This window comes from Caballeronia sp. dw_19, assembly GCF_018449515.1.
Lineage (GTDB): Bacteria > Pseudomonadota > Gammaproteobacteria > Burkholderiales > Burkholderiaceae > Caballeronia.
This window is the reverse complement of the sequence record NZ_JAAVUQ010000010.1, coordinates 1-57671: the sequence shown is the minus strand read 5'-3', so window position 1 is coordinate 57671 and position 57671 is coordinate 1. Positions and strand designations below refer to the sequence as shown.

Sequence of the window (57671 nt, the reverse complement as noted above, 5' to 3'; positions counted from 1 at the left end):
CGTGTGCGGCCGCGAGACAACCGAAACTATGCGCGGCAAGAATCACCGGACCATGAACGCTCGTCACCGTATCCGCAACGGATTGCGCCCACGCATCGAGTTGAGGCGCGTCCCAGTCGGCCTGCTCGACGCGTCGCGACTTCGGTAATTGCCGTTCCAGCCAGGTTTGCCAGTGCGCGCCCTCGCTGCCGTGCAGACCGGGCACGGTCACGAGCCGCGGCGGCCAGGGAGATGTGCTGCATGAACTCATGTGAACCTCGCTGCTGGCTCGTAGCCAGCATGGTGAGGAACAATTCTGCTGCGTGAGCGCGTCCGTGCGAACCAAGTTTTCGTCATTTGGTTATCGGCGGCAATCGGACGATGCGGCGGCGTGGTTTCTCGCGCTACGCGTGTTAATCGGCAAAACCGCGGCAAAACCCTGCGAAACCACGGCGAAACCGTAAAATAGGCTTAATTTCGGACACAATTCAACGATCAATCCGCGCCCTTACCCCGTGAATACGAACCTTCGATGAAGATCATTCTCTACGAACACCACGCCGAGGCCCCGCTCTGGCTCGACGATCTCTCCCGCGCGCTTCCCAGCGCCGATGTCCGCCTGTGGCAACCCGGCGACAACGCCCCCGCTGATTACGCGGTCGTCTGGCGTGCACCGCCCGAGTTGTTCGCGAACCGGCCGGATCTGAAGGCGGTGTTCAATCTGGGCGCGGGTGTCGATGCGATCCTTGAGGTCGAACGCAAGCAACCGGGCACGCTACCGCCCAACGCGCTGCTCGTGCGCCTGGAAGACAGCGGCATGGGCCATCAGATGGTCGAATATGCGGCCCACGCGGTGCTGCGTTACCTGCGCCGCCTGGACGAATACGATGCGCTCCAGCGCGAGCATCGCTGGCAAAAACTGCCGCCCTATGCGCTGAAGGACTTCACCGTCGGCGTGCTGGGCATGGGCGTTCTCGGCGCGCGGGTCGCGCGGGCGCTGACGGCGTTCGGCATGCCCGTGCGCGGTTTCAGCCGTACCAAGCTGGAGATTGAAGGCGTCAAGACTTTCGCCGGCGACGAGCAATTCGAGAGCTTCCTCGACGGCACAAGAGTGCTCATCAACCTGCTGCCGCATACGCCGGATACCGAAGGCATCCTGAACAGGCACACGTTCGAACGGCTTGCACCCGGCGCGTATCTCGTCAACCTGGCGCGCGGCGGGCATCTTGTAGACGACGATCTGCTGCACGCCATGCAGACCGGTCAGATCGCCGCCGCGACACTCGATGTATTCCACACCGAACCGTTGCCGGACAATCATCCATTCTGGCGCACGCCACGCGTGACGATCACGCCGCACATCTCCGCCGAAACGCTGCGCGAAGAAAGCATCGAGCAGATCGCGAACAAGATCATGGCGCTCACGCGCGGCGAGCCGATATCCGGCATAGTCGATGTGAAACGCGGTTACTAAGTTACAAGGATTTATAGGTATTCAAAGGAGACAGGCATGCTACCCGCCAAAGTGAAAATCGTCGAAGTGGGACCGCGTGACGGCCTGCAGAACGAGAAGGAATTCGTCGCGACCGACATCAAGATCGAACTGGTGAATCGGCTGGCAAACGCGGGTTTCCAGAACGTCGAATCGGTGTCCTTCGTCTCCCCGAAATGGGTGCCGCAAATGGCGGACGCCGCGGCTGTGATGGCGGGCATCGAGCGGCGTCCGGGCACGATTTACTCGGCGCTCACGCCGAACCTGCGCGGCTTCGAAGCGGCGCTCGACGCGAAGGCCGATGAGATCGTCATCTTCGGTGCGGCCAGCGAAGCGTTCTCGCAGAAGAACATCAACTGCAGCATTGCGGAAAGCATCGCGCGCTTCGAACCCGTCGCGAAGGCGGCGAAAGAAGCGGGCCTGCGTTTGCGCGCCAGTATTTCGTGCGCGCTGGGTTGCCCGTATCAGGGCGACGTGCCAATTGATGCCGTGGTCGATGTCGTGCAGCGCATGAAGGCGCTCGGCTGTGATGAAATCGACATTGCCGACACTATCGGCGTGGGCACCGCGGGCCGCACGCGCGAGGTGATGGCGGCGGTATCGAAGGTATTTCCACGCGAACGGCTCTCCGGCCATTTCCACGATACCTACGGTCAGGCGGTCGCGAATATCTATGCGTCATTGCAGGAAGGCATCGAGATTTTCCACGCCTCCGTGGCGGGACTTGGCGGTTGTCCGTATGCGAAAGGCGCGACCGGCAACGTCGCGACCGAGGACGTGATCTTCATGCTCAACGGACTGGGCATTGAAACCGGCGTCGATCTCGATCAGCTCGTGGATATCGGTGATTTCATTTCGCGGGCGATCGGCAAGCCGAGCGCGTCGCGAGTGGGACGCGCGTTGCTCGCGAAAAAACGCGATGGTCTGGCTGCCTGCGTTTGACGGCCGGCGCATTACTTTGGACTTTGGATAAAACACGATGAACGAAACACTCGACGCCCTGCCCGAATCCGCTCGCCGCGTGGCGATCCTGCTGCAGGAACGCGGACACGCCAGTCCTGTCGTGATGCTCGCCGAAACCGGCAAGACATCGGCTGAAGCGGCGGCAGGCCTTGGCTGCTCCGTCGCACAAATCGCCAAATCGATTCTGTTTCGCCGCAAGAAAGACGATGCGCCAGTGCTCGTGATTGCGAGCGGTGTGAATCGTGTGGACGAGAAGAAAGTGGCCGAACGGGTCGGCGAACTCGCCCGCGCCGACGCCAGGTTCGTCCGCGAGAAAACCGGCTACGCAATTGGCGGCGTGTGCCCGATAGGCCATGCCACGCCGCCGCTGACGCTGATCGATGAAGACCTGCTCGCGCTTGACAGCCTCTGGGCCGCCGCCGGTCATCCGCACGCGGTGTTCAACCTGACGCCGCAGGAACTGGTCGCGCTGACGGGCGCGCCGGTCGCCGATGTCGCATTGCGCGAGACGGCGTGATGACTGAGGCCGTTGCATCGCCGTGTATCGATGTATGCAGGATGAATCCATCAACAGGACTCTGCGACGGCTGTTTTCGCACGATCGATGAAATTGCGGGCTGGTCTTCCTTCGATGACACGCAAAAGGCGGCGGTCCTGAAGCTAGCGGAGGCACGGAAAAAAGGGCCGCGTGTGGTGCGCATAGGCGAGCAATTCACGGCCACGCTCGCGTTGCCGTCCGATTCCATCAAGTCGTTTGCCACGCTGGTCAACGATCACAACCCGCTGCATCACGACGATGCCTATGCCGAAGCCAGCCGCTTCGGTTCGCTGATCGCATCCGGCACCCAACCCACGGCGCATTTGATGGCGATGATCGCGACGCATTTTTCCATCTACGCCCAGCCGCTCGGCCTTGAATTCGGCATCAAGCTCGTGCGCGCGGTCAAGGCGAACGACGTGCTCGCGATGAGCTGGCACGTTACCGAAGCGCACTGGAAGCCGAGCTTGAACGGCGATCTCGTGAAGCTGGAAGGCCAGGCGCTGAATCAGCACGGCGAGATCATGGTCAAGGCAAGCGCGACCATCGTGGTGATGCCGAAAGGGCCAGGCACATGATCACGTTACCGGCGTCCATGCGGGTGTTTGAGCGCGGCTGGCTGTCGTCGAATAACGTGTTCTTTATCGATAACGCCCGCACCGCGCTGGTCGATACCGGCTACGCCACTCACGCGCCGCAGACGCTGGCACTCGTGCGGCAAGCGCTTGGCGATGAACGCAATGAACGCACGCTCGACCTGATTGTGAACACGCATCTGCATTCGGACCATTGCGGCGGCAATGCGCTGCTGCAATCCAACTTCGTCTGTGAGACGCTCATTCCACAAACAGAGGCCGACGCCGTGCGTGAATGGGATGAAGACAGGCTCACGTTCCGCGCGACCGGGCAGACCTGCGAGCGTTTCGGTTTCACCGGCACGATTGCGCCGGGCGCGACGCTCCGGCTTGGCGGCCTCGACTGGTCGGTGCTCGGCGCGCCCGGTCACGATCCGCATTCGCTGATGTTGTATTGCGCTGAAGAACGGCTGCTGATCAGCGCCGACGCGCTGTGGGAAAACGGCTTCGGCGTGATCTTTCCCGAACTGGAAGGCGAAAGCGGTTTCGCGGAACAACGCGCGGTGCTCGACCTGATCGCCACACTGGACGTGAGGGCGGTGATTCCTGGCCACGGCGCGCCGTTCACGGATGTATCGAAGGCGTTGGATATCGCTTTCTCGCGAATCGATTATCTGCGCGCGGATCCCGTGCGCAATGCGAAGAATGCGCTGAAGGTGTTGATCGTGTTCAAGCTGATGGAGTTGCGCTCGATGCCCGTCAGCGAGTTGTTGCTGCTCGTAGATCAAGCCGGGGCCATGCGCGCCGCCGCTAACCTGCTCTCCGATGATCGTCCGGGATTGGTGCGCAAGTATCTCGCCGAATTGGCAACGAGCGGCGTGCTGAAGGTGGATGGCGAAACAGTGAAGATCGGCTGAACGCGAAAGCATGACACCAGACAGCCCAAAAGAAAGCCGCTTGTCAGCTATCGATTTGTCGTCGAACGGCCAGGCCCAAGCGGCGGAATTTTGTTGACGTGATCAGCGCCGAATGCATCGTAGCGCGCCTGTTTTTGAGACGCATCGGTGCTTTCCCTACAGACTTATAACAGCCGGCTAAACGTGCCATGACGCGCACACGCCGCGCCCTTTATGCAGCCTCGGTCGCCTCGAAAAACGCGAGCATTTCCGCAAGCAGTTCATCGGGTACTTCTTCCGGAATATAGTGGCCGGAAGGCAACGCCCGGCCGCTGACATCGCGCGCGACACGACGCCATTCGGTCAACGGCTCAAAGCATTGTTCGATCACGCCCTCCTGCCCCCACAACACCCGCAGCGGACACGCGAGTTTGTTGCCGCATTCAATATCCGCGCGATCATGCTCAAGATCGATCGATGCCGACGCCCGATAGTCCTCGCACATTGCATGCACAGCGCCCGGCTGACGCAACGCGTCGCGGTATGCCTGCAAAGCGTGCGGCGCGAAGGGTGCAAGACCGGCATGGCGGCTGCCCATCACGCGCTCGACATACACGTCCGGATTCGCGCCGATCAGCAATTCCGGCAACGGCTCAGGCTGGATCAGGAAAAACCAGTGAAAATAGGCGGTGGCGAAAGCGCGATCGGTGGCGTCGTACATGGCGAGCGTCGGCGCGATGTCGAGCAGCATCAGGCGGTCGACAGTCTGCGGAAAATCCAGCGCCATCCGATGCGCCACCCGCGCGCCACGGTCATGCGCGCAGACCATGAAGCGCTCGAAACCAAAGTGCCGCATGACCGCGACCTGATCGGCGGCCATCGCGCGTTTCGAATAGGGTGTGTGCTGCGCGTCGCTGGGCGGTTTCGCCGATGCGCCGTAACCGCGCAGATCGGTCGCGATCACGGTGAAATGCTGCGCGAGAACGCCAGCCAGCCGATGCCAGATCTCATGGGTCTGCGGGTGGCCGTGAAGCAGGAGAAGCGGCGGCCCGTTACCGCCCTTCATGCCGAAGATGTCGACGCCCGCGGCATCGAAGGTGAACGGCTCGTAGTCTTCGAACGGCATGGCGTGAATATTCGCGTGACGGGAAAAGCATTGTAGGCGTCCTCGGCAATACTAAACTGCTTGCTGGCGGGCGCTTTCGTAGAAGCTGAAGACTTCTTCCAATCTCCCCGGTGATCGCGCATCAACGGATTCGCCTATAATCGAACGGTCGTTCGCATGCTTTTCGGTGCATGCGCTTAAGCAACGCCCAAGTCCGGCGGCAATCGCCGTTCGCAGCTACCGTGCAGTTATTGTGACCCCACGCCAGATGGACGCACGCGTATCGCGGGCTTTCACATTCAATCAGGAGACTCGTGTCATGGCACTCCCCGCCGCTCTGCAACACCTCGCGCTACCCGTTATCGCTTCACCGATGTTCATCGTCAGTTATCCCGAGCTCGTGCTTGCGCAATGCAAGGCGGGTATTGTCGGCTCGTTTCCCGCGCTGAACGCGCGGCCAGCCGAGCTGCTCGACGAATGGCTCACGCAAATCGGCGAAGGAATCGCGGCGCATAAGGCGGCGAATCCTGGCGCGCCGGTCGGCCCGGTCGCGGTCAACCAGATCGTGCATCACTCGAACGCGCGGCTTGAGGCGGACGTGCGGGTGTGCGTGGAACATCGCGTGCCGATCTTCATCACGAGCCTGCGCGCACCGGTCAAGGAGATGATCGACGCGGTGCACAGCTACGGCGGCATCGTATTGCACGACGTGATCAACCTGCGGCACGCCGAGAAGGCGCTGGAAGCCGGCGTCGATGGCCTGATCCTGGTTGCAGCCGGCGCCGGCGGACACGCGGGCATGATGTCGCCGTTCGCGCTGGTGGGCGAAGTGCGGCGTATTTTCGATGGCCCGATCGCGTTGTCCGGGGCCATTGCCAACGGCGGCTCGATTCTCGCCGCGCAAGCCATGGGCGCGGATTTCGCGTATATCGGCACACGCTTTATTGCCACGCGCGAGGCGCATGCGCTGGAAGACTACAAGAGCGCGATCGTGGGATCGAAAGCCGCCGACATTATCTATACGAACCTGTTCACCGGCGTGCACGGCAACTACATTCGTCAGAGCATTCTCAATGCCGGACTCGATCCGGATGCGCTGCCGGCATCGGATAAAGCCGCGATGAATTTCGGCGACTCGGCGGTCAAAGCCAAAGCGTGGAAAGAAATCTGGGGCGCGGGACAAGGCGTCGGCCTGATGGACGACGTGCCGACAGTGGCGGAACTCGTGTCGCGACTCAAACACGAATACGACGATGCAAAAACGCGGCTAGGTATTTCGCGATAAAGCAGTCCGGTGAGCGGCTGGTTCGCGGACCTCTTTGAATCGTCTTGCGCGCCGGACAACAAAAACGCCGCCCTAAGCCTATTGGCTTAGGGCGGCGTTTTTGCGTTGCCGGGAGCCCGCGCGTTACGCTCGCGGCCTTCGCTCAGAACTTCGTGCGAATGCCGACGCCGTATGTATCGCCGCTCGACATGCTCGTGTACTTGTCGTTCAGGTACGCAGCATAGACGTCGGTGCGCTTCGACAGCGGATAGTCATAGCCGACCGCCCAGCTCTTGTGCGTCTGGTCGAGGCCGCCGTTGCTGCGCGAATACGCATACGACGCCATCACCGAACCCACGCCAACCGGTATGGTCACGCCGCCCTGGCCCGTGGTCACGTGGAACGAACCTGGATCGATATCGTTGTGCGTGTACATGTACTGCGCGAAGAACTTGACGTACTTCATGTCGTACGAAGCGCCCAACTGGCCCACGCTCTGGCTCTTGTAACCGGCCACGAACGACGTCAGGTCACCCGGCGTTGCGCTGAAATTCACGTACTGATATACGCCGGTCGCCGCAAACGGGCCGTGGAAATACAGGAATTGCGCGCTGTATTTCTTCGCGCCGTTTTGTCCGGCCTGGTTACCGACGCCGTACATCACGCTACCCGACAAACCGCTGAAATCAGGTGTGGTGTACTGAACGGAATTATCCCAACCCGAATCGCCGACAACACCCTGGTCCGTCGTGTACGTCGGAAACGTGCTCTGACCGAGGAACACGTGATAAACCATCGGTGAGAACGTATACGAATCAACAAACGGGTTAAACAGAATGGTCGATACAAAAAGCTGCGTGGTCAGCCGGCCAGCGGTGACCGTACCGTACGGCGACTCGATACCGACATACGAATTGCGCGCGAAAAATGTATCGCCCTGAAAGCGGCCGTAATTACCGTTCTGCGCCCGAAAGAAGCTTTCCAACGTGAAGATCGCCTTATAACCGCCACCGAGATCTTCGCTGCCTTTCATACCCCAGTATGACGTCGACATACCCCCGCCACCTACGTTCCAGGCCGTAGGGCTGCCCGGGAATTTAGTGGCTCCCACCCATTCGTCGACCTGTCCATACAACTGGACACTCGATTGCGCTTGAGCGGAATTGGCGGCAAGCAAGCCGAACATGCCTGCAGTAACGGCAGCCTTGGCCGCGGCCTTAAGCACGCGGTTCACGGGTGGCTTCATGGACTCTCCTGTCGTATTAACGTTAAAACGGGATTCGGCGAGGGACATTGCCTCGCTTTATCGGACTGTTCTTATAAATGTCCGCTATGCATGCAGATGGCTTAGGGCGGAACCATCTTTACGGATCATTTTTCTGGACAAAAATAACTTTCCTTATGCTGTCTATAGCGGTTTGAATACATTGCGCGCGCCGAACTTTTATCGGCTGATGCAACGCGATACGAAAAGGACACTTGAAGGGGGAGCCGGCCTGCAAGACGATAGCCCGCGATGCTATATGCCACGGTGCACCCGGGCAATCTGGATTCCGGCAACAATAAAAATGCGATCAGAAACGCCAGTCGCATGCATTGTTAATGCGGCTAAATTTGAGAGGAATGGATACGCGCTTCGGGCGATGAAACTGTGGCGGGATTACGTCATTGCGACGCTTGCCATAGACGGGGGAATTGTTTTTTGTTTTGCACTCGCCAAGCTACTGGCTGCAAGTCGAACCGACTGTTCGAACTGATGGGTGAAGAACACGGCGAGAACTACGAGGGAGGTGCGGATTCTGGAGGTGCGGATTCTTTGAGGGGCGGCAGAGGCACATTTCGTCTATTGATACCCCGTGCGGATTTGATTCATGCGGGTGATTAGGCGTTCGGCTGCCCGCGCGCCGGGTACTTCAGCCATTAGTTCCGATAGGTGGAGTTCGCGGGCGAGCGCGGGTCGTCGACTTGGCGGCCCGACGGACGCGGACTGCTGCGCTCTTCGTTATAACGTGCGATGTCGGCGCGGATCGATCCGCCGGCGCGCAATTGCGCAGCCTGGTCGGCACGCGGTCCACCACGCACTTCCGCGCTGATCGGCGTCAGGCCCGAACCTGCCGCAACGCGTTGATAACGGAACGACTGGGCACCACGCTCGACGTCGTCCACTCGCATTGCATGCCGGTTCACGGGATTCACAGCCTTCCATTGCCCTTGAGCCTGACCGGCGTTGCGGCTGAACATTCCGCCGTTGTTCCCGCCGGCGAAAGCCAGCGACGCACACAGCGTCGACGCCGCAACCAGACCGGCGGCAGCGGTGAGGATCAAGCAAGCGATAGGTTCAAATCGGGTGAGCAACATGTCGATACTGCGAGTTGTCCGAGTCTGTTCGAGCGTGTTGGCGGGAAGTGGACACCGCCAGGCATCGCCGACCGGTCAATTGTCGGAGCATCAGGCCCGCGTTTCGTAACGCGCCTGCCGACCGGTCTGTCATTCAATTTATTGTGCTGCGCGACTGGAGTCGAGCCAAAAAGTGTTAGGTCTTCCTGAGGGTTGTAACACCATGTTACTTCACTGTTTTTCGGCTCATTTTGGGATGGCTTGCGGCACTTCCGTCTTATCAAATCCAGCTTGATTCCAGTTGCTGCCCAGTGGTCCGCAAATGATCCATGGCATCTCTATCCATGCCCGCGCCGGATGCCCAAAATAGGTGACTCATGCGTTTATTGAATTAATAGATCACTTAAATGAATTTGCATCTTGAATCGGTATGCGCTCAAAATAGCGATCGCGACGGTTTTCGCGCGCGTCCGTTCGCCTTTTTTGAAGGCACAAAATGTGATCGCCGAGAGTCGTCATGCACTTTCATGAACATGCGAATCCCTGATGACCCGCCCCAAGTTTCTCCCTGATAACTTCACTCTCGCACTCGTAGGCACGGTGATCCTTGCCAGCCTGCTCCCTTGCCGTGGCGCGGCGGCGGTCGGCTTCAACTGGCTGACCAACATTGCTGTCGGGCTGCTGTTTTTCCTGCACGGTGCAAAGCTCTCCCGTGAAGCGATCGTGTCGGGCATGACGCACTGGCGTCTGCATATCGTCGTACTGCTCAGCACTTTCGCGCTGTTTCCCTTGCTTGGCCTGGCGCTGAAACCCGTGCTCACGCCGCTCGTCACGCCCGCGCTGTATATGGGCATCCTGTTCCTGTGCACGCTGCCGTCCACCGTGCAGTCGTCTATTGCGTTCACATCCATTGCAAAGGGCAATGTGCCGGCAGCAGTTTGTGCCGCCTCGGCGTCGAGCCTGCTCGGCATCTTCATCACGCCCGCGCTGGTCGGTATCGTGGTAACCGACGGCAGCGGCCACGCCGGTTCGGCATGGCACACGGTCGGCAATATCGTGCTGCAACTGCTCGTGCCGTTTATTGCCGGGCAACTGCTGCGGCCGGTGATCAGCAAATGGCTCGACAAGAATCGCAGCATCCTGCGTTTCGTTGATCAAGGTTCGATCCTTCTGGTTGTGTACGTCGCCTTCAGCGAAGCGGTGAACGAGGGTATCTGGCACACCATTTCCCTGCAAACGCTTGGCGGACTTGTCGTAGTGAACGTGGTGCTGCTTGCACTCGCGCTGGGGGTCACAGCGTTTGCCAGCAAGCGGCTGGGCTTCAACCGGGCAGATCAGATCACGATCATTTTTTGCGGATCGAAGAAAAGCCTCGCCTCGGGGATCCCCATGGCGAAGGTGATTTTCGCTTCCCATGCAGTAGGCGCGGTCGTTCTGCCGTTGATGCTTTTTCATCAGATCCAGTTGATGACGTGTGCTGTACTCGCGCAACGCTGGGGTGCCCGCGACACTTCCGGCGAGCAAGCGCCGCAGCCAGAAGGAGAAGGCGCCCGCGCGCAAGTCCGTTAGGTCAATTAGGACCGCTAGTAACCGCTGCGCCGATGCCGCGACTGGCAATAGCGTGAAAATACGCTGCATCACTGATTCTCCCGACCCAACTTACCCAAGCATGAAGCCGCCCCGCGCGGCTTTTTTGCTATTTGGAGCTCATTCAGGGGTTCTGTCGATTCGGCCTGAAGACCTATGACTTGATGCGGGAACTTGCAACAAACGCGTTTCTTTTCTTCACAACCCGTTTATTCACAACCCCTATGCCATCTGGCGGACTGGTGATCGGGCATGTGCCTTGCCACACTTGTGTCCATAAGCTGTTACTGGCACCAGGCAACGGACAACGACATGCCTGACTTCATCCACGCAAGCGGTTGGGAATGACCACCATGCAAGCAATGACTGGCGGGGCCGCGAGCGAATCCATTCTCGGTCCGTTTTTGCGTGAACTCCAGTTCGAGCGCGGCTCGGACACTGATACCGCTCGCGCGCTCCACGCCCTGATCGATGCCGGCTTTGATCGCCTGCCACTCCCCGGTCATGGCGCGACGCTCGAACGCTGGCGAATACTCGCGGCGGTCGCGGCGTGCGATCTCGCACTGGTCAAGCTGTTCGAAGGCCATACGGACGCGCTCGCAATCATGGCTGAACTAGGCGAGGGGCATGTCCCGGAAAGCGGTCAGACGTGGGGCGTTTGGGCAGCAGAGCCGCCCGCGGCACGCCTCGCCGCGAAAGCTGCGTCCAACCCAACCAGCGTCACGTTGCACGGTACGAAGGCCTGGTGCTCCGGAGCGGCCTCGATTACCCATGCCCTCGTCACGGCCTGGAACGAGCGGGACGAGCCAATTCTCGTCGCAGTCGATCTCCGCCAGCCGGGCGTGCGCATCACGCGTGATGGCTGGATGGCGGTCGGCATGTCGGCGAGCGCGAGCGTGGACGTCCATTTCGATCACGCTAAAGCCAACTGCATCGGCGCGCCGCGCGCCTATCTGGAGCGCGCGGGTTTCTGGCACGGCGGCGGCGGGATCGCTGCATGCTGGTTCGGGGCGGCTGCGGCAATCGGGGAATTCGTCAAACGGGATGCCGCGCGCCGCGCCGACGCGTACAAACTCGCCCATCTGGGCGCTATTGACACGGCTCTCTCCGGCACGGCCAGCCTGCTGCGCGAGACGGCCGCACGGATCGACCGCGAGCCGCAGGCGGACGCCATGCCCGATGCCTTTCGAGTCCGCCTGGCCGCGGAACGGGCGGCGGTTGATGTCGTCGAGCGTGCCGGCCGTGCGCTGGGCGCCGGACCGCTCTGCCGTAACCGCCACTTCGCCAGCCTGATGGCCGATCTACCTGTCTTTATCCGGCAGAGTCATGCCGAACGTGACGAAGCCGCGCTTGCTGAACGACTTATCAATGGGGAATGCGGCACATGGAACCTGTAGTAACTCACTCGGCAAACGACCGCGCTATCAGAGGGAATGGCACGCCCGAAGCAACCTGGCAAAAGTCCGGGCTGCTTTCGAGCCTGCCCGAAGTCGATCCGGCGATCCTCGTGCCGCCCGGTGCACGCGCCGTGATTGTTGCGCCGCATCCAGACGACGAGGTTCTGGGCACGGGCGGCCTGCTGGCGCAACTGTCGGATCTGGGTCGCAAGGTGCTGATCATCGCCGTGACGGACGGCACTGCGAGCCATCCTGATTCGCCGGAATGGCCCAGAGCGAGGCTCGCCGCGGCCCGTCCGCAAGAAACGCGCGACGCGCTACAACGTCTGCGCATGAGGCACGTCGCGCTGGTGCGGCTGCACCTTGCGGACGGCGGTGGAGAAACGTTCGAGCCCGAACTGGCGGAAGCGTTGAAAGTCCATCTCGAACCAGGCGACATTGTGTTTGGAACCTGGCGTTTCGATGGCCATCCCGACCACGAGTCGGTCGGCCGGGTTGTGACCGCCGTGGCGGGTGCGCTTGACCTGCCGTTCGTGGAAGTCCCTGTATGGACGTGGCACTGGGCGACACCCGAGGATTCCCGCGTGCCCTGGAGCCGTGCGCGCCGCATCGTGCTGGATGCGGCAACGCTTGCCCGCAAGGTTCACGCGGTCCAGGCGTTTCGGAGTCAGATCGAAGCCGACAACTCGACGGGTCGCGCACCCATCCTGCCCGAGCATGTGCTCGAACGTCTCACCCGGCCCTATGAGGTCGTGCTGATATGACGGCGGACCGGAACACGCAGGAACCGAACGCGCAGGACTATTTCGCCGGTCTCTATCAACGCAGCAACGACCCCTGGCTACTTCGTGACCGCTGGTACGAGCGGCGCAAGCGCGCGTTGACGCTGGCCGCCCTCCCCGACGAACGTTACCGTCGTGCGTATGAACCCGGTTGCGCGAACGGCGAACTGACAGCTGAGCTGGCGTCTCGATGCGAGATGCTGCTCGCAGCGGATTTGAATCCGGCAGCGGTCGAACTTGCCCGCCAGCGAGTCGCGCATCTTCAGCACGTTCGGGTCGAGCAGCGCGCCATGCCCAACGAGTGGCCGGATGGCGAGTTCGACCTGATCGTAATCAGCGAGGTGGCGTATTACCTGAATGAGGCGCAACTGGCGGAGCTGATAGCTAAGCTGACCGTTTCGCTCGCCGAGGGGGGAACGCTGATCGCCTGCCATTGGCGGCGGCCGATCAAGGGATGGCCGCACTCAGGAGATCATGTACATCGAGAACTTCGCGCAAAACTCACGCTACCGCTTCTGTCCTGCTATCGGGACGATGACATGGTGCTCGACGTGTGGTCATCGAATGCGCGATCCGTGCATCAACGGGAGGCGCGCTAGCGCTCGCCAACACATATTAAGTTGAATTTTCCACCACATTTACTAAACAATAAAGCTAACTGAAAGTCTTATTGACAAAGAGATTGCGGGTTTTCTCTAGGTTCCTCAGGCAAGTTTTCGCGCGGTTTTACTATACAATCGCCGAAATTGTGCAAACTGACGTCGTTAGTAAACACGTCAAGTGCGTACAACGCCTCAGCGCCGATAAACAACAAATCTACGCAATGCGGAGACGAGAAACCCGATGGCCACAACCATTCGCGATGTCGCGCGCGCAGCCAGTGTGTCAATCGGCACCGTATCGCGAGCGCTTAAAAACCAGCCGGGCTTGTCGGAAACTACGCGCGAACGCGTGGTGGAAGCGGCGCGACAACTTGGCTATGACGCCGCCCAGCTTCGCACCCGAATCCGGCGCGTCACGTTCCTGCTTCATCGCCAGCACAATAATTTCGCAGTCAGCCCGTTCTTTTCCCACGTGCTGCACGGTTTCGAAGAAGCCTGCCGCGAGCGACGGCTGGTGCCGTCTGTACTGACAGCCGGCCCAACGCATGATCTCGCCCAGCAGATGCGGCTTCACGCACCGGACGCCGTCGCGGTTGCGGGATTTATCGAGCCCGAGCTGCTGGCTCATCTGCGCTCCATGAACCGGCCGGTCGTACTGATCGATTTGCGCGCGCCGGGTTTCCGCTCGGTCAACGTCGACAACGCGCGCGGCGCCGCGCTTGCCATGCAGCACCTGTTCGCACTCGGGCGCAAGCGGATTGCATTCATTGGCGGATCGCTGGCGCACTACAGCATCTCCCAGCGCGCAATGGGTTATCGGCTGGCGTATTTCGAAGCAGGACTACTCTTTAACCCGACGCTCGAAGTCACCACGCAGCCGGCTATCGACGCCGATGTGGCTGCCGCCGACGCCATGGAGCGCCTGATCGCGCAAGCTCGTGCTCAATCCGCGCCGCTGCCTGACGCCGTTTTCGCCTATAACGATGCAGCGGCCCTCGCTGCCATGCGCGTCTGTCTCGCGCACGGTTTGCGGGTGCCGGAAGACATCGCGTTTGTCGGTTTCGACGATATCCCCGCCGCAGCCCAAAGCACGCCGCCGCTCACCACCGTCACGGTCGACAAGGAAGCGCTCGGGCGGCGCGGCGTGGAATTGCTGCTGGAAACCGCTCAGAGCCACGACGACGCGAACACCACCGACACGCTCGTGCCCGTGCGCCTCATCCCTCGCGCGAGCTCGGCCATAACACGGACACACACACCGGTATGAACTCAACCGCTTTGCACGTGGCGGGTCCGGCTGACCCGGACTTTCGCAGCCGCGATTTCCTCCTCGATCACGTTCGCCACACGCTAGCGTTCTACGCGCGAACCGCCCGTGATGACTCGGGTGGTTTTTTCCATTTTTTCAAAGACGATGGCACGGTCTACGACCGCACCACGCGCCACCTTGTCAGCAGCACGCGCTTCGTCTTCAACCACGCGATGGCGTTCCGTCATTTCGGCGGCCAGCAGCATCAGGACAACGCCCGTCACGCATTCACATTCCTGCGCAACGCGCATTGGGACTCAGTGAATGAAGGCTACGACTGGGAAATCGAATGGCGCGACGGTACGAAACGCACGCTCGACGGCACGCGGCATTGCTACGGCCACGCGTTCGTTTTGCTAGCGTGCGCGCACGCGGCAATGGCGGGTATTGACGAAGCCAAACCCTTGATCGATGAAACCTTCCAGCTGATGGACAAGCATTTCTGGGACGCGGGCGCCGGTCTATACGCCGATGAAGCCACGCCCGACTGGCAGTTGTCGTCGTATCGCGGGCAGAACGCCAACATGCATGCGACCGAAGCGTTGCTGGCCGCGTACGAGGCGACCGGCCATGTGCTGTATCTGGATCGTGCGGAGAAAATTGCCGGCAACATCACCTTGCGCCAGGCGCGGTTGAGCAATGGCCTCGTCTGGGAGCACTTCAACGCCGACTGGTCGATCGACTGGCATTACAACGAATCCGACAGTTCCAACATCTTCCGCCCATGGGGTTTCCAGCCCGGCCATCAGACCGAGTGGGCGAAGCTGCTGCTGATCCTGGAGCGGCATCGCGCGTTGCCATGGCTCGCACCGCGCGCCATCGAACTATTCGACGCAGGTTTCAATCGCGCGTGGGACGACCAGCACGGCGGCCTGTATTACGGCTTCGGCCCTGACGACACCATCTGCGACCACGACAAATACTTCTGGGTGCAGGCAGAGACCTTCGCCACCGCGGCGTTGCTCGGCAAGCGCACCGGCCTGGAGCGATTCTGGGATTGCTATGACGAACTCTGGCGTTATAGCTGGGCACATTTCGTCGATCACGAATATGGCGCGTGGTTCCGCATCCTGACCTGCGACAACCGCAAATACGGCGACGAAAAGAGCCCCGCCGGCAAGACCGATTACCACACGATGGGCGCGTGCTACGAAGTGCTGAACGCGATACCACTAACCGACGCGCCCCGGCAAAACCGCGAGACAGCGAAAGAGACGAGCTAAACCGTGAGTACGATGACCTCCAATTCAACTTTCCCCCAATTCGTCTCGGCCGGCGACATCCTGACGGACCTGATCCGCACCGGGCCGTCAGACTGGCTGTCGCGCCCGGGCGGCGCGGGTTGGAATGTCGCACGCGCCGTCGCGCATCTTGGTTTGCCGACGGCATGTGCCGGTTCGCTGGGCACGGACAATTTCTCCGATGAACTCTGGGACGCCAGCGTCGCGGCCGGCCTCGACATGCGCTTCATGCAGCGCGTAGAGCGGCCGCCGTTGCTGGCGATTGTCCACAAGACGCAGCCGCCGACCTATTACTTCATGGGTGAAAACGGCGCAGATCTCGCCTTCGATCCCTCCCTTCTGCCGACCGGCTGGATGGACTCGGTGAAATGGGCGCACTTCGGCTGCATCAGCCTCGTGCGCCAGCCGCTTGGCGGCACGCTCGCCCGTCTCGCCGCGCAATTGCGCGAGCATGGCGTGAAGATCAGCTTCGACCCGAATTATCGAAACCTGATGGAGCATGGCTACGAGCCAACCTTGCGCAAGATGGCAGCGCTTGCCGACCTGATCAAAGTCTCCGACGAAGACCTGCAAAAACTCTTCCCATCCCTGCCGGATGAAGCCGACGCCCTCGCCGAGATTCGTGCGATGAACCCGCAAGCCACGGTGCTTGTCACGCGCGGATCGGCTGAAGCCACGCTGCACGTCGGCGACGAAAGCTGGCAGGCTCGCCCGCCAAAAGTCGATGTCGCGGATACAGTCGGCGCCGGCGATGCGTCCATTGCCGGCTTGCTCTATAGCTTGATGACCCGCGCCGGCGGCTGGCCCGATCATCTGCGTTTTGCGCTCGCGGCGGGCGCGGCGGCGTGCCGGATGTCGGGGGCGCACTCACCATCGCTGGAAGAAGTGGAAAATTTGCTGGCCTGAAACGTGCGCCTACGGGTCAATGAGAGACGGTCACACGCTAGATAAATACGCGTGCTAGCATCGTTTCAACCTTTGCCGGAGGTGCATCATGGAAGACACGATCTACACGAAAGGCATCTACACCGCGACCATCGGCGCGCACGCCGTAGACGGCGGCGAGTTTCGAGGCGTTGTCACGCTGGTGCGGGACGACGGCGAAGACGGCGAGGATTCCGAGCCCAAACAGTACGACGTCGCGGCCACTTCCCTGTCCGAAGAAGAGGCGCTGGAAGAAGCCCGCGCGCTCGCGCACCGGATCCTCGGCGAACTCGAGTTGTGAAATGACGGCGGCGCGGAGATTGCTCGCCGCTGCTGTCGTCACTTCGCTTGAACGGGAGAACCACCATGCCTGAACAACTCTTCCTCTACGGCGTCTACTCCATCCACGTTCGGCCTATCGAACTACAGGGGACGCGCTGGGACGCGGAATACGAAATCCGTCATCTCGACAAAGCCGTGCAGCCGTGGAAAACCGTTGGCGGCGATAACGGCTTGTCGACCCCCACCGACGCCATTGATGCCGCGCACGTCCAAGCCGTCGCGGACATTGAAGCCGGTGCGGGCATTCCCAAGCCCAAGACCTTCCCTTGACGCCCGAGCCCAATACGACCTCACGGCTTCAGACTCACCGTTCCCGTCTGCTGCTGCGGGGCGGCTGACGGCACCTTCTGCGCTTCCTGTTTATCGATCGATACCGCGCGTTCGTGCGCGTCCCGCGACGTTGCGCGTGCCACATAATCCGACAACACGCCTCCCGGCTCGATCAGCTTCGCCATATAGGCGATCTGCAGCGTGCTCGAAACGAGGATGTCGGCTGCTGTAAAATGTTCTCCAAGCAGCCAGGCGCCGTCGGCCAACGCCGATTCAATCGCCTTCTCCACGCGGCCCAGATCGCCCCAGCCGAAACTCACGCTGTTGCCCGGTGCGCCCGTCATCCGTTCTGCCATTGCCGGCTCAAGACAAGCGCCCGTGAAAAACATCCATTGGAGGAAACGGCCTCGCAACGGGTCATCAAGCGAGACGCCCAGCCCCGCTTGCGGGTATTTATCGGCGAGATAAAGCAGCACCGCGCCCGATTCCGCGACGCACACGCCGTCGTCATCCAGCGCGGGCAACTTCGACATCGGATTCACCGAGCAAAACGCCGGTGCGTTCTGCTCGCCCGCCCGAATGTTCACGTAGGCGAACTCATACGGCACGCGCAATTCCTCAAGCATCCATAACGCGCGAAACGCACGCGTCTTCGGCCAGTAGTAGAGCTTCATGGGTGAATTCCTTTTTGTGGCGCGGCATTGTCAGGGAGCGTCCAGATTACCCGCTCCCGGTAGTTTCGAGACGCGGGTTAACCACACGTTAGCCATTCGGCAGGTGATTTCCACTCATCCATCTCAATAAAGATCGATTTCGTTTCTGGTACAAGCGTGCGATCGCGAAGAACGCAAAAACCTTCCGGTTATGTCGAGGAAGAATGGCGACATCCTCTCAATTCATCGATAAAACGCCGGAGCCTCATCCATGAACGCGCGTGTGCCTTTTTCAGATAACCCTCCTCTAGCAAGCTACCAACTCACCGATAACCTCAACGCCGCGCACGGCCGGATCTTCCTCACCGGCACGCAGGCATTGGTTCGGCTTGTCTTGATGCAACGCCAACTCGATCGCGCCGCCGGGCTGAATACAGCGGGTTTTGTCAGCGGTTATCGGGGTTCCCCGCTGGGTATGGTCGATCAGCAATTGTGGAAGGCGAAAAAACTCCTCGCGTCGCATGACGTGCGTTTTCTGCCTGCGATCAACGAGGAGCTTGGTGGCACCGCCGTGCTTGGCACGCAGCGGGTGGAATCGGACCCCGAGCGGACGGTGGAAGGCGTCTTTGCGATGTGGTACGGCAAGGGCCCGGGCGTGGATCGAGCCGGCGATGCGCTGAAGCACGGCAACGCGTACGGTTCGTCGCCGCACGGCGGCGTGCTGGTCGTGGCGGGCGACGATCATGGCTGCGTGTCGTCGTCCATGCCGCATCAGTCGGATCAGGCGATGATCGCCTGGCATATGCCGGTGGTGAACCCCGCCAATATCGCCGATATGCTCGAGTTCGGTCTCTACGGCTGGGCGTTATCGCGTTTTTCGGGCGCGTGGGTGGGCTACAAGGCGATATCGGAGACTGTGGAGTCCGGGTCGACCGTTGACCTCGACGCGTTCCAGACCGTGTGGCCCGCGCCGCAGGGTTTCGTCGCGCCCGAAGGCGGGTTGCACAATCGTTGGCCCGACTTGCCGAGCTTGACAATCGAAGCACGTCTTGCCGCGAAACTCGACGCCGTGCGGTATTTTTCTCGCGTTCACTCCATCGATAAATGGATCGCCCCGAGTCAGCACGCGAACGTCGGCATCGTCACGTGCGGCAAAGCGCATCTCGACCTGATGGAAACGTTGCGCCGCCTGGATCTGAGTGTCGATGACCTCGATGCCGCCGGCGTGCGCATCTATAAAGTGGGTTTATCGTTTCCGCTGGAAACCACGCGCCTCGATACCTTCGTCGAAGGTCTCTCTGAGGTCTTGGTGATCGAAGAAAAAGGGCCGGTGATCGAGCAGCAGATCAAGGACCATTTGTATAACCGGACACAAGGCGCGCGGCCGATCGTGGTCGGCAAGAACGCGCAGAACGGTGCAATGCTGCTGAGTGCGCTCGGTGAACTGCGCCCATCGCGCGTGCTGCCTGTCTTCGCGGATTGGCTCGCGCGGCACAAACCCGCGCTGGATCGACGCGATAAAGTCGTCGATCTCGTCGCGCCGCAAATCTTGTCGAATGCCGCCGATGCTGTCAAACGCACGCCCTATTTTTGCTCGGGCTGTCCGCACAATACATCGACGAAAGTGCCTGAAGGCTCGATCGCGCAGGCCGGGATTGGCTGCCACTTCATGGCGTCGTGGATGGAGCGCGATACGACGGGCCTGATCCAAATGGGCGGAGAAGGCGTGGATTGGGCGTCGCACTCCATGTTCACGAAAACGCCGCACGTGTTCCAGAATCTCGGCGATGGCACCTACTTTCACTCAGGAATCCTCGCTATTCGCCAGGCGGCCGCGGCGAAGGCCAACATCACCTACAAGATCCTCTACAACGACGCCGTCGCGATGACCGGCGGGCAGCCGGTCGACGGCAGCATTTCGGTGCCGCAAATCGCGCGGCAAGTTGAGGCCGAAGGTATTGCGACACTGGTCATAGTCAGCGATGAACCCGAGAAATATGACGGCCATCACGATCAGTTTCCGAAGGGCACGACGTTCCATCATCGGCGCGAACTCGACGATGTCCAGCGGCGCTTGCGCGATATCAAGGGCGTTACCGTCCTCATCTACGATCAAACCTGCGCGGCGGAAAAACGACGTCGCAGGAAGAAAGGCGAGTTCCCCGATCCCGACAAGCGCTTGTTCATCAACGAAGCCGTGTGCGAAGGCTGTGGCGATTGCGGCGTGCAGAGCAATTGTTTATCGGTGGAACCGGTTGAAACCGAACTCGGACGCAAGCGCCGCATCGACCAATCGTCGTGCAACAAGGACTACTCGTGCGTGAACGGTTTCTGCCCGAGCTTCGTCACGCTCGAAGGCGCAAAGCTCAAGAAAACCGCCGGCAATGTATTCGATCCCGAAGCGCTCGCGGCACGCGTCGATGCGTTACAGGAACCCAGGCTCCAACTCGATAACGCGCCGTACGACATCTTGATTACCGGCGTCGGCGGCACGGGCGTGGTGACGGTCGGCGCGCTGATCAGCATGGCCGCGCATCTGGAAGGCAAGAGCGCGTCCGTGCTCGACTTCATGGGCTTTGCGCAGAAAGGTGGCGCGGTGCTGTCGTTCGTGCGCTTCGCTTCCACCGATGCACTGCTGAACCAGGTACGCATCGATACCCAGCAAGCCGACGTGCTGCTCGCCTGCGACATGGTCGTCGGCGCGAGCGCTGACGCGCTGCAAACGGTGCGGCATGGGCGCACGCGGATTGTCGTGAACACGCACGCGATTCCGAACGCGACGTTCGTGCAGAACCCCGATGCGAACCTTCACGCCGGATCGCTGCTGGAAAAGATGCAGCACGCGGCGGGCGCGGAACGCATGAATACGTGCGACGCGCAGGCTTTGGCGACGCGTTTTCTCGGCGACACGATCGGCGCAAATATCCTGATGCTGGGTTATGCGTGGCAGCTTGGACTGGTGCCGGTCTCCCATGCCGCGTTGATGCGCGCGATCGAGTTGAACAATGTCGCCGTGCCGATGAACAAGCTGGCGTTTGCTATCGGCCGGCTGGCTGCGGCGGATCTGGATGCGCTGGAAGCGCTGCGCAAAGCTGCTGTTACGCCGCGAGTCGAGATGGCTGCGATGCCGTTGGATGTGTTGATCGCGGATCGTGAAGCACGGTTGCTGGCTTATGGCGGTTCGAGTTATGTGACGCGATATCGGGCATTGGTTTCGGCCGCTGCGGCACATCACAACGATGCCGTGACGCGCGCGGTGGCTTCGACGTTTTATCGGCTGCTGGCGGTGAAGGACGAATACGAAGTCGCGCGGCTTCACACCGACCCGGCATTCCGGGCAGCACTGGAAGCGCAGTTCGAAGGCACGGCGGGACAGGATTTCGCGGTGAAATTTAATATGGCTCCGCCGGTTTTATCGAAGGCGAAGAACGGTGGGCAACCTCGGAAGATGACGTTTGGGCAATGGTTGTGGCCAGTGCTTGGGGTGCTGTCGAAGGTTCGTGGATTGCGTGGGACGGTGATCGATCCGTTCGGCAAGTCGCTTGAGCGAAAGATGGAGCGCGAGCTTCCCGGAGACTACGAAGTAACCATTCGACGCGCGCTTGAAGTAATGACACCCGATAACGCTAAGGATATCGAAACGCTTGCGCTGATGCACGAACGCATTCGCGGTTATGGACACGTGAAGCTGGCGAATCTGTCGATGGTGAAGCGGCGCGAACGGGATCTGGGGGGGAAGCTGGGGATCGAGGTCGAGACGGGGCGGTATGTGAAGGCGTCGCTCGACGAGGTCAAGGGTGCCGGCGCGTTGAGGGGCATTCCGGTGGTGGTGGCGAAGTGAATACCGTACTCTAAGCCGCTCCGTAAGCCGCATCCCGCAAAATTGAAAAAGCCCGCGAGCAATTCGCGGGCTTTTTCTTGATGTCGCGAAAACGGAAACGCCCCCTACTCGTCCTCCTCCGGCATCCAGTCGATATCCCCACACAGCACGCACCGTTGTCCGCCCATGCGCGTCTCGACCGACAGCGTGACGCACGGCAAAGCCTCATTAATCGATAGATACGGCTTCGTCACATGCACCCTATCCGGGTCGCCCAGCGCCGCCCGAAAATACGGCCGCCGCAACCAGTTCGCCCCCTGCGCATCGATCAACGGCAACAACCGCGCCTCATGCGCCGCGCGATCGGCCCTGAGCACGACATTACGCCCGGCCTGGCGCCCGTTGGCATCGAGGAGAAAACACCGCGCGGCGTTATCCAGCGCGAGGAAATTCCAGCACACCTCCTCCAGCGGCTCCCCCGCCGCCAACCGTTCCGCCGCGCGCTCGAACGCTCGCACATACGGCTGCAACCGCGCCGCCACGCGCCGCTCCTTCGCCTCCGTCTGCAAGCGGAAACGCTCGGTCAATTCGCTCATCAGCGTGTGCGCCTGCACAGCATCGGCGAGACCAGGATTTGGCCGGCCGAAGAAAAAACCCTGCACGAAGTCCGCACCGCTCGAGAGCGCCAGTTGCGCCTCGTGCTCGGTCTCCACGCCTTCGATCAACACCAGCTTGCCCGCCTCGTGCAGCAGCGACACCACGCCGCACAGAATCGCTTCCATGTTGCGCCGGTGCTTCAAGTGGCTCGTCCCATGCACGGAATGCGCCGAGTGCGCGGCATGTGACAACATCACGCGATCCAGCTTGACGATATCCGGATCAAGCTGCCAGATCCGTTCAATATTGGAGTGCCCCGCGCCAAAATCATCGAGCGCGATCAGGAAGCCATGCTCGCGAAAATGCTGCACGGCGTCCGCAAGCTTTTCGATATCGTCAGCCCGTTGCTCCAGCACCTCCAGCACCACGCGGCGCGGCTCGATCTGCAAGCGCTTGAGATTCGCCAGCAATGCGGCCATGTGATACGGCTCGGTCAACGCCCCCGGATGCACGTTGAGAAACAACCACTCGTTCTCCGTGCCAAGCACATTGAAATTCTCAAGATGCAGCGCCTGCGACAACCGGTCGACCTGCATCGCCTCGCCCACGCGCGCGGCCTGGCCGAATACATCGAGCGGCGACACCACGCGATCAAGCGCGTCGTGCGCTCGCAGCAAACCTTCGTAGCCGACTGCCCGCATATGCGACAGGCTGAACACCGGCTGAAACACGCTCGACAGCGTCCATGCGCCATGCGCGACCGAATACCGGTCGAACCCTGACGTCACGCTCAGTTCGAATGTCCGCGGCGAGACCGGTTTCACCTTGTCAGGATTCGCTATTACCATCTTGCCTTCCCTGTCCGGATGCCCGCATTTGATCCTCGTTCATGCAACCGGTCATAGCCGCGGTCATCGCCGATCAACGCAATCGATTGCGCTCGACATCGCACAACCGGCCCCCTCTGTCCTGGTTTCATACACTGCCCTCGTTTATCTTCAAGCGGAATCTACCCGTCCCGTCCCCTTCGATAAAGCAAGCTCCGTGCTCACGCAAGTCCACGCGTTTCCTGAGCGCGCGCCGGCATGTGCACCGCCACGAGACGCCGGGTTCACAGCACAGCGTACGAACGCACCAGGACAGTGCAAATCGTAGCGCAAGTTCCAGCGCAGCCGAGTCTTCAAAACACCCTTGAATCACGTCCAAGCTAAACTTTGCCCCTTCCTCGTTAAAAGGAGCGTCGCTGCTGACTCGTCGCGCTCCTGCCGGATCCCGAATCTATGGAAATCGTTTTCACTGTCTTGATCCTGATGCTGGCGGTGGCCGTGTCCGGTTTCGCCACCAGCCTGCTGCCGAACGCGCTGCCCTTCACGCTGCCACTGCCGCTGATCCAGATCGCGATAGGCGCGTGTCTCGCGTGGCCGGGATTCGGCCTGCACGTCACGTTCGATCCCGAGCTATTCATGATGCTCTTCATCCCGCCGCTGTTGTTCGCGGACGGCTGGCGCATCCCGAAACGCGAATTTTTCATGCAGCGCCGCGCGATCCTGCTGCTCGCGCTCGGCCTCGTATTCATGACCGTGGGCGCGCTCGGCTGGTTCCTGCATTTCATGATCCCGGCGATGCCGCTGCCGGTCGCATTCGCGCTGGCCGCGGTGTTATCGCCGACAGACGCCGTTGCGCTCAGCGGCATCGCCGGCAAGGGCCGGATTCCGGCGAACCTGATGCACATCCTGGAAGGCGAGGCGCTGATGAACGACGCGTCCGGCCTGGTCGCGCTGAAATTCGCCATCGCGGCGGCGCTGACGGGCGTGTTTTCGTTGCGCGCGGCGGCGATCAGTTTCGTGCTGATCGCGGTGGGCGGCGTAGTGATCGGCGCGGCAATCAGTTGGCTCGTGACATCGATTCCAGGGCGGATCGCGAAGCTGTCCGAAGACGACGATCCTGCCGCCGGCGTTATCCTCACCCTGCTGATTCCGTTCGCGGCGTATCTCATCGCGGAGCGGTTTGGTTGCTCGGGCATTCTCGCGGCGGTATCGGCCGGGATGATGATGAACTTCCAGAGCCTGCGCGAGGGCATTCCCACGGCGGCGCGAATCCGCATGACCAGCACGTGGACGATGATCGAGTTCGTGTTCAACGGCATGGTATTCATCCTGCTCGGGCTGCAGTTTCCGCACATTATCGGACGCGCGTTGATCGAGGCGCATCACGACGGTCTCCAGCAAGTCGGCTTGCTGCTCGGTTATGTGGCTGCGGTGGTGATCGCGTTGTACGGGCTGCGTTTCGCGTGGGTCTGGGTGCTGCGCTGGGTCGCGAGCCGGGGCGCCGCGAAACATGGCATGGCGAACGCGGTGCCGGGCGCGCGCACCGTCGCGATGACCACCATCGGCGGCGTGCGCGGCGCGATCACGCTCGCGGGCGTGCTGTCGTTGCCGGAGGTGCTGCCGAATGGATCGGAACTGCCCGGACGCGATCTCGCGGTCTTCATTGCATCGGCGACTATCCTGATGTCGTTGCTGATTGGCGTGATCGGTTTGCCCTTGCTGCTGAACGGCCTGAAAAAGCGCGGTGATCCCCACGCGGCCGAGGAACGCATCGCGCGCCGGCATGCGGCGCAGGCCGCGATCCGCGCGATCGATACCGCCCAGGAAAATCTCAGCGAGCAGATGGACGAAGCGGCGTCAGCCCGCTGCACGGATACGGCCGCGCGTGTGATGAGTTTGTATCGGCGGCGTCTTGAAGGGCTTGGCGAAGAAGAGGAACCCCGCCGGGCCGCGCGTCAAAGCGAGATGGTGGAGACGAAGCTGAAGATGGCCGCATTGAGGGCGGAGCGCTCGGAGTTGCTCAAGATGCGCACGCGGCAGGCAATCAACGATGAAACCTTGAACAAGCTGATGCGGGAAATCGATTTATCGGAGACGGCGATTGTGAACCGGAAGAAAGGCAGTAGCACGTAGGCGACGTTTCGACGTTTCGACGTTTCCCGTTCGTTACTTCATGGCGATGCGCCACGCCCGGAACCGCTCGTTCCGTGCTTCGACACAATGGGCGCGAATGAATCAAGCTGCTGGATTTTTAAGAGTTTTCGTATTCGCCGCCGACGCCCAGCGTCGCATACTTCATCTCATGCGCAATCCATGAATGTGCATGATGTCGTTGTAACTCTCCGATCTTCTCCGCTCACGGCCTCCCGGCTCTGGGCGGTTTTTTTTGGCGGTTTTCGGGATAACGAACGAGTTAGACCGAACTCATATAGGGCTGAGTTGACGCTTAGCCAGCGCGGCATGCTCCGCGGCGAAATCGCAGTCCGCATGAATTTGCTTGGGCGACAAAATTCATCAATGAACCGGCCACTGCGGCCCGGACGTAGCCGATAAAATGCCCAGTTCCCGAAGTGCCTGCATGGCACAACAATAAAAGGCGCCATGAGTCGATTTCACCGCGTAGATCTGTCGGCTACTTTGGCCGAGACCGTTCTCCAGCGGCACGTCGAGGCGCTACTGTCCGATCAGGATCATCGTCTATAAGTTTGCATTGGGCGATTTTCGAAGACGGCGATCACTGCGCTGGGAATACGCGACCTCGACGTCATCACGTCGGTGAGCATCCTGGTCAAGGTCATGGGGAAGCACGGCCTGAAACCGTCAATGGTTGAAAGCCTAAGGGAGCTGATATTGGAACCGGCGCGGTCTACAAGTCGGCCACGGAGCGCGAGAGCGTCGTTGTGGTGACCGCCGAGATGCCCGACGGCATCAATCCCTTGCTGATCCCGATCAAGATCGATGTCACTGCGTCCGGTAAGTCCAATTTTCACTGGACGGCCAGTGCGTACGCAAAGGAAAAGCCTGAAATCATCGAACGATGGGAGAGGAACGGGCTATTGCTCTGGAAACCTGCAAAGGTGCTGGCAGTTGTAGCCGTCGCGGCCTCGCCTGCAAAACTGACGCACGAAGTGGCAATCGAAGCAGTGAACATCGACGAAGTCGTAGCCTTCGACACCGAAACAACAGCTGGAAATACAAAAGGCCGCGACGCGGCCTAGAAACAAAAATGTCCAAGTCCACGGATAGCCGACCGTCTGTTGCTAGTCAGGTATTTAACGTGGTCCTCGGACAGGCTGAAGCGTGCGCTACGACGAACATTTTGTCAAAGGGCTACCCTGCTTTCGTCAAAAACCGCCAGGGATCGTCCGTTGGTCGGGCCAAGCTCAACGCCCTAAACTGCTCGATAGCGTGACTGTGAAGCACTGGTTAGAAAACTTAAGCGTCAATTTTCGTAGCATTCCGGAATGCCGCTCGCGAAACTGCATACGCCTTACTTAAGTCACCATGGACGTGTGACGCAAAGCGTATCGGCCGTCATGTAGCTGGCCCCCCCTTGGCAAAGTGCTCCTGCGCCTTCAAAGTGACGTTCGACGGCACGTTTTTCAAACGCGACGGTTCTTCAGTGCATCTTTCGCGCTTCGTGCCGTCGGAGTTGAGGTGATCGCACCGTTCCCATTGAGGGGATGACGCTATTCATTACCCGCCGGACCTCGGCGATCTTGCCGGTAGAGCTCCTTAGCGGGGATCCTGCATCCGGAAACAACGAAGCCGACCCTAGGTCGGCTTCGTTGTAAAGCATATCGTTGCACTTTGTCAGTAACGCATATCCTTGCACTTGCTGCAAAAATACGCTTCCTGTTTCAACTGCGTTGTTCTTTAAGGCTTTCGTGGTGGAGGAGAGGAGGATCGAACTCCCGACCTTCGCATTGCGAACGCGACGCTCTCCCAGCTGAGCTACCCCCCCAACGTGTTCTGATTCTAGCACAGCCTTAAGACCGTCTGACAAGGCCCAAAAGCTGCCTGAGGCGCATCTTATTTCGACGGCGAGCCCGCGAGAATCCAGCCAACAACCGTCTTGATATCGGCCCCGTTCATGGATCGATGCGACGGCATGGGCAGGACACCCCACACTCCACTGCCGCCGTCCCTCACCTTGGTTTCAAGCCGCGCTTGCGCCTGCGCGTCGCCCTTGTACTTCCCGGCGATCTGCTGGAACGATGGCCCCACCAGCTTGCGATCCACCGCGTGACATCCCATGCAGGCATTCTTGCGAGCGATATTCATGGCATCGCTGGGCGAAAAAGCAGCGGGCACGTCGGCTGCGAGCGCACCCTGGCCAGTCGCTGCCATAATCGCGATTGCCGTTGTGAACACAGTCGCGGTCATGGAAAGCCACCGCGTCATTTCGCTGCGGGCGCAGGATTACCCGGTTGCACAGGGGAATTCACGACCGGCGCGGGCCCCTGCCCATCGAGCGGCCTTGCGCTCACCGACGAATCCGGTACCGCGCCGACGGTCGGATCGCTATCGATAGGCGTTACCACCGGCGCGCTTGCGCCCGATGCGGCCGCGGCCGACAACGCCTGAGCATCTTCCGGCTTGATGTACTGGAATACCTTGACCACTTGTGCAACACCCGGGACCTGCGCCGCCACATTCGCGCCGGCGGTACCTTCGTCACGCGTGACCAGGCCCATCAGATACACCGTGCCGCGCTCGCACACCACCTTGTAGAAGTTCGCCCGCATGTCCTTCTCACCGACCATCGCACCCTTCACGCGACTCTCGAGATAGGCGTCGTTAGTCCGCGATGACAACGAACTCGCGCCCTCAACAGCAAGTTCATTCACGATGCTGTTCACATTGTTGATGCCGCGCACCACCTCTTCGGCCTTCTGCTTCCATTGATCACTCGGTACCTCCCCGGTCAACAACACACGCCGGTTGAACACGGTCACGCTGACGTGCGCCTGATCGGGCAGGCTCTCACCAATACGCGACTTGGCTTTCACCTGGATCTCGCGGTCCTCGGTCTGCGCGCCCAGCGTGCGCCTGTCTGTGGCGACGAGCGTGCCGCCACCCACTGCACCACCCATTGCGCCGATGACCACAAGCGGGCAACCTTGCAGGGTTAGCGCGACGCCTGACAACAGGCTCGCCAGCAACGTGGCTCTGGCTAGCGTCGACCTGACGCGTGTCTTTTTCATCAACTCGTTCCCCTTAAGAATCATTCGTCGCCCAGCAGCATCGCGTCGATGCCATCGCACAGACAGTGAATGGTTAGCAGATGGACTTCCTGGATTCGTGCCGGCCGTTCCGACGGCACGCAGATATGGATGTCGGTATCGGCGAGCACTTCGCTGATCACGCCGCCACCCGCACCCGTCATCGCGATCACGAACATCTCGCGCTCATGCGCTGCCTGGATCGCCGAGAGCAGGTTGACCGAGTTGCCCGACGTTGAGATGACGACCAGGACGTCGCCGGCCTGCCCGAGCGAGCGGATCTGCTTCGAATAGATCTCTTCGAACGCCGAGTTATTACCAATGCCCGTGAGCGTCAGGGCATTCGCGTCCAGAGCAATGGCCGGCAAACCCGGCCGCTCGCGCTCGAAGTGCCCGACCAGCGCAGACGCGAGCCTCTGTGAGTTAGCCGCTGATCCACCGTTGCCGCACGTGAGGATTCGCGAGCCGTTGGCGAGCGCGCCGAACAGCACGTCAATGGCTGCGGCGACGGGAAAAGCAAGCGTGTCGAGTGCTTCACGATGGACTGCCGCGTTTTCGCGGAAATGTTGCTGGATACGTTCGACGGACATCGACTCTCGGTTATCGGCCGCGCATGCGCGGTAGTTCATTGACGGGTTGCTTCGCTTCGATGATTTGCTTCGACGGCCGGCTTCGACGGCTTGCTGCTACGGTCTCCAAGGCCGATGCTTCACCAATTCAAACCTTGAGCTACGGTGCCTTACGGACCACAGTTCGCCGCAACGCACTCGTGCGCAGCGCTCGAACATAAGACCATAAGACCTCGATCAATCCGGCGCGCAGGCTCCGCGCAGTTTACCGCACTCGCTGTCCGCGTCACTTAAGATAAGGCTGTTTTCACGACGTATCGGCGCGAAAAGCGTCGCGTAACCATACGATCCGACCCGCATCGAACGCGATCACATCAAAGCGGCACACGGGCAACGCACCGCGCCACGTCATCAGGTAGTGCTGCGCCGCGAGCACCAGCCGCCGCTGTTTATGCGCGCCGATACTCACCGCCGCTGCCGCGAACTGACGGCTTCGCCGCGCGCGTACCTCCACGAATACAAGTGCACGCTGACTGCCGATCTCACGCATCACGAGATCGATTTCGCCGCCGCGACAGGCGAAATTGCGGGCGACAAAATGCAGGCGCTGCCGCTGCAAATATTCAAGCGCGCGTTGCTCGAACGCGCTTCCGATCGTTTTCGACACCCCGTTCCCCAAAAAGTTGTCCCTCATCGCATGGCACAATGACGTCCTCCGCATGCCACCCGCCCTCATGACTCCACTCTCCGAATTAGCCCTTGGTCAGCAATTTCCGACCGGCGCGCTCTATATAGTCGCGACGCCGATCGGCAATGTCGCGGACATCACGGTGCGCGCGCTGCATGTGCTCGGACTTGTCGACCGGGTGGCGGCCGAGGACACGCGCAACACGTCGCAACTCCTGTCGCGCTACGGCATTTCCAAGCCGACCATCGCGGTACACGAGCACAATGAGCGCAGCGCCGCCGAGAACGTGATCGCACATCTGCGCAATGGCGAGCGCATTGCGTGCGTGTCCGACGCAGGCACCCCGGGGATTTCCGACCCCGGTGCAAAACTGGTCGATGCCGTGCGCGAAGCCGGCTTCCCCGTTATTCCCTTGCCGGGCGCAAGCGCCCTCACCACCGCGCTCAGCGTAGCCGGCGCATGGGTTCACACGTTTTCGTTCATCGGCTTTCTTGCCACCAAACCGAAGCAGCGCGACACGCAACTGCAGTCGCTGCTCACGCACACGCCGGCACTCGTGTTCTATGAAGCGCCGCATAGAATTGTGGAAACGGTGCAGGCGCTCGAGCGTGCATTCGGTGGCGAGCGGCAATTGCTGATTGCTCGTGAGCTGACCAAGTTACATGAGAGCATCCATCGATGCACCCTGGCCGAAGGGCCAACGTGGCTCTCCGGCGATGCAAACCGGCAACGCGGCGAGTTCGTTCTCGTAGTGGAAGGCGCGCCGCAGAAGGAGGCGGCGGACGACGCCCATGATGCGTTGCTCGCGACCTTGCTGGCGGAGTTATCGGTGAGCAGCGCTGCAAGACTGGCGGCAACGTTGACGGGCGCATCGCGCAACGCGCTTTACACAAGGGCGCTGGCAATGGATAAGGCACGCGGAGAACAGAGCGAAAACGAGCAGGAATGACGATCAGGAAGGACGCGGCAAACGCGCCGTGCAATAGAAAACGGGCCGTCGAAACGGCCCGTTTTTCCTACGCAACAAGTTGACGATGATCAGTCGACCGGGTTGATTGACGCCAGCGATTGATCTCGTGCCGCCGCCCGCGCTTCCTGCTGCGTCAAGCCTTCGATCTTCACCTTTCCGACACCCGCGCCACGCATGCCCAGTACCGCAGCGGCCGCATAGGAAAGGTCAATCACGCGGCCACGCGCGTACGGGCCGCGGTCGTTGATCTTGACGACCACTGTTTTCTGATTTGCCTCATTGGTCACACGAACCCACGAAGCAAGCGGCAATGTGCGATGCGCGGCCGTGAGCGCGTGCATGTCGTAGCGTTCGCCGCTCGCCGTCTTGCGACCGTGGAAACCACGGCCGTACCAGGAGGCGCGACCTTGCTGCTGGAAGTCGCTGACATCGGGTCCGGCAGTGATGGGCTCCGCGTTTGCAAGCGAGGAAGCGTCAGACGAATTGCTGGCTGACGACGGCAACGTGTTCAGCCGGGAGTCATAGGCGAGCGGTGCTGCGAGGCGCGCCGGACCTCGGCCCGAGTTCGCAGCGTTGTTTGCGGTGCTCAACTGCGAGCCGGTTTTCAGCGCACTGGCCTGATCGCTGGCGCTTGGCGGCATGGCGCAACCGGTGAGGATTGCGAAGACCAAAAGACTCCCGAGACGTCGGGTTAGTCGTACATTCATAGACGTGTATCAACGGTTAGAGCCGCCTCAACCATCCGGCAAAACGCGGACGTGCGTAGGCAGCTCAAGGCTTTCCGCGCAAAGGTACACACCGCTCGAAAAGTCGAACGGCGAGCCAGTGCTCGGGTGCGGCGTACCTCGCCACAAATGCCCGGTTAGTTTTCACGTCTGGCGCAACCTGTCCCCGGCAGCCTGACCAGACCCCACATGCCGCCATCGAACGTGGATCACACATTCTTGCGCGCTCAACTGCGCAGGAACGGCGGCGTAGGCCCCATCCAGCGTAACGGCAGCTAAGGCCGTTGGCAGGTGCATCGCACCTGGCTGGACAAGACGTGTACATCGGCCGAAACCGATGCTTGATTGCGATTTCGAAGCATCTCTGCTCCGAATTGCGTACTTGATGACAATTGTAAAAACGCGCTACTCGTGTTTCTTATTGCCCATTGATGGCATGCTCAAACCATGCACAAGTGGCCCGATTATACCTAAACACACTGACGAGCCGCCCGGAGATCAACAAAATGTTACTCATTTTCTCCGCTGGCGTAAAAATTGCGCCTCTCGCCTGTTTTTTGAGCACACCTAGACCGTTCGGCTAACGCCCGGCGCGCTACCGCAGCGCCGGTTTTCGCCCGTTACAATGGACGTTTTTACACGTCCCGGTTGCCTAGCCATGAAGGTCACCCTTATTCCAGTGACACCATTTCAGCAAAATTGTTCGATCGTTGTGTGCGAGACAACGGGCCGCGCAGTCGTCGTCGATCCAGGTGGCGAAGTCGAGCGGATCATCAGCGCAATCGGACAACTCGCAGTGAGCGTCGACAAGGTGCTGCTCACGCACGGGCATCTGGATCACTGCGGGGGAGCAAAGGCGCTCGCGGATCACTACGGCGTAGAGATCCATGGGCCGCACGCCGAAGACGCTTTCTGGATCGAACAGTTACCGGCTCAAAGCAAACGCTTCGGCTTCGGCTTCGGCTTCGGCGACGCGCAGGCTTTCACACCCGACCGTTGGCTGCAAGACGGCGACTCGGTTCAGTTTGGCGATGAAACCATGGAGGTCTATCACTGTCCCGGACATACACCGGGCCATGTGATCTTCTTCAGCCGCGTCAATCGCATGGCGTTGGTCGGCGACGTGCTGTTCGCGGGCTCGATCGGCCGTACCGATTTTCCGCGCGGCAACCACTCGGACCTTGTGCGCTCCGTGCAGGAAAAGCTTTGGCCACTAGGCGATGACGTCACGTTCGTACCGGGCCACGGTCCTACGTCCACGTTCGGCCATGAACGCCGCACCAACCCGTTTGTCGCCGACCGGATGACCGCATGAGCACCGCCATTCCTGAAATCTATGTCAGCACGGACGTCGAAGCCGATGGCCCCATCCCAGGGCCACATTCCATGCTGAGTTTTGCGTCGGCGGCCTACACGGAACACAAGGAGCTGATCGGCACGTTCTCAGCCAATCTCGAGACACTGGAAGGCGCGGCGCCTCACCCAATTCAGGCCGCCTGGTGGAAAACGCAGCCCGAGGCGTGGGCCGCCTGCCGGATTGACCTGCAGCAACCGCTCACTGCATTGCGCGCCTACGTGGAATGGGTCGAGGCATTGCCCGGCAAGCCAGTGTTCGTTGCGTATCCGGCGGGTTTCGACTTCACTTATATGTTCTGGTACATGATGCGTTTCGCTGAACGCTGCCCGTTCTCATGGTCGGCACTCGACATCAAGACGCTCGCATTCGCGTTGACCGATCTGCCATACCGGAAGGCGATCAAACCGCGTTTGCCGAAACACTGGTTCGACGAACTTCCGCACACTCACGTTGCGCTAGATGACGCCGTTGAACAAGGCGCCCTTTTCTGCAACATGCTGGCCGAATTGCGGACTCAACGGACGCTGCTGGCGTCGCTGAAAGCGGCTGGCGAAACGCCGGACGACACTGACATCGAAGGACAAAACGCGCAGTCTGGGCGTTGAGTTAGGCAATATTGCTCACGCCGGGCGTTTGACATTGCGCTTCCTTTCTGCCGCCTCTACTATTGGAGTTGGTAGCGACCGAAAGGAGGCGCAGTTGACTCTCGACACGTTTTCACAAAAAATCCTGCGACTTCTGCAACTGGACGCCCGCCGTTCGGTTCAGGAGATATCCGACCAGGTCGGGCTTTCGAGCACTCCGTGCTGGCGGCGTATCAAGGACATGGAGCAATCGGGCGTGATCCAGCGGTACACCGCATTGCTCGATCGCGAAAAGCTTGGCTTGCATGTCTGCGCGCTCGCTCATATTCATCTCACGCGCCACACAGAAGGCGGTGTCGAGCAATTCGAACGCGAGATCATCACGTGCCCGGAAGTCACCGAGTGCTACAGCACCACGGGCGAGGCCGATTACATCCTGAAGATTGTCGCGCCGGATATCAAGTCGTATGACGCTTTTCTCCATGACCGCATCTTCAAGATTCCTGCAGTCGCGCAAGTCCGGACCAGCGTGGTCCTGCGCGAAATCAAATTCGATACACAATTGCCACTTTGAAACAGCTTTCAATTGACTGAATGCCGACGCCCTAGTCAGGGCGTGAAAGGCCCGTCGATTCAGTAATGACACTGCCCGAGATGTTTCTTACCGGTCGCATAAAGCGAATCTCGCGTGCGCCGAGTTTTCGCTTGAGCGCGTCAAAATCGCCGGGTCCCAGAGTGGCCAGTTGATCGTCGCTTAAGTCAGCGGAAAACGTCACGTCGATATCGAATCCGCTGCTAAGATAATGCAGATTCAACGCGTTGTACGTGAGACCATGGGGCCCCAATACAGCGCTTATGGCATCACTGACAGCCGAACGCGTCGGCATTCTGCCCGGCAATGGGTTGATTTCGTCATTTTCCGGATCGACGTGAATCAATGCATCCACAATATAGGTATTCGTCAACAAGCGCGCTCGCGCCAATTCTGCAATGTAGTGACCCTCTGAAACTGAAATGAGGGGATCGACGAGAATATGCGCGTCGACAATGGCGAGATCGCCCATTTTCCGCGTCCGCAATTCATGCACGTCGCAAACACCCGGCGTGCTGCTCAACAGCATGCGTAACTTCTCGGTTTCGTCGTGATCCAGCGCGCGATCAGACAAATCCTGCAAAGCGTCCCATCCGAAAGTCCAACCCATTCGCGCGACCATAAAACCGACGATTGCGGCGGCGATAGGATCCAGCAAACGCCAGCCGGCCATACTCCCAATAATGCCGATAGCGACGACCAACGACGAGGCCGCGTCCGAACGAGCGTGCCACGCATTTGCGATCAGTAGTGCCGATCTCACGCGTTCGGCCGCGCGGAGCATATAGCGGAACAATAACTCCTTGGAAATCAGAACGATCACCGCGACAATCAGTGCACTTGCGTGAACCTCGGGGATGTCCTGAAGATTGGTAATACGTTCTCCTGCTCGCCATAACATCCCGACGCCGACAGCAATTAAAAGCGCACCGAGAAATAATGAAGCGACTGTTTCATAGCGGCTGTGGCCATAATTGTGATCGTCGTCAGGCGCAGCGGTGCTATGCCGATTGGCCAGGAGCACGATGAAGTCCGACACCAGGTCGGACAGTGAATGAATCCCGTCGGCAATCAGAGCCTGGGAATGCGCAAACACGCCGACGACAATCTGCGCCGCCATCAGCACAGAATTCACCGCGATACTCGAGAAGGTTGTTTTGCGGGCTACGTCCTGCTTTTCTGCGGCGCGCGCCGTTGATTGCGACATGTCATCACTCGAAGTCATCGTTCGACGAATTTTACCAAGCCGCGCTGCAGCATATTCGCTTAAAACGAGAAAACCTTATAAAAATCATCTATTTAAGTTACATATGACCTGTTCTCGGCCGTCACCTTGAATATCGTCGCAATACCGGGCCGGCGGTTATTTCAACCGCATCGGCTATCGACCGGCCGCCGCGCAGGCGAAAAAAAACCGCACCGTTTAATGGTGCGGTTTTTTCAAACAATCTACATCTCACTTCTGGATCAGGAAGTTGTCACGCTCTTGACCGGCAATCCACTTCGGCGGCTTGCCGCGGCCCGACCACGTGCTACCGCTGTCCGGGTCGCGATACTTCGGTGCAACGCCCGCACGCGGACGCGCGGCGTTTTTCAAATTCTTGCCGCCGCGGCCACCTGCCAATTCAGCAAGCGTGATCCCGTAGTCGGTCATTTTCTGCTTGATTTCATTGAGAACTTCGGCATATTCCCGCGACTTCGCTTCTTCAATTTGTCGTTCGAGATTTTCGCGCTGCGCGAGAAGTTCCTTGTAAGACGGCATGATCTTTTCCTTGTGGTTTGCAGTGTACGAGTCGTCGCCCGTTCCGGTTATAACGTTAAGCCTCTCAATGAATCGCAGATTAACACAACTAGGATTCTGCGCACGTTTCTACGCTGTCGATTTAAATCAGTTCAGCCGAACGGCTGTCCGTAACAATTTGTGATGTCTTGTAAAAGCTGCCGAAACCACGCATTCATCTTACTTACATCGTTAAATTAACCCACAAAGTCTTTCATGAAATGAAAATAACACGAAACATATCGGCTAAAACTTCCATCCCGTGCGAGCTTGCCCGAACATTCTCACGCCGTAACGCTATCTCGTAAATTGAGCGACATAAAGACACGCGTTGGGTGATCAGAAGTTCAGACAATCACCTATGCCGTTCAATACAATCGATCAATGCGGCATTGAGTTCTGCGCGAGTTTGTTTCGGTTTATCAAAGGTGAAACGATTGCGCGCTCCGGGAGTCCGCAGATCGCAACCATATTTGTCTATCCCCATTAGTTCGAGTTCCGCCGGTCGTGCGGGAGAATCGGCAAATAATTCCAGCAACCGAAGCTCATTCTGCTCGGATAACGGTTCGAGTGGATCAAGCGCCGTAGCATCCAGCCAACCCATTGCACCAAAGCCGCCTATATACCTCATGCGTTCGAGCGACATGATCCAGAACGTGAAGTCACCCAATTCAAGATAACGGGCAGCATCCGGGTGATATCTGAGATAACGGCGCGCCAGTTCATCGACCGATTCAGGCGGCGCCGGAGAAAACGAGCCGAGCATGGTAAGACGCTGTCCTTCGAGAATGGCATCGCTGGCCGTTTGGGTAATCAAAAAACCCGCGCGCGCGTCCACTTGCAGATTGCGCGTATGTTCAGCCAGATGGCTAATGAGCACCATTGGCACGTGACGGGAAGTCGGCGCGAACGGTAATGCGGTCGGATAAGGAAAACCGCGCGGCTCACGCGAGTGCGTGGCAAGCGTGCCGTGCGGCACTTGATGCAAGAGATGCAACGGAGCATGCGACGGGATATTCAAAGCGGGACCTCACGAGAGACTGACCAGCAACCATGCAAGCGAACTAAATAAGAGCAGCGAACGGCCTTTGCGATCTTAAAGCACTAAAACCAGGTCCGTCCGCAACCCGATAGAATTGAAAGCTTCGCCGGCCAACGAAAGGACCGGCCGTTGAAACAAGCAAGCAAAGAGAGCAATTCCTTGTCCGAATCTGTCTCAAGTGCCCGTGCCGTCGGGCACGACACCCCGAGCGCCGCGCATCGGCGGCTTCCCGTGGCAAAACGCGAGCGTGCGCGCTACGCGACCATGGCCGTGTTTTTCATCGCCGGGATGCTTTACGCCTCCTGGGGCGTGCACGTGCCCACGGTGCGCGACAAATTTCACCTGAGTCCCGGATCGCTGTCCATCGCGCTCCTGGCGGTTGCCGTCGGATCGATTGTCGCGATGCTCACCAACGGTCCGTGGATCACGCGCGTCGGCACTCGCCGCGCGTGCTTGGCCGGCGGTATCGGCATGACGATTTGCGGGGCGCTGATCCTGGCCGCACCGTTCTACTGGCTGCTGCTCGTGGTGCTGGCGCTGTTCGGCTTCAGCATGGCCACGCTCGATGTCGCGATGAACGCGGAAGCCAGCGCCGTTGAAGAAGCGCTCGAGCGGCCCATCATGTCGTCGCTGCACGGCATGTTCAGTGTCGGCGGGATGGCCGGTGCGGCCGCCGGCGGCGCGCTACTCGCGCACGGCATGCCGCCGGAGGCGCATCTCGCGCTGGCGTCGGTGGTTAGCGTGATCGTTCTGCTGGTGTCCATGCCCGCCGTGCTGCCCCACGTCCCTCACGCGGACGGTGTCCATGGCGGGTCGTCGTCGAATCGCTGGCGCTCAAGGGCCTTGTGGGCGCTCGGCGGCATGGCGTTGGTCGCGTTGATCGCTGAAGGGGCCATGTACGACTGGGCAACGGTCTACATGCGCGACGTTGTGCTCGCCACGCCCGCGTTGTCCAGCGCGGCCTACGCTGCCTTTACGGGCGGCATGGCGGCCGGACGTTTTGGCGGCGATGCGGTGCGTGCCCGCTTCGGCGCGCCTCAACTCATCTTTGCGAGCGCGGCGCTGGCGTTTATCGGCATGGTGGCGGCGCTGTTAGTGCCTGACGCGCTCGTCACGCTCGCAGGTTTCACGCTGATGGGGCTCGGACTCGCGAACATGATGCCGGTGCTGTCCGCCGCGGCGGCGCGTGTACAGGGCGTAAGCCCTGCTGAGGGGCTCGCGCAGGTCGCGGGGCTGGCTTACTTCGGCTTGCTGTTCGGGCCGGTGCTGATAGGCGGTGTAGCGCAGTTGAGCACGTTGCCGGTCGGGTTATCGGTGGTTGCGGCATGCGCAGCCCTGATCGCGCTCGTGGGACCGAGAATCATGAAGCAGTTGAAGCTGTGACCGGACAGCGCTGCGGTCGCCGGATTGCACACGCGAACCGGCCACGAGCGCCAATCATTCGATAAGCATTGGCCAGTATTAGCCAAATCGCCACGCAAAAAAAACGCGCCGACCGAAATCAGCGCGTTTTTCAACAATCAAATAAATCATCGAAGGCGGTCTTCGTCGAAACATCACGACGCCGACCACCCGCGGCAATTACATCTTGACCACGTCCAGCAGCGTCTTCTTGCCTGCCTTGTAGTCGTACAGCGAGATCACGCCGTGCTTCAGATCGCCCTTCGAGTCGAAGGTCGTTTCGCCGATCACACCCTTGTAATCCGTATTCGGCATAGCTGCCAGAATCTTCGCCGGATCGGTGGAGTTGGCGCGCTTCATAGCATCGACAATGATGTACACCGCGTCATACGTGAACGGAGCGTAGATCTGGATCGGCTGACCAAAACGCTTCTGGAACTTGGCTGCGAATTCCGCGCCGCCCGCCATCTTTTCGAGCGCCATACCGGCTTCCGAGCAGACGATATTGTCGGTTGCATCGCCAGCAAGGGTCGACAACTGGTCGGTACAAACACCGTCGCCCGCCAGAACGCGTGCGCGCAGGCCAAGTTGCTTGGCTTGCTTGGCGAACGGGCCGCCAGTGGCGTCCATGCCGCCGTACATGATCGCGTCAGGATTTTCGCCCTTGATCTTCGTCAAAATCGCGCGGAAGTCGACAGCCTTGTCGTTGGTCGCATCGTGCGACATCACGTTCATGCCGAGCGACTTGGCGGTCTTTTCGAACTCGTTCGCGAGACCTTGGCCGTAAGCGGTCGAGTCGTCGACAATCGCGACGCTCTTCAGCTTCAGGTCCTTGGACGCATAGTTAGCCAGTGCCGGACCTTGTTGTGCGTCGGTTGCCACAACGCGATACGTCGTCTTGAAGCCTTGTTGCGTGTACACCGGGTTCGTTGCCGACGGCGAAATCTGCACGATGCCAGCATCGCTGTAGATCTTCGAAGCCGGGATCGAGGTGCCCGAATTCAGGTGGCCAACCACGGCGACGACTTTATCGTCGACGAGTTTCTGCGCCACTTGAGTAGCCGTACGCGGGTCAGCCGCGTCGTCTTGTGCGTCGAGTTGAAGCGTGATCTTCTGGCCGCCGATCGTCAGACCCTTGGCATTGATTTCTTCAACTGCGAGGCGCGCGCCGTTTTCGTTGTCCTTGCCCAGGTGGGCAATACCGCCGGTCAACGGTGCAACGTGACCGATCTTGACGACTTCGTCGGCCGTAGCGGTTGTTGCCATCGAGGCGAACATTAGCGCTGCAGCGCTGATAGGCAACAGTTTGTGAAGCTTGGTGTTCATGTAAGTCTCCAGTTTCGGTCCCAAAAACAACGGTGTCGCCCTGTGCTCCGTCTCGTCACGTTTCGCTCAGCCCCGTGGACGACCACGCCGGATGCATCGTCATGCACTTGGCTCGTACTTCCGCAGGCCGTTTATGACGACCAGCATCCGCACTGCGCGCAAGTGTAGGGTTGTCAAATTAATTTGGGGAAGTTTTTTAAGCTAGTGGTGTGACTACTAATAAGAGAGGTGTTGAGAAGCTATTGAAAGTGTGCTGGTGCAGTGCGGAAAGGTCCTGTTCATGCGGTTCTTCAGCGGATTGGCACTTTCCGCCAAGTGCGCGTTCGCGGCATTCCAGAGGCAACGCTTTAGTTTTAGCCAGCCGGGCCGTTATTATCCGGTCCGCTTGTTTCAAGTCAATTGCGCGAGTTAAGAACTCGGTTAAGGACTCAGATAAGCGCTGGGGTTAGTACTCGGTTTAGCTATTAACTAGTCGCCGCTTTAAAGCCTCAGGCCGGGCTCCATGACGACCACGGAAAGTTGCAGAAACACCTCTGAAAACGCGCCGCCGCGTGCATTTCCTACAGCCGCTTTACAGCCCGCGCCCTTGCCGGCAAGGCGCATCGAATGGTGGCACACTCTTCGGTTGCGGTTCCGCCCCTATCGTCCCTTATCATTTCGCCCCACCCATTCAGGCATCAGCCAGGAGCTTCATCATGACCGTGACATCCCGCTGGATCGACATTCCTTCAAACGGCGACACCTTCCAGGGCTATCTCTCGTTGCCCAAAGGCGGCAAAGGCCCGGGCGTCGTCATCATCCAGGAAATATTCGGCGTGAACTCGCATATCCGCGCCGTGGCCGATCAATACGCGGCCGATGGTTACGTCGCGCTCGCACCGGACATCTTCTGGCGCGTCCAGCCGCGTGTGGAACTCGGCTATGACGGCGCGGACCGCGAGAAAGCAATGGAAATCTACGGCAAACTCGACGTGGCGCATGCAGTGGCCGATGTCACCGCCACCGCCGCCGCGCTGCGCGCATTGCCGGAAGTCACGGGCAAGGTCGCGGGTGTCGGTTATTGCCTCGGCGGCCGGCTGGCGTATTTGTCCGCCGCGCAAGGCGCGTTCGATATCGCCGTAGCCTACTACGGCGGTGGCATCCAGAACGAGCTCGACGAGGCCGACAAGATCAAGGTGCCGATGCAATTCCACTACGGCGCGCTCGATGCCCACATTCCGTCTGCCGCCGTCGACTCGGTCAAGCAGCGCTTCGCGGGCAAGGACGCTCAGGTCCACGTGTACCCGGGCGCCGATCACGGCTTCAATTGCACGGATCGCGCATCGTACAATCAGGCGGCGTCAGCACTGGCGCACGGTCGCACACTGACGTTCCTCGGCGAGCATTCCTGACTCGGCGCACAACGCCGCGGACTGCACGGTTGGCCGCCTGAGAAGACGGGATACAACCGCATCAAGTAGGGGGAGCCTTGCAGTCCAAGTATCTCGACTACGACGCGATCGGCCTGGCCGAGCTCGTGCGCAGCGGCCAGGTCAGCGCGCGGGAATTGATCGATACGGCAATCACGCGCGCCGAAGCCGTCAACCCGGCGCTCAACGCCATTGTCCTGAAGGACTATCAGGCGGCTCGCAACCGCGCGAGCCGTGGCGGACGCGACGGTTCCGGCACCTTGGGCCAAGGTCCGCTCGCGGGTGTTCCCTACCTCATCAAGGACCTGGGCGCGCCGGTCGCGGGTTTGCGCATGTCCATGGGCTGCCGCCATTTCCAGCATTTCACGCCCACTGAAGATTCGCTGATCGTCGCGCGCTCGAAGCAGGCCGGGCTCAACATTTTCGGCAAGACCAACACGCCTGAAATCGGCCAGATGCCGTATACCGAACCCGAGTTGTTCGGCCCGGCGCGCAACCCGTGGGGACTCGATTACACCACCGGCGGTTCCAGCGGAGGCGCCGCGGCGGCGGTCGCGGGCGGCGTCGTCCCGCTCGCGCACGCGGCGGATGGCGGCGGGTCGATCCGCATCCCGGCGTCGTGTTGCGGGCTGTTCGGCTACAAGCCATCCAACGATGTCCAGCCGCAACCGCTGCCCGCACCCGGCGATTTAGCGGTGGATCATGCCGTGTCGCGCAGTGTCCGCGATAGCGCCCTGCTACTCGATCTCACGTCGTCCGGGCAACCGGGCGCTTTCTTCCGGGCCGTCCGCGAGCCGTGTGGGCCGTTGCGCATCGGCTATATGGAAGAGCCGCAGCTTGCGGGGGCGTTATCGGCGGATGTAAAAGCCGCTCTCGACGATGCCGCCAGGCTTGCTGAATCACTGGGTCACCACGTAGAGCCGGCGTCTTTCGGGCTCGACTTCGGCGCCCTCGCTCATGCGTTCCTCGTGATGTGGTCGGTGCTGGCAGAACAGATTGTGCTGCACGCCGATCGCATCAGTGGTCAGAAGCCCAAACGCGCTGATTTCGAGATTGCGTCATGGACGATGGCGCATATCGGCCGGAGGATTGGCGAGCGCGATCTGCCTGCAGCGCTGGAAACTCAGCGTCAGTTCAAGGCGCAGATGGCTGCGTTGATGACACGATATGACGTGTTGTTGACGCCCACGCTCGCTGCCGCGCCGTTCAGAATCGGCGCCAAGCAGCCGACCCAATTCGAGCGTTTCCAGATGCAGGTGCTCTCGACGTTTCCGGTTGAAACGTTGTTGCGGCGGATGTTGTCGGTTTCTGCGAAGAAGGCGTTTGACTGGGCCGGTTGCACGGAGCTTTTCAACTTTACCGGTCAGCCGGCGATGTCCGTGCCGCTCTACTGGAACGCCCGCGGCATGCCGATCGGCGTGCAGTTCGCGGGGCGCATAAACGACGATGCCACGTTGTTCCGGCTGGCAATCCAGCTAGAGGCCGCGAGGCCGTGGTTCGCCCGCCGCCCGGCGTTGATGGCAGCGAGGTGAAGGATTGGCGGATTGGCGTCAGCTCAAGCGCACGAAAACCTAGCCTGAGCGCTTGGAAAAGCGGTAATGCGCGACGCCCCATTCGTTGCCGCCGGCGTACCCGAACAACTCGGCCACCGCCATATAAAACATGCGCCAGCGCTGAAACCAGATGCCGGCGTTAGCCGCGCCGTAAGTCTGGATCATCAGCGGCATCAATTCGCTGCGCGCCGCGTCCAGATTCGCCAGCCAGTGATTGGCCGTCTTTTCATAATGCGCGCCGCTCACCCACCATTGACGGTCGACGGTGAGATCGTCCTGGAAATGCAGCAGCAGCGCCTCCGACGGCATCGTCCCGCCCGTGAAAAAGTACGTCGACATCCAGTCGCCGCCGTCTTTCACCTCGAAGTGATACGCCAGCGTGCGATGCGCGAACACATGCACAAAAAGCTTGCCGTCCTCGCCCATCCAGCCTGAGATCTTGTTCAGCAACAGCCGATAGTTCTTCATATGCTCGAACATCTCGATCGACAGCACGCGGTCGAATCCATCGCCGAACAACGCCGGATCGAATTGATAATCGACGATATTCCCCGTCACCACGCTCAGATTGGTTATGCCACGCGCAGCCGCCTCGCTCTCGATAAACTCGCGCTGCCCCCGCGAATTCGATAACGCCACGATCTGCGAGCGCGGATAATTTTCCGCCAACCACAACGAGAGCGAACCCCAGCCGCAACCGAGATCGAGGATGCGCTGGCCGTCGGTGAGTTGCGCGCGGACCGCATATTCCTCAAGCATGGCCTGCTCGGCCTGATCGAGCGTTTCCGTTCCCGTCCGATACAAGCAGCACGAATACTTCAGGTGCTCGCCCAAATGCCCCTGGAAAAACGCCGCCGGCACCTCGTAGTGCTGCGTGTTCGCGGCTTGCGTTTCGATCGCGATCGGGCTTGCCCGCAGTTCATCGACCAGGCGATTAAAGCGCTTCGAACGCGCTTCGCCATCGTCAATACCTTCATCGCGCAGGCGCTGTTTCATCAACCGGCGCATCCCGAAGCGCACGAGCGAATCCGGAAGCCGGCCGCGCTCGCACCAGTCGATCAGCCAGCTTTGCGTCGGCACTTCTTCTTGTGGTTTTTCTTGTGGTTCTGACATAACCGCTCGCGATGGCAGATCGCTCATGTGGAAACTCCCCGCTATTATTATTTAAGGATGACGCGGCGGCCATGGAATCAATGCACTGGTTGTGCGCATATAGTCGGCATATCCCGCGCGCTTTTTAGCCGATTCCGCTTCAATCATGGGTACGCCCGAGACTTTCATCAGCAGCCACGCCATCAGCACGGGCGGCAACAGCATGGCGAAAATCCACACGCCAACGCCGATTGCGAGTGGGATATACGCGACCCAATGCACGCACTCGAAGAAGTAGTTCGGGTGCCGTGAATAACGCCACAAGCCCGCGCGGCAGACGTTACCGTGATTCGACGGGTCCGCTTTGAACACGCGCAACTGATGATCGGCGAACGCTTCGCCCACAATCGAGATCAGCCAGATCACCGTCGCCAGCGCAACCCATGCAGCGCCCGGCGGCGTTGCGCGATAGGCCGGTACGAAAAACGCGAGCGACAGCAGCATCGAAATCACGACTTGCATCTGGAAGAACCAGAACATTTTCTTGTTCGCGTCGGCGCCCCATTGCTCGCGGAACGTGTGATAGCGGGGATCTTCCGCGTGACCGGCATTGCGCTTCCACAGATGCAGACCAAGCCGAATACCCCAGACGAACCCGCCCATTCCAACGACGACCCGCGTAGGCGAATCGCCCTCGGCGAGTATTGCGACCAGCACCGCGACCACGCCGAGCGACATCGCCCAGATGGGATCGACCATCCCCGCATTCTTCGATTTAATTTGCCACACCCAAACCGCCGTGAAAACAACGATAAGCGCGATAAAAACGATAACGGCAACGGTGAGCGGCGGCATGAAGTCCTCGATGTCGATTTTTTGTTCAATGAATATCGGTGGCATCGACTGGAGAGCGATTGCAACTAAGACTCGGACTACGACTTATAGGCTACTTACGCACGTTATCCTCCGGCGGATGCGCCGACACAAGGTAGCCAAGCGATAAGTGGAAGCAAAGCAAGCGTCGACGTTCAGAACGAACGCGAGCATAAGATATTCCCGACGATAAAACGGAAGCGCAGGAACGGTGCGTCTTTCGACGCCCTGTTCCCGGTCAACCAAGCGTGGAAGTTAAAGACTCAAAGCCGAAGCCTTGGCTCAACTTTACTCGCCGCGCCAATCGGTCCGTCGGACTGCTAAACCAGCGCAGGCAATCCTTCCACCAGCAAAAACGCAAGCAGCACGCCGAGCAGCGCGCCGAACACGCGTAGTGTGTTTTTCCGGAATTGCGTGGCGCACGGTACAGCGCCTAGGAAAAGAATGCCAGCGAGCGCCATCGGGATAATCAGGATGAAGTCGCCGATCGTGAAGTAGGTGTTCATACTCGTCTCCCATCGTTCGTGCTCAGCGTCCACCTGGCTGCGTGAGACGTCGCACTGTCGATTTGAGTATAGGCCGTTGTTTAGGCTTTATTTGTGCCGCTTTCCGCAAACGTTGGCGAAGATCAACGAAACGCCTTATGGGGCGAGGCTTTCCGGACAGATGTTTTAAGCGGATGCGGAAAAACCCTCACGCACGAATACTTTCAATTAACTTTCATTACATTCGCGCGTGCATCTAAGCGATCAAGCGTTTATGTGCTGTTCTTGCCGGCGCAAATATTCCGCCCCGCCCAAACCGATGAATAGGAGAACGAATACGAAGCCACTTACGCCCGGCCAGCCGGCGATAGTCCAGAAGTGGCCGCCCCATGAACCCAGCACGCTGGAGCCGATGTAATACGCGAGCAGATAGAGCGCGGCTGCCTGACCTTTCGGGCCTTTCGCCAACCAGCCGATCCACCCGCTTGCGACCGAATGACCGGCGAAAAACCCGAACGTCATGCATGCAATACCGGCAATCACCACGGGCAGCGAACTCGACAATGTCAGCGCCACGCCAAAGATCATCAACAGCAGCGCGGCAATCAGGACGCGGCCACGGCCAAATATATCGGCCATTTTTCCGGACCAGGGTGATGCCACCACGCCCGTCAGATACACCACGAAGATTGCGCCAATTTCCGTCTGGCTCAGGTTGAACGGCGCCGCAATCAATCGATACCCAACGTAGTTATAAAGCGTCACGAAGCTGCCCATGAGCACGAAGCCCATCAGGATCACGCAACGCAAGCCGCGGTTTTTCAGATGCCCGGCCAGCGCCGTCCGATGATGGCGAAATCCCATTCCGGCGCGTGGCACGAAACGTCGCGACGGCGGCAGGAGCGCACGAAACGCCAGCGTGGCGAGCAGCCCAAGCACCCCGATTCCGCCGATAGCCACGCGCCACGAGAAAAAGTCCGCGAGAATCCCGCTGATCACTCGCCCGGCCATTCCGCCGATTGCCGTGCCGCCTACGTAGAGTCCCATCGCGAGGCCGAGGCCGTCGGGATGCACTTCCTCCGCGAGATACGCCATGGCGACGGCCGGCACGCCGCCGAGCGCGAGACCTTCGAGCGCACGCACGAACAACAGCGCGTGCCAGCTCGGCAAGAACGCCACGATGATCGTCAGCAACGACGAAGCCGTCAGCGACAGCGTCATCAACCGGTGCCGGCTCCAGCCCTCTGAAACAAAGCCGGCGATGAAAATCGCCACGGCGAGTGAAGCCGTCGTCACCGATACCGACAGCGCACTTTCCGCCGGACTCACGCCGAACGTTTTGGTGAACTCAGGGAGGAGCGGCTGCACACAGTAAAGCAGCGAGAAGGTGGCGTAGCCTGCAAACAGCAAGGCAATCGCCGCGTGCCAGTAAGCACGCGATCCACGTTCGAGATAGGGCAAGGGATCGGGGGAAAGCGAGGAGGGCGAAGCTGACCGGGACGGCGCCGGCGATGAAGTCACAAGTGGATCTCCGGTGGCGAAGGGCATAACAATACCGTGATCGTCAGGGTTTTGCCGGAGACCGCGCCGAGCGCTTTCAATCGACTTTCGAAAAGCGGCTGGAATGCGAATACGTTGTTTCCACGCGATGCAAGTTTTCGACCCACGCGAATTGATGCGCTAAAGTAGAACATCGTTTCAGCCGAAATCATCGGAACACGACTGCAATTTGCAGGCATTCGAGGAATTTACGCGCGGCACTTCAGTTTCGTGCACAGGGCCTCACGCGCCTGTGCTTCATGCAGAACCGGCCGGCACGCGCACTGTTTTGCCGGCACACCTCGGGGAGTCATCATGCAAATCGGTTCAATCGTTCGCTCCGTCCATATTGCGGTGCCACAAGGCGCACGCGGGATTGTCATGCGGATTCTCGGCGACATGGCCATGGTCGCCTGGTACGCGGATGAACCCGGTACGTCGGAGCTGCTAAACACGGAACCGTTCTTCCTCGAAGACCTGATCGATACCGGCGAACTCGTTCGTCCGAACAACGCGCTCATGCATTGAGGAATTAGCGCGTTTCAGAACGTTGTTTCGCCGTAACCGCGCATCGCTGATGCTTCCCCCCGCGATGCGCGTCACAATGCAGGGATGAACTCGAACCATTCCAATGCATCGCGCGCGTCCGGAGACAATCTGTCTCTCTCCGGCGACGACGCTAATCTCCCGCCTCCGCCTTTCGCCGATCTCACGCCCGAGCGTGTGCTCGATGCGCTCGACAGCGTCCTGATGCCGCTTGGCGAACGCACCGACGGCGGCATGCTCGCGCTCAACAGCTACGAAAATCGTGTGTATCAGGTTGGCATGGAAGACGGGCCGCCGATGGTCGCGAAGTTCTACCGGCCATTGCGCTGGTCCGACGACGCCATTCTCGAAGAGCACGCTTTCGTTTCGACGCTTTACGAACGCGAGATTCCGGCGGTACCGGCACGCGTGTTGAATGGCGCGTCGCTGCATACCTTCGAGGGTTTCCGGTTCTCCATCTTTGAACGGCGCGGCGGGCGTGCGCCGGATATCGACCGGCCGGAGACGCTGGAATGGCTTGGGAGGTTTATCGGCCGGATTCACGCAGTCGGGCAGATCAAGCCGTACGTGGAACGGCCAGCGCTTGATATCCAGACCTTTGGATACGAACCGCGCGAGTTTTTGCTGACACACGGATTTGTGCCGAAGGACGTACGGGAAGCGTATGAGACCGTGGTGAAGATGGCGCTGGAAGGTGTCGAGCGATGCTACGAGCGAGCCGGCGATGTCAAAAGCATCCGGTTGCACGGGGATTGTCATCCAAGCAACGTATTGTGGACTGATGCCGGTCCGCATTTTGTCGATTTCGACGATAGCCGCATGGCGCCCGCTATCCAGGATTTGTGGTTGCTGCTGCCGGGCGACCGCCCGGAGGCATCGCGTGCGCTGGGTGATTTGCTGGCCGGGTACGAGGATTTCTGCGATTTCGAGCCACGCGAGCTGCATCTGGTCGAAGCGTTGCGCACGTTGCGGCTGATTCATTACGCGGCGTGGCTGGCACGTCGATGGAACGATCCCGCGTTTCCCGCCGCGTTTCCGTGGTTCAACACGCAGCGGTATTGGGAAGACCGGATTCTTGAGTTGCGCGAACAGGTCGGCGCGATGGAAGAAGGGCCGCTCTGGCCTGTTTGACGGGCGTTCGGCGATCGTTCGTTCGCCGATGGCTGTTCACCGCAGCCGGCGCGCCCCTCCTGCGCCGGCCGCGTAATGGGACTTAATGGGACTATTGAAGATTTTTAACGTCCGTGTAATGATAACAATTCTCATTTGAAATGCTTGACTCCGCCGATGCGCTTGTTGGTCGCTCGTTGGCGCCTTGTTGGCCGTATCGGTGAGAAATCCATCCGCAGCATCCCCTTATTCGCTATGTCCTCTGGAGAGACGCGTGAACGCGCCTGAAACTTTTGAACCCGCGTCCAACGTGACCACGATGCCGTACGCGCCGCACGGCCGCCGCCTTATCGACGACGCTGAACAGTTCGCTCGGAAACAACGCTCGCGCCGCGCAACCTTCATCAAATGGCTACGCAAGGTTCATGGCTGGGTCGGTTTGTGGGGCGCCGTTCTGGGGTTGTTGTTCGGGACGACGGGTTTTCTGCTGAATCATCGCGCCGGTCCGCTGAAGATTTCGAGCGGAGAACCGCAAGTTTCTCAAATGCAAATGGCCGTGCCCGCGAAGGGCCTCAAGTCGCCGATGGAACTCGGCAAGTGGCTCAAGCAGGAACTCAAGCTCGACGGCAATATCGGCCGGCCGAAACGTGAAGCGGCGCATCCGGTTGGCTGGGGCGATCAGAAGACCATGCAGCCGGAGTTGTGGACGGTGGCGGTGGCGTCGCCAGGCGGGTCGGTATCGGCGGAATACTGGGTGGGGAACGGGTTTGTATCGGTGAAGAAGAGCGAGAACAGTTTTCTCGCGACCATGAGCAATCTGCACAAAGGCGTGGGATTGAGCGTGGGCTGGGTGCTGCTGATCGATACGCTTGCCGGCAGCATTATTCTGCTGTCGCTGACGGGCGTGTTGCTGTGGACCGAGTTGAATAAACGCAAGACGGTGGGCGCGGTGATTGTGATGGCGTCGATTGTCGCGATGGTTTGTCTGGGGTTGATGTGAGGGCTTCGGTCCTCAATTGCGCTGGTGCTTGAATGTGGAACCCCGCGAAAACGCGGGGTTTTTTGGGTTTTGGGGATCTGGATTCTTTTAGTTCTTCCTCGACCGCTTCGCTAAGTCGGTGATGGAGTGCGGTGATTTGGCGCGCGAATGCTTGGAGTGGTTGGCGAATTGATCGAAAGAAGTGAGAAGTCGAGTAATGCCAATCGGGCGATGGAGCAGTCGTATGAGCGGCGCAATGAGAATGATTGCTCTATACAACTAACGACTCCCGCTTTCGTCCTCGACGATTTTTTACCTATTGCTTAGAACAGTCGCGAGGTCGTCAGTTAATATCGCGGCGAATGGTGGCAATCGCCCGTACGTTCATGGCAGCAACGTTGTGTCGGTGTCCGCGAACCGTAAGCGACCAGGGTTTTGCGGGCAGGTTCGCAGAAAGTAGCGTTGCGTTGATTTTGTTGCATTTTTTGGGGTGCGGAAAGCACCGCCCTTTCAGGGTAAGAACCACGAGTTAGATGGGATGGAGTCGCGCTCTCATGGGCGCGTGGATTGAAACGTTGCGCGCATGGTCTGCGCCTAGACCTATGTTCTTGTCGCGCCTTCACCGGCGCGCGGATTGAAACTTTTATAGTGATGAGAAGCTGCGCGGCGGTGAAAGAGTCGTGCCTTCACGGGCGCGTGGGTTGAAACAACCGGGAAAAGGAAGTCATCGCCGGGCGTAACGTCGCGCCTTCACGGGCGCGTGGATTGAAACGCCTGCCGGATTTTTGACCGGCGTATCCAGCACAGTCGCGCCATCACGGCGCGTGGATTGAAACGAGGGAGTTGCCATCTACAACTTGCTGCGTCAGTACGTCGCGCCTTCACCGGCGCGTGGATTGAGATTTTGTAGGTCGGTCTACGCTGGCATCGAAAAGAGGTGGCTCCGTCACAAGCGCGCGAATCGCAACAATTATTACATTTCAAACCGAATTTTAAGATGACGCTGATATTAAGCTCCCTCGAATACGGGCTGATCAGCGACATAGCGGCAACCTAAGCCGCTCGATTTCAATCGATCGCGACGCCCACTAATAATCTCAAAGGCGGCGCTCGTGACTCGAGTTTTCCACGCACACTCAACGCCAAATCCGGACGAAAGCGGCCGGCAGACACTCTCGGATCACCTCAACGCAGCGGGTCAACTCGCAGCGCAGTCCGCGAAACACTTCGGCGCATCCAAACTCGCAAAAACTGCCGGAAAATTCCGCGATATTGCTAAGTACACCGATTCATACCCAAAGCGCATTCGTGGCGGACCGCGCGTGGGCCACGCAACGTGGGGCGCGAAGATCGCCCGCGACCAGTATGGACCGCTTGGAAGCGTAATGGCTTATACCGCTGCCGAGCCGAAATATGGCACGCAATTCATGCAACTTATTGCCATGAATCTACACAGCGACCGACATGGTTTGCAGCTTGGCGAGTCCGCGCTTCTCGACGCGGCCAGACTCATTTACTAAACCTATTTTCAGATCGGTTTAATCAGCCCGATGTGGAGGAGCGAGCAACAGCAGAAACCGATCACGTATCTCATCGCGACATAAAGGAGACAACCGTGGCATACGGAATACGTTTGCATGTCCAGGGTGAGCGTGCATTGTTCACGCGCCCCGAGATGAAGGTTGAGCGCGTGTCCTACGACGTCATCACGCCGTCCGCCGCGCGCGGCATCGTGGAAGCCATTCACTGGAAGCCGGCCATCCGTTGGGTCATCGACCGTATTCAGGTGCTCAACGAGATTCGCTTCGACACCATTCGTCGAAACGAAGTCGCAAGCAAGATCCCGGCATCGAGCGCGCGATCAGCCATGAAAAAGGGCAAGCTGGAGGGTCTCGTCAATTACGTTGATGAGGATCGTCAGCAACGCGCGGCGTCCATTCTCAAAGACGTAGCGTACGTGATCGAAGCGCATTTCGAACTTACCGATAAAGCCGACGAAGGAGACTCAATCGGTAAGCACCTGGACATCTTTAACCGTCGCGCGCGCAAAGGTCAGTGTTTTCAAACGCCGTGCTTAGGCGTGCGCGAATTTCCCGCCGATTTCACTTTGCTGGAAGACGACGCCCCAGCCCGCGAGCCGCATCAATCGCTTATGGCGGAGAAAGATCTCGGCTGGATGCTTCACGACATCGACTTCAAGAATGGCATGGCGCCTCACTTCTTCAGGGCGTCGATAAAGGACGGATGGATCGACGTTCCGCCATTGCCGTTCGTGGAGCATTCGACATGATCTTCACATCACTGGTCGAGTATTACGAACGGCTCGCCGCACAAGGCAAGGTACCCGCATTCGGATCGACGCAGGAAAAGATCGGCTACTCGATCCTGTTGAATCGCGAAGGCGAAGTGCAGGACGTCATCAATCTCAGCGATCCCGCCGACAATAAATCGAAGTGGACAATGCTCACGGTTCCGGCGTCGTTTAAACGGTCGGGTATCGCGCCGCCACCGTTTTTCCTGTGGGACAAGACGGCTTTCGTGCTTGGGGTCGATCAAAAAGCGGGGGCTGATACCCCGACGCTAAATGCACGATCATGGGCAGTTTTCAAGGCCCTCCACCTTGATCGTCTGGCCGGGGCAACCGACGAAGGGCTTGTCGCGTTACGCAAGTTCATAGAGGCGTGGATTCCAGAAAACTGGCAAGGGTGCGAACACATTGCCAAACACGCCCCGGCTATTTTCAGCGCGAACGTCGTTTTCCGGCTTGATGGTGAACCCGGCTATATCCACGAGCGTCCCGCGGCTCAGGAACTGGTCAAGCACTACAGCGCGGCCGATGAAACGACCCTCGGCTTGTGTCTCGTCAGCGGTGAAACGCGTCCGATCGCCCGTCTTCATCCGGCCATTAAAGGCGTGTGGGGAGCGCAAACATCGGGGGCATCGATTGTCTCTTTCAACCTCGAGGCCTTCGACTCATACGGCAAGGATCGCGGCGCGAACGCACCGGTTTCCGTGCATGCGGCCTTCGCTTACACAACAGTGCTTAACCACTTGTTGCTGCGCGATCCGCATCATCGTCAATGCGTGCAGATTGGGGATGCAAGTGTGGTGTTCTGGGCCGAAGCCAAGGATCAGCAACAGCGGGAAACAGCGGAAAACCTGTTCCTCAGTGAGCTGGAACCGCCGTCCAGCGACTCCGCCGAATCCGCCAAGCTCAAGCATGCGCTTGATGCGGTATTGGAGGGACGTGCGCTGCACGACATCGATCCGAATCTCGATCCTGCCTCGAAAATATTCGTGCTTGGGTTGTCACCGAATGCGTCTCGGCTTTCGGTGCGCTATTGGTTCAGCGAAAACCTTGGCGTATTCACGAAACGACTCGCGCAGCACTACAACGATCTGGCCATCGAACCCACGCCGTGGAGAACAACGCCAGCCGCGTGGCGCTTGCTGTCCGCTATAGCGGCACGGGAGAAGACCGAAAACGTTCCGCAGCAACTAGCGGGATCCTTGATGCGCGCGGTCCTCAGCGGCGGGCGTTATCCGCGCACTTTGTTGAGCGCCGCGATCATGCGCATGCGCGCAGATGGAGATATTTCCGGACTGCGCGTGGCGTTGTGCAAAGCCGTTCTGGCACGCGACCAGCGTCTCGGCAATGGCGATATTCAAGAGGAGGTACCTGTGAGTCTCGATAGAAGCAACACCATGCCGGGTTATTTACTCGGGCGGTTGTTCTCGGTGCTGGAAGGCATTCAGGAAGCCGCGCTGCACTCTGCCAGCGCGAGCATCAAGGATCGTTATTACGGGTCCGCTTCTGCCATGCCCGCAGCCGTATTTCCGATCCTCATGCGTGGCGCGCAAAACCACTTATCCAAGGCGATGAAAGATCCGAAGGGAAAAGGACTCGCGATATCGCTGGAAAAAGAAGTGCAACAAATTATCGATGGTCTTGGCTGTGAATTTCCAAAGACGCTTCGACTAGAAGACCAGGGCCGCTTTGCTATCGGCTACTACCACCAGCGCAACGAACGTTTCCGTTCGAAGGCTGGCAAAGGCGACGCTGCAGAAATCATCACCGACGATATCCTGGAGACAAGCGTATGACCATCCTCGCCAACCGCTACGAATTCGTTTATCTGTTCGATGTCACCAACGGCAATCCGAATGGCGATCCCGATGCGGGAAACCTGCCGCGTCTCGATCCCGAAACCAATCTCGGCCTTGTCACCGATGTCTGCCTGAAACGAAAGATTCGCAATTACGTGACGCTGGAGAAGGATAACGAGGCCGGTCACGCCATCTATATGCAGGAAAAGGCCGTGCTCAATCTTCAGCACAAACTGGGTTATGCGGCGCTCAATCTCGTCCCGGTGGACAAGAAACTGCCCAAGGATGTCAAGGACGCGGAAGCGCTCACCAAATGGATGTGCACGAACTTCTTCGATATCAGGGCTTTCGGCGCAGTCATGAGCACGGGCGTCAACTGCGGGCAAGTGCGCGGCCCCATTCAACTGGCGTTCGCCAAATCGATAGAACCCATTGTGCCGATGGAGATCTCCATCACCCGCATGGCCGTCACAACCGAAAAGGACGCGGAGAACGCTGACCGCACGATGGGTCGCAAGCACATCGTGCCCTACGGTTTATATCGGGTACATGGCTTCATATCGGCGAAGCTCGCGGAACGCACCGGGTTCACTGAAGACGATCTCGAACTGGTATGGCGCTCGCTGATCAACATGTTCGAACACGATCGCTCCGCAGCCCGTGGCGAAATGGCTGCGCGCAAGCTGATCGTGTTCAAACACGAAAATTCGGTGGGCAACGCGCCGGCGCATACCCTTTTCGATGCGGTAAAGGTCGAGCGCATAAAAGAAGGCGCTGATCTGCCAGCCCGGTATTTTTCCGATTATGTCGTGTCGATTGACAAAGCGAAGATTGCGAGCGGTGTTGAAGTCATCGAGCGAATTTGAGTCGATGACTCGCATGCTCGAGCACGGCGAGACCAAGGAGGCGGTCGACTTTAATGCGCCGATGCAAACGGCGAATTTATACTGCGAAAACGGCACGTTATAAGCGATAGCGTCGCGCTCTTCACGGGCGCGTGGGTTGAAACGACTTGGGATTGCGTCCGGCGGGATGTTGCGCCACCGGTCACGCTCTTCACGAGCGCGCGGGTTGAAACATGGTTGCCTCACAAGTCAATCGGTATGCAACAAGTCGCGCTCTTCATGGGCGTGTGGGTTGAAACGCTCCATGAGATCGTATCAACGAAGCGGGACCGGAGGTCGCGCTCTCCACGGTCGCATAAATTGAAACATCCGAAGGGTTTGCTCCAGTCGATCAGCCGTGTCCGACCCGCGCATAGCTTGAACAACTAACCAGCGACAAATCACGGCGTGTGATTCCCGCAACCTCGTCGCGAGTATAAAGTCTAAAAATTCACCACCTCCTCCCGCCCTGTAACATCACGACATTCAATCCACATAGATCTCTCAGATCGAAAATTTGTTTTAACATTCCTAACGATATCGCTTCCTCAGCTTTGAGCGCGAACTCAATCATCCTCATACGGACACCCCCATGCCCTCTCACCATGTACTGATCTGCCTGCCTACCTACAGCGAAGAGGTCCATGTCAATTTCGCCTTCTCGCTGCTCGATCTGACGCGCGCGTTAACGGATTCCGGTTCGAGCTACGAAACGTTGCACGTTGCGTCGTCGCAGATCATTCGAGCGCGTAACTTCTTCGCCAATTATTTCCTGAATCATCCTGAATTCACGCATCTCCTTTTCCTCGATACCGACATGAAGTTCCCGGCCAACGCAGTCATGAGACTCCTGGCCGCGAACAAAATCGTTTCAGGCGTCGCGTATCCGTTCAGGAGAATGGGGCTGGACGGCGCTATATCAGCCGCTGACGTGGGCTTGACCGTACGTCAGTATCTAGAGAAATACGCCGACTACACCGTCAGCCCACTGACGAAGGCAGATGGAAGTGTGAGTTTCACGAATGGATTCATTGAAGCCGAGCACGTTGGAACGGGCGTTTTTCTAGCGCAACGTGAAGCGTTTGAGGCAACAAAACCGTTCACGGAATGCTACGCGCCGCCACAACAATATGCGTCGATGGTAACCAACGGTGAGTTCTACGGATTTTTTGAAACGGTCGAAGAGAACGGGGTCTATCAGGGAGAAGACATCTCGTTTTGCCGACGAGTCCGTCAGGCCGGCTTATCGGTCTGGGCGCTCATCGACGAGACAGTCGTGCATTACGGAATGTCGGAAGTATCGGGACAATGGCTCCAGGCCATGAAGTTTCGCGGCAATATACTCTGATCGTTTCGAACGCCGCGCTTCAATGCCTTGAGCTGTTTCAAGCGCGGCGTCGTCTACGAGTATTCAATCCCGGAAATGCCGCAAATCTCACCCGTCCCTTCAAGTTCCCGCGCCGCCTTCGCGCCCTCCACCTGCAAAATAGTCGGCAACGAAACGCCATTTTTCGCCGCCGTCACCTCGGCAAGAATAGACACAGCAATCTCCGGCGGCGTCCTGCTGCCGATATAAATCCCCACCGGCCCATGCAGGCGCGACAACTCGACATCGGAGAGATCGAACTCCTTCAGCCGTTCCCTGCGCGCCGCGTTGTTCTTCCGCGATCCCAACGCGCCGACATAAAACGCCGGCGTCTTCAACGCTTCCATCAACGCCAGATCGTCCAGCTTCGGATCATGCGTCAGCGCAATCACCGCGCAACGCTCGTCGAGTTTCATTTCCGTCACGGTATCGTCGGGCATGGTCCGCACGATCTTCGTCCCCGGCACATCCCACTCGTCGGTGTACTCCTCGCGCGGATCGCAGACAGTCACGTGATAATCCAGCCCGACCGCGATACTGCACAAATACCGCGACAACTGTCCCGCGCCGATCACGAGCATCCGGTACCGCGGCCCGTGAATGGTCGCGAGCGTGGTTTCATCGAACGTAAGACCGTCCGTTGTGTGCGATGGCTCCAATTTCACCACGCCATTTGTCATGTCGAGCGTGCGCGTCACCAGCCGCCCGGCGAGAACGGCCTCGCACAATTCAGCAATACCGCTCGCCATCGACAACGGTTCAAGCACCAGTTGAATCGTCCCGCCGCAAGGCAGCCCGAACCGATGCGCTTCTTCCGCCGAAATTCCGTATTTCACGCTCTCGGGTTTCGTCTGCTCAATGCCGCGCTGCCTGACGCGATCGATCAAATCGTCTTCAATGCACCCGCCCGACACCGATCCCATCACCGCGCCGTCATCGCGCACGGCGAGCATCGCGCCTTCGGGCCGGGGCGACGAGCCCCACGTTTTAACCACCGTCACCAGCAACACGCGATGCCCACGTTCGAGCCATCGCGCGCTGTTTCTCAGGACTTCGAGATCCACGCTGTCCATGATCTTTTCCCCTCCTTCCCTTCACCTGCGCCGTCGGCCGCCGCCGCATGGACTCACCCTCAGGCTCGTCACTCTGCGTCAACTGCGCGCTGAAGCGCTTGAAAAATTCCCCGGCGATCTTTCTGGCTGCGCCATCCATCAGCCGCGAGCCGATCTGCGCGAGCTTGCCGCCCACTTGTGCATGCGCCGTGTAAGAAACATCGTTGAATCGACATTGTCACCCAGTTCCGGATTGACGTTCGCCCGTCCCTTGCCGAAACCAGCCGTTCCGCCTTGCCTCTCGAACACGATGGTGTACGTGTACGGCGCGTCGATGCCCACCAAATTCGCGCGCCCTTTGAATTTCGCTTTCACGGGGTCCGGCCGACGCCGTCATTACGACCGCATATGCGTTTTCGCCATCGGCTTCCATGCGTTCGCAACCGGAATGCACGCGCGCAAGATTTCGGTATCGTTCAGCGCTTTCCACGAAACATTGTGCGCCACAGGCAGATTATGCGTTTCGGTCAGTTCGACGGCGTGTCTCCTGCTGATTTCCGGTCCGCATGACGCGTCGTCGTCGCCAACTCCCGGCCGGCAGCGTTCAGGCTACCGAGGTTGTCAGCCGCAAGCGTCGCATCGACATGCGGCAGGATCGCCCGCACGCGGGGACCGTGTTCGTGAAAGCCGCTCTCACCTCGGCGTAAATCGCGAGCGTGGCGTATTGGCTGGCTGGCTGGCTGGCTGGCTGGCTGGCTGGCTGGCTGGCTGGCGAGCGGCGTGGCGTGGCCTGGCGTAAAGGATGATGAAGGTGGTCGCTATTGGGCTAAAGGCGGGTGGTGACAGAGCATTGCGGGCGGCGAGTCTCGCGGAAAGACGGTCGTAAAAACGCCGCCTCGATGGGCGGCGTAAGGCTA

The 57671-nt window shown here is 59.6% G+C and carries 53 protein-coding genes, 1 tRNA gene and 1 pseudogene (1 of these 55 running past the window's edge); 33 read left to right on the top strand and 22 right to left on the bottom strand.

Annotated elements, in window-relative coordinates; genetic code table 11:
* Positions 1-250, bottom strand: partial view of an alpha/beta hydrolase gene (locus tag HB376_RS16030; RefSeq protein WP_213764650.1) — the beginning only. Its footprint begins 380 nt before the window's first position; 250 of the gene's 630 nt are visible here — the first part of the coding sequence; its start codon is at positions 248-250; the stop codon falls past the left edge of the window.
* Positions 251-511: 261 nt separating this feature from the next.
* Here HB376_RS16030 and HB376_RS16025 point away from each other — a divergent pair, with 261 nt between their 5' ends.
* From HB376_RS16025 to HB376_RS16005, 5 genes are read left to right on the top strand one after another with little or no spacing between them, the layout of a single operon-like run.
* Complete coding sequence (locus HB376_RS16025; RefSeq protein ID WP_213764649.1) at positions 512-1453, top strand: glyoxylate/hydroxypyruvate reductase A; 942 nt, start codon at positions 512-514, stop codon at positions 1451-1453.
* Positions 1454-1489: 36 nt separating this feature from the next.
* Positions 1490-2413, top strand: a complete 924-nt coding sequence (locus tag HB376_RS16020) for a hydroxymethylglutaryl-CoA lyase (protein WP_213764648.1) — start codon at positions 1490-1492, stop codon at positions 2411-2413.
* Positions 2414-2450: 37 nt separating this feature from the next.
* The gene (locus HB376_RS16015) at positions 2451-2951 is read left to right on the top strand and encodes a YbaK/EbsC family protein (RefSeq protein ID WP_213764647.1); all 501 of its coding nucleotides are present in this window, start codon (positions 2451-2453) and stop codon (positions 2949-2951) included.
* Positions 2952-2992: 41 nt separating this feature from the next.
* Entirely contained in the window at positions 2993-3550 is a 558-nt protein-coding gene (locus tag HB376_RS16010; RefSeq protein ID WP_255631385.1) for a DUF1289 domain-containing protein, read from the top strand.
* Positions 3547-4464, top strand: coding sequence for an MBL fold metallo-hydrolase (locus HB376_RS16005; RefSeq protein ID WP_213764645.1), 918 nt, complete (start codon positions 3547-3549; stop codon positions 4462-4464). Before HB376_RS16010 ends, HB376_RS16005 begins: the two co-directional genes overlap by 4 nt.
* Positions 4465-4675: 211 nt before the next feature.
* Here HB376_RS16005 and HB376_RS16000 read toward each other — a convergent pair whose 3' ends face one another.
* A complete protein-coding gene (locus HB376_RS16000; RefSeq protein ID WP_213764644.1) occupies positions 4676-5569 on the bottom strand; it encodes an alpha/beta hydrolase in 894 nt (297 codons plus the stop codon).
* 298 nt (positions 5570-5867) lie between these two features.
* Here HB376_RS16000 and HB376_RS15995 point away from each other — a divergent pair, with 298 nt between their 5' ends.
* The gene (locus HB376_RS15995; protein WP_213764643.1) at positions 5868-6833 is read left to right on the top strand and encodes a nitronate monooxygenase family protein; all 966 of its coding nucleotides are present in this window, start codon (positions 5868-5870) and stop codon (positions 6831-6833) included.
* Between the two features lie 142 nt (positions 6834-6975).
* Here HB376_RS15995 and HB376_RS15990 read toward each other — a convergent pair whose 3' ends face one another.
* Both HB376_RS15990 and HB376_RS15985 read right to left on the bottom strand, forming a co-directional pair.
* Positions 6976-7998 carry a porin gene (locus HB376_RS15990; protein ID WP_255631384.1) on the bottom strand — a complete coding sequence of 341 codons (1023 nt, stop codon included), beginning with the start codon at positions 7996-7998 and terminating at the stop codon, positions 6976-6978.
* Between the two features lie 734 nt (positions 7999-8732).
* Positions 8733-9170, bottom strand: coding sequence for a hypothetical protein (locus HB376_RS15985; protein ID WP_213764641.1), 438 nt, complete (start codon positions 9168-9170; stop codon positions 8733-8735).
* A 525-nt stretch (positions 9171-9695) separates the two neighbouring features.
* Between HB376_RS15985 and HB376_RS15980 the strand changes: the two genes are divergently transcribed.
* From HB376_RS15980 to HB376_RS15940, 9 genes are all read left to right on the top strand, one after another.
* On the top strand, positions 9696-10718 hold the full coding sequence (locus HB376_RS15980; RefSeq protein WP_213764640.1) for a bile acid:sodium symporter family protein: 1023 nt from the start codon (positions 9696-9698) through the stop codon (positions 10716-10718).
* A gap of 371 nt (positions 10719-11089) precedes the next feature.
* Positions 11090-12133 carry an acyl-CoA dehydrogenase gene (locus tag HB376_RS15975; RefSeq protein ID WP_255631381.1) on the top strand — a complete coding sequence of 348 codons (1044 nt, stop codon included), beginning with the start codon at positions 11090-11092 and terminating at the stop codon, positions 12131-12133.
* Positions 12121-12897 (top strand): PIG-L family deacetylase, encoded by a 777-nt coding sequence (locus HB376_RS15970; protein ID WP_255631380.1) that lies wholly within the window; start codon positions 12121-12123, stop codon positions 12895-12897. Before HB376_RS15975 ends, HB376_RS15970 begins: the two co-directional genes overlap by 13 nt.
* Complete coding sequence (locus HB376_RS15965; protein ID WP_213764638.1) at positions 12894-13514, top strand: SAM-dependent methyltransferase; 621 nt, start codon at positions 12894-12896, stop codon at positions 13512-13514. Before HB376_RS15970 ends, HB376_RS15965 begins: the two co-directional genes overlap by 4 nt.
* Positions 13515-13758: 244 nt before the next feature.
* Positions 13759-14784, top strand: a complete 1026-nt coding sequence (locus tag HB376_RS15960) for a LacI family DNA-binding transcriptional regulator (RefSeq protein ID WP_213764637.1) — start codon at positions 13759-13761, stop codon at positions 14782-14784.
* Positions 14781-16049, top strand: coding sequence for an AGE family epimerase/isomerase (locus HB376_RS15955; RefSeq protein ID WP_213764636.1), 1269 nt, complete (start codon positions 14781-14783; stop codon positions 16047-16049). The genes HB376_RS15960 and HB376_RS15955 overlap by 4 nt, the downstream gene beginning before the upstream one ends.
* 12 nt (positions 16050-16061) lie before the next feature.
* A complete protein-coding gene (locus tag HB376_RS15950) occupies positions 16062-16973 on the top strand; it encodes a carbohydrate kinase (protein WP_213764803.1) in 912 nt (303 codons plus the stop codon).
* Between the two features lie 88 nt (positions 16974-17061).
* Positions 17062-17292: a hypothetical protein gene (locus tag HB376_RS15945; RefSeq protein WP_158933979.1), complete on the top strand. Its 231-nt coding sequence runs from the start codon at positions 17062-17064 to the stop codon at positions 17290-17292.
* Positions 17293-17357: 65 nt separating this feature from the next.
* Positions 17358-17603 carry a hypothetical protein gene (locus HB376_RS15940; protein WP_213764635.1) on the top strand — a complete coding sequence of 82 codons (246 nt, stop codon included), beginning with the start codon at positions 17358-17360 and terminating at the stop codon, positions 17601-17603.
* A gap of 20 nt (positions 17604-17623) precedes the next feature.
* Here the strand turns inward: HB376_RS15940 and HB376_RS15935 are convergent, their stop codons facing one another.
* Positions 17624-18277 carry a glutathione S-transferase family protein gene (locus HB376_RS15935; RefSeq protein ID WP_213764634.1) on the bottom strand — a complete coding sequence of 218 codons (654 nt, stop codon included), beginning with the start codon at positions 18275-18277 and terminating at the stop codon, positions 17624-17626.
* Positions 18278-18527: 250 nt separating this feature from the next.
* On the opposite strand from HB376_RS15935, the gene HB376_RS15930 reads away from it, so the two are divergent.
* Positions 18528-22097: an indolepyruvate ferredoxin oxidoreductase family protein gene (locus tag HB376_RS15930; protein ID WP_213764633.1), complete on the top strand. Its 3570-nt coding sequence runs from the start codon at positions 18528-18530 to the stop codon at positions 22095-22097.
* 104 nt (positions 22098-22201) lie between these two features.
* Here the strand turns inward: HB376_RS15930 and HB376_RS15925 are convergent, their stop codons facing one another.
* Positions 22202-23521 (bottom strand): EAL domain-containing protein, encoded by a 1320-nt coding sequence (locus HB376_RS15925; RefSeq protein ID WP_213764632.1) that lies wholly within the window; start codon positions 23519-23521, stop codon positions 22202-22204.
* A gap of 432 nt (positions 23522-23953) precedes the next feature.
* On the opposite strand from HB376_RS15925, the gene HB376_RS15920 reads away from it, so the two are divergent.
* The gene (locus tag HB376_RS15920) at positions 23954-25633 is read left to right on the top strand and encodes a Na+/H+ antiporter (protein WP_213764631.1); all 1680 of its coding nucleotides are present in this window, start codon (positions 23954-23956) and stop codon (positions 25631-25633) included.
* A 716-nt stretch (positions 25634-26349) separates the two neighbouring features.
* Positions 26350-26718, top strand: a complete 369-nt coding sequence (locus HB376_RS15915) for a hypothetical protein (RefSeq protein WP_346730509.1) — start codon at positions 26350-26352, stop codon at positions 26716-26718.
* Positions 26719-27388: 670 nt separating this feature from the next.
* Here the strand turns inward: HB376_RS15915 and HB376_RS15910 are convergent.
* The 5 genes from HB376_RS15910 to HB376_RS15890 form a co-directional block, all read right to left on the bottom strand.
* Positions 27389-27464: transfer RNA gene (locus HB376_RS15910), tRNA-Ala, on the bottom strand.
* Between the two features lie 68 nt (positions 27465-27532).
* A complete protein-coding gene (locus tag HB376_RS15905) occupies positions 27533-27886 on the bottom strand; it encodes a c-type cytochrome (protein WP_255631379.1) in 354 nt (117 codons plus the stop codon).
* A gap of 14 nt (positions 27887-27900) precedes the next feature.
* Entirely contained in the window at positions 27901-28707 is an 807-nt protein-coding gene (locus tag HB376_RS15900; protein WP_213764629.1) for a BON domain-containing protein, read from the bottom strand.
* 20 nt (positions 28708-28727) lie between these two features.
* A complete protein-coding gene (locus tag HB376_RS15895; protein ID WP_213764628.1) occupies positions 28728-29315 on the bottom strand; it encodes an SIS domain-containing protein in 588 nt (195 codons plus the stop codon).
* A 286-nt stretch (positions 29316-29601) separates the two neighbouring features.
* Positions 29602-30015: a YraN family protein gene (locus HB376_RS15890; RefSeq protein ID WP_255631378.1), complete on the bottom strand. Its 414-nt coding sequence runs from the start codon at positions 30013-30015 to the stop codon at positions 29602-29604.
* 13 nt (positions 30016-30028) lie between these two features.
* Here HB376_RS15890 and rsmI point away from each other — a divergent pair, with 13 nt between their 5' ends.
* Positions 30029-30931, top strand: a complete 903-nt coding sequence (gene rsmI / locus HB376_RS15885) for a 16S rRNA (cytidine(1402)-2'-O)-methyltransferase (RefSeq protein ID WP_213764626.1) — start codon at positions 30029-30031, stop codon at positions 30929-30931.
* A gap of 89 nt (positions 30932-31020) precedes the next feature.
* On the opposite strand, the gene HB376_RS15880 is transcribed toward rsmI, so the two are convergent.
* Positions 31021-31659, bottom strand: a complete 639-nt coding sequence (locus HB376_RS15880; RefSeq protein WP_213764625.1) for a septal ring lytic transglycosylase RlpA family protein — start codon at positions 31657-31659, stop codon at positions 31021-31023.
* Between the two features lie 676 nt (positions 31660-32335).
* Between HB376_RS15880 and HB376_RS15875 the strand changes: the two genes are divergently transcribed.
* From HB376_RS15875 to HB376_RS15865, 3 genes are all read left to right on the top strand, one after another.
* Positions 32336-32992: an MBL fold metallo-hydrolase gene (locus HB376_RS15875; protein WP_213764624.1), complete on the top strand. Its 657-nt coding sequence runs from the start codon at positions 32336-32338 to the stop codon at positions 32990-32992.
* Positions 32989-33639 (top strand): exonuclease, encoded by a 651-nt coding sequence (locus HB376_RS15870; protein WP_213764623.1) that lies wholly within the window; start codon positions 32989-32991, stop codon positions 33637-33639. Before HB376_RS15875 ends, HB376_RS15870 begins: the two co-directional genes overlap by 4 nt.
* A 94-nt stretch (positions 33640-33733) precedes the next feature.
* Positions 33734-34192 (top strand): Lrp/AsnC family transcriptional regulator, encoded by a 459-nt coding sequence (locus tag HB376_RS15865; protein ID WP_062168666.1) that lies wholly within the window; start codon positions 33734-33736, stop codon positions 34190-34192.
* A 31-nt stretch (positions 34193-34223) separates the two neighbouring features.
* On the opposite strand, the gene HB376_RS15860 is transcribed toward HB376_RS15865, so the two are convergent.
* The 3 genes from HB376_RS15860 to HB376_RS15850 all read right to left on the bottom strand — a co-directional run bounded on the left by HB376_RS15860 (position 34224) and on the right by HB376_RS15850 (position 37011).
* Entirely contained in the window at positions 34224-35417 is a 1194-nt protein-coding gene (locus HB376_RS15860) for a cation diffusion facilitator family transporter (RefSeq protein WP_213764622.1), read from the bottom strand.
* A 249-nt stretch (positions 35418-35666) separates the two neighbouring features.
* Positions 35667-35972: an H-NS histone family protein gene (locus tag HB376_RS15855; RefSeq protein ID WP_060817484.1), complete on the bottom strand. Its 306-nt coding sequence runs from the start codon at positions 35970-35972 to the stop codon at positions 35667-35669.
* Positions 35973-36345: 373 nt separating this feature from the next.
* Entirely contained in the window at positions 36346-37011 is a 666-nt protein-coding gene (locus HB376_RS15850; protein WP_213764621.1) for a pyridoxamine 5'-phosphate oxidase family protein, read from the bottom strand.
* A gap of 180 nt (positions 37012-37191) precedes the next feature.
* Here HB376_RS15850 and HB376_RS15845 point away from each other — a divergent pair, with 180 nt between their 5' ends.
* On the top strand, positions 37192-38415 hold the full coding sequence (locus tag HB376_RS15845) for an MFS transporter (protein ID WP_255631377.1): 1224 nt from the start codon (positions 37192-37194) through the stop codon (positions 38413-38415).
* Positions 38416-38613: 198 nt separating this feature from the next.
* On the opposite strand, the gene HB376_RS15840 is transcribed toward HB376_RS15845, so the two are convergent.
* Positions 38614-39759 (bottom strand): branched-chain amino acid ABC transporter substrate-binding protein, encoded by a 1146-nt coding sequence (locus tag HB376_RS15840; RefSeq protein ID WP_213764620.1) that lies wholly within the window; start codon positions 39757-39759, stop codon positions 38614-38616.
* A 695-nt stretch (positions 39760-40454) separates the two neighbouring features.
* On the opposite strand from HB376_RS15840, the gene HB376_RS15835 reads away from it, so the two are divergent.
* On the top strand, positions 40455-41150 hold the full coding sequence (locus HB376_RS15835; RefSeq protein ID WP_213764619.1) for a dienelactone hydrolase family protein: 696 nt from the start codon (positions 40455-40457) through the stop codon (positions 41148-41150).
* A gap of 77 nt (positions 41151-41227) precedes the next feature.
* A complete protein-coding gene (locus tag HB376_RS15830; RefSeq protein ID WP_213764618.1) occupies positions 41228-42700 on the top strand; it encodes an amidase family protein in 1473 nt (490 codons plus the stop codon).
* Positions 42701-42739: 39 nt separating this feature from the next.
* Here the strand turns inward: HB376_RS15830 and HB376_RS15825 are convergent, their stop codons facing one another.
* The 4 genes from HB376_RS15825 to HB376_RS15810 form a co-directional block, all read right to left on the bottom strand.
* Positions 42740-43834, bottom strand: a complete 1095-nt coding sequence (locus HB376_RS15825) for a class I SAM-dependent methyltransferase (protein WP_213764617.1) — start codon at positions 43832-43834, stop codon at positions 42740-42742.
* Between the two features lie 51 nt (positions 43835-43885).
* Positions 43886-44668: a DUF1295 domain-containing protein gene (locus tag HB376_RS15820; RefSeq protein ID WP_213764800.1), complete on the bottom strand. Its 783-nt coding sequence runs from the start codon at positions 44666-44668 to the stop codon at positions 43886-43888.
* A gap of 338 nt (positions 44669-45006) precedes the next feature.
* Positions 45007-45192, bottom strand: coding sequence for a hypothetical protein (locus HB376_RS15815; protein WP_213764616.1), 186 nt, complete (start codon positions 45190-45192; stop codon positions 45007-45009).
* A gap of 243 nt (positions 45193-45435) precedes the next feature.
* Positions 45436-46692 (bottom strand): MFS transporter, encoded by a 1257-nt coding sequence (locus HB376_RS15810; protein ID WP_346730503.1) that lies wholly within the window; start codon positions 46690-46692, stop codon positions 45436-45438.
* A 333-nt stretch (positions 46693-47025) separates the two neighbouring features.
* Here HB376_RS15810 and HB376_RS15805 point away from each other — a divergent pair, with 333 nt between their 5' ends.
* The 8 genes from HB376_RS15805 to HB376_RS15770 all read left to right on the top strand — a co-directional run bounded on the left by HB376_RS15805 (position 47026) and on the right by HB376_RS15770 (position 55684).
* Positions 47026-47238: a hypothetical protein gene (locus HB376_RS15805; RefSeq protein WP_213764614.1), complete on the top strand. Its 213-nt coding sequence runs from the start codon at positions 47026-47028 to the stop codon at positions 47236-47238.
* A gap of 84 nt (positions 47239-47322) precedes the next feature.
* A complete protein-coding gene (locus HB376_RS15800; protein ID WP_213764613.1) occupies positions 47323-48387 on the top strand; it encodes a serine/threonine protein kinase in 1065 nt (354 codons plus the stop codon).
* 253 nt (positions 48388-48640) lie between these two features.
* Entirely contained in the window at positions 48641-49366 is a 726-nt protein-coding gene (locus tag HB376_RS15795) for a PepSY-associated TM helix domain-containing protein (protein WP_213764612.1), read from the top strand.
* Positions 49367-50457: 1091 nt separating this feature from the next.
* The gene (locus HB376_RS15790) at positions 50458-50865 is read left to right on the top strand and encodes a hypothetical protein (protein WP_213764611.1); all 408 of its coding nucleotides are present in this window, start codon (positions 50458-50460) and stop codon (positions 50863-50865) included.
* A gap of 95 nt (positions 50866-50960) precedes the next feature.
* On the top strand, positions 50961-51635 hold the full coding sequence (gene cas5c / locus HB376_RS15785) for a type I-C CRISPR-associated protein Cas5c (RefSeq protein WP_213764610.1): 675 nt from the start codon (positions 50961-50963) through the stop codon (positions 51633-51635).
* A complete protein-coding gene (gene cas8c, locus HB376_RS15780) occupies positions 51632-53449 on the top strand; it encodes a type I-C CRISPR-associated protein Cas8c/Csd1 (protein ID WP_213764609.1) in 1818 nt (605 codons plus the stop codon). Before cas5c ends, cas8c begins: the two co-directional genes overlap by 4 nt.
* Positions 53446-54318 (top strand): type I-C CRISPR-associated protein Cas7/Csd2, encoded by an 873-nt coding sequence (cas7c, locus tag HB376_RS15775; protein ID WP_213764608.1) that lies wholly within the window; start codon positions 53446-53448, stop codon positions 54316-54318. Before cas8c ends, cas7c begins: the two co-directional genes overlap by 4 nt.
* A gap of 610 nt (positions 54319-54928) precedes the next feature.
* The gene (locus tag HB376_RS15770; protein ID WP_213764607.1) at positions 54929-55684 is read left to right on the top strand and encodes a hypothetical protein; all 756 of its coding nucleotides are present in this window, start codon (positions 54929-54931) and stop codon (positions 55682-55684) included.
* Positions 55685-55737: 53 nt separating this feature from the next.
* Here HB376_RS15770 and HB376_RS15765 read toward each other — a convergent pair whose 3' ends face one another.
* Entirely contained in the window at positions 55738-56775 is a 1038-nt protein-coding gene (locus tag HB376_RS15765) for an XdhC family protein (RefSeq protein ID WP_213764606.1), read from the bottom strand.
* Positions 56748-57309 (bottom strand): annotated as a pseudogene (locus tag HB376_RS15760) (carbon monoxide dehydrogenase subunit G). The gene HB376_RS15765 and the pseudogene HB376_RS15760 overlap by 28 nt, the downstream one beginning before the upstream one ends.
* Positions 57310-57671: the final 362 nt, after the last annotated feature.

Coding starts and splice junctions, on each gene's coding strand:
- HB376_RS16025 (WP_213764649.1), top strand. CDS start 512: ATGAAGATCATTCTCTACGAACACCACGCCGAGGCCCCGCTCTGGCTC.
- HB376_RS16020 (WP_213764648.1), top strand. CDS start 1,490: ATGCTACCCGCCAAAGTGAAAATCGTCGAAGTGGGACCGCGTGACGGC.
- HB376_RS16015 (WP_213764647.1), top strand. CDS start 2,451: ATGAACGAAACACTCGACGCCCTGCCCGAATCCGCTCGCCGCGTGGCG.
- HB376_RS16010 (WP_255631385.1), top strand. CDS start 2,993: ATGAATCCATCAACAGGACTCTGCGACGGCTGTTTTCGCACGATCGAT.
- HB376_RS16005 (WP_213764645.1), top strand. CDS start 3,547: ATGATCACGTTACCGGCGTCCATGCGGGTGTTTGAGCGCGGCTGGCTG.
- HB376_RS16000 (WP_213764644.1), bottom strand. CDS start 5,569: ATGCCGTTCGAAGACTACGAGCCGTTCACCTTCGATGCCGCGGGCGTC.
- HB376_RS15995 (WP_213764643.1), top strand. CDS start 5,868: ATGGCACTCCCCGCCGCTCTGCAACACCTCGCGCTACCCGTTATCGCT.
- HB376_RS15990 (WP_255631384.1), bottom strand. CDS start 7,998: ATGTTCGGCTTGCTTGCCGCCAATTCCGCTCAAGCGCAATCGAGTGTC.
- HB376_RS15985 (WP_213764641.1), bottom strand. CDS start 9,170: ATGTTGCTCACCCGATTTGAACCTATCGCTTGCTTGATCCTCACCGCT.
- HB376_RS15980 (WP_213764640.1), top strand. CDS start 9,696: ATGACCCGCCCCAAGTTTCTCCCTGATAACTTCACTCTCGCACTCGTA.
- HB376_RS15975 (WP_255631381.1), top strand. CDS start 11,090: ATGCAAGCAATGACTGGCGGGGCCGCGAGCGAATCCATTCTCGGTCCG.
- HB376_RS15970 (WP_255631380.1), top strand. CDS start 12,121: ATGGAACCTGTAGTAACTCACTCGGCAAACGACCGCGCTATCAGAGGG.
- HB376_RS15965 (WP_213764638.1), top strand. CDS start 12,894: ATGACGGCGGACCGGAACACGCAGGAACCGAACGCGCAGGACTATTTC.
- HB376_RS15960 (WP_213764637.1), top strand. CDS start 13,759: ATGGCCACAACCATTCGCGATGTCGCGCGCGCAGCCAGTGTGTCAATC.
- HB376_RS15955 (WP_213764636.1), top strand. CDS start 14,781: ATGAACTCAACCGCTTTGCACGTGGCGGGTCCGGCTGACCCGGACTTT.
- HB376_RS15950 (WP_213764803.1), top strand. CDS start 16,062: ATGACCTCCAATTCAACTTTCCCCCAATTCGTCTCGGCCGGCGACATC.
- HB376_RS15945 (WP_158933979.1), top strand. CDS start 17,062: ATGGAAGACACGATCTACACGAAAGGCATCTACACCGCGACCATCGGC.
- HB376_RS15940 (WP_213764635.1), top strand. CDS start 17,358: ATGCCTGAACAACTCTTCCTCTACGGCGTCTACTCCATCCACGTTCGG.
- HB376_RS15935 (WP_213764634.1), bottom strand. CDS start 18,277: ATGAAGCTCTACTACTGGCCGAAGACGCGTGCGTTTCGCGCGTTATGG.
- HB376_RS15930 (WP_213764633.1), top strand. CDS start 18,528: ATGAACGCGCGTGTGCCTTTTTCAGATAACCCTCCTCTAGCAAGCTAC.
- HB376_RS15925 (WP_213764632.1), bottom strand. CDS start 23,521: ATGGTAATAGCGAATCCTGACAAGGTGAAACCGGTCTCGCCGCGGACA.
- HB376_RS15920 (WP_213764631.1), top strand. CDS start 23,954: ATGGAAATCGTTTTCACTGTCTTGATCCTGATGCTGGCGGTGGCCGTG.
- HB376_RS15905 (WP_255631379.1), bottom strand. CDS start 27,886: ATGACCGCGACTGTGTTCACAACGGCAATCGCGATTATGGCAGCGACT.
- HB376_RS15900 (WP_213764629.1), bottom strand. CDS start 28,707: ATGAAAAAGACACGCGTCAGGTCGACGCTAGCCAGAGCCACGTTGCTG.
- HB376_RS15895 (WP_213764628.1), bottom strand. CDS start 29,315: ATGTCCGTCGAACGTATCCAGCAACATTTCCGCGAAAACGCGGCAGTC.
- HB376_RS15890 (WP_255631378.1), bottom strand. CDS start 30,015: ATGCGGAGGACGTCATTGTGCCATGCGATGAGGGACAACTTTTTGGGG.
- rsmI (WP_213764626.1), top strand. CDS start 30,029: ATGACTCCACTCTCCGAATTAGCCCTTGGTCAGCAATTTCCGACCGGC.
- HB376_RS15880 (WP_213764625.1), bottom strand. CDS start 31,659: ATGAATGTACGACTAACCCGACGTCTCGGGAGTCTTTTGGTCTTCGCA.
- HB376_RS15875 (WP_213764624.1), top strand. CDS start 32,336: ATGAAGGTCACCCTTATTCCAGTGACACCATTTCAGCAAAATTGTTCG.
- HB376_RS15870 (WP_213764623.1), top strand. CDS start 32,989: ATGAGCACCGCCATTCCTGAAATCTATGTCAGCACGGACGTCGAAGCC.
- HB376_RS15860 (WP_213764622.1), bottom strand. CDS start 35,417: ATGTCGCAATCAACGGCGCGCGCCGCAGAAAAGCAGGACGTAGCCCGC.
- HB376_RS15855 (WP_060817484.1), bottom strand. CDS start 35,972: ATGCCGTCTTACAAGGAACTTCTCGCGCAGCGCGAAAATCTCGAACGA.
- HB376_RS15840 (WP_213764620.1), bottom strand. CDS start 39,759: ATGAACACCAAGCTTCACAAACTGTTGCCTATCAGCGCTGCAGCGCTA.
- HB376_RS15835 (WP_213764619.1), top strand. CDS start 40,455: ATGACCGTGACATCCCGCTGGATCGACATTCCTTCAAACGGCGACACC.
- HB376_RS15825 (WP_213764617.1), bottom strand. CDS start 43,834: ATGTCAGAACCACAAGAAAAACCACAAGAAGAAGTGCCGACGCAAAGC.
- HB376_RS15820 (WP_213764800.1), bottom strand. CDS start 44,668: ATGCCGCCGCTCACCGTTGCCGTTATCGTTTTTATCGCGCTTATCGTT.
- HB376_RS15815 (WP_213764616.1), bottom strand. CDS start 45,192: ATGAACACCTACTTCACGATCGGCGACTTCATCCTGATTATCCCGATG.
- HB376_RS15805 (WP_213764614.1), top strand. CDS start 47,026: ATGCAAATCGGTTCAATCGTTCGCTCCGTCCATATTGCGGTGCCACAA.
- HB376_RS15800 (WP_213764613.1), top strand. CDS start 47,323: ATGAACTCGAACCATTCCAATGCATCGCGCGCGTCCGGAGACAATCTG.
- cas8c (WP_213764609.1), top strand. CDS start 51,632: ATGATCTTCACATCACTGGTCGAGTATTACGAACGGCTCGCCGCACAA.
- cas7c (WP_213764608.1), top strand. CDS start 53,446: ATGACCATCCTCGCCAACCGCTACGAATTCGTTTATCTGTTCGATGTC.
- HB376_RS15770 (WP_213764607.1), top strand. CDS start 54,929: ATGCCCTCTCACCATGTACTGATCTGCCTGCCTACCTACAGCGAAGAG.
- HB376_RS15765 (WP_213764606.1), bottom strand. CDS start 56,775: ATGGACAGCGTGGATCTCGAAGTCCTGAGAAACAGCGCGCGATGGCTC.